Annotated in this window: 50 protein-coding genes, 6 tRNA genes, 1 rRNA gene and 1 pseudogene (1 of these 58 running past the window's edge); 35 read left to right on the forward strand and 23 right to left on the reverse strand. The window is 43.4% G+C overall.

What is annotated here, in order from left to right; translation table 11 throughout:
* Positions 1-110: 110 nt before the first annotated feature.
* The 8 genes from rrf (at position 111) to DC094_RS20245 (ending at position 9,739) form a co-directional block, all read left to right on the forward strand.
* Positions 111-226, forward strand: a 5S ribosomal RNA gene (gene rrf / locus DC094_RS20210).
* A gap of 826 nt (positions 227-1,052) precedes the next feature.
* Complete coding sequence (gene recD, locus DC094_RS20215) at positions 1,053-2,942, forward strand: exodeoxyribonuclease V subunit alpha (protein WP_116688945.1); 1,890 nt, start codon at positions 1,053-1,055, stop codon at positions 2,940-2,942.
* 151 nt (positions 2,943-3,093) lie between these two features.
* Complete coding sequence (locus DC094_RS20220; RefSeq protein ID WP_116688946.1) at positions 3,094-4,566, forward strand: HD-GYP domain-containing protein; 1,473 nt, start codon at positions 3,094-3,096, stop codon at positions 4,564-4,566.
* Between the two features lie 198 nt (positions 4,567-4,764).
* The gene (locus tag DC094_RS20225) at positions 4,765-5,748 is read left to right on the forward strand and encodes a hypothetical protein (protein ID WP_133245645.1); all 984 of its coding nucleotides are present in this window, start codon (positions 4,765-4,767) and stop codon (positions 5,746-5,748) included.
* Between the two features lie 15 nt (positions 5,749-5,763).
* Positions 5,764-6,663: a DUF350 domain-containing protein gene (locus DC094_RS20230; RefSeq protein ID WP_116688948.1), complete on the forward strand. Its 900-nt coding sequence runs from the start codon at positions 5,764-5,766 to the stop codon at positions 6,661-6,663.
* A gap of 163 nt (positions 6,664-6,826) precedes the next feature.
* A complete protein-coding gene (locus tag DC094_RS20235; protein ID WP_116688949.1) occupies positions 6,827-8,554 on the forward strand; it encodes a polyamine aminopropyltransferase in 1,728 nt (575 codons plus the stop codon).
* Between the two features lie 3 nt (positions 8,555-8,557).
* Positions 8,558-8,968 carry a YjfI family protein gene (locus tag DC094_RS20240; protein ID WP_116688950.1) on the forward strand — a complete coding sequence of 137 codons (411 nt, stop codon included), beginning with the start codon at positions 8,558-8,560 and terminating at the stop codon, positions 8,966-8,968.
* Positions 8,969-9,049: 81 nt separating this feature from the next.
* A complete protein-coding gene (locus DC094_RS20245; protein ID WP_116688951.1) occupies positions 9,050-9,739 on the forward strand; it encodes a PspA/IM30 family protein in 690 nt (229 codons plus the stop codon).
* Between the two features lie 80 nt (positions 9,740-9,819).
* On the opposite strand, the gene DC094_RS20250 is transcribed toward DC094_RS20245, so the two are convergent.
* A complete protein-coding gene (locus DC094_RS20250) occupies positions 9,820-12,009 on the reverse strand; it encodes a response regulator (protein ID WP_116688952.1) in 2,190 nt (729 codons plus the stop codon).
* A gap of 349 nt (positions 12,010-12,358) precedes the next feature.
* Here DC094_RS20250 and DC094_RS20255 point away from each other — a divergent pair, with 349 nt between their 5' ends.
* Positions 12,359-13,255, forward strand: a complete 897-nt coding sequence (locus DC094_RS20255) for a LysR family transcriptional regulator (RefSeq protein ID WP_116688953.1) — start codon at positions 12,359-12,361, stop codon at positions 13,253-13,255.
* Positions 13,256-13,343: 88 nt separating this feature from the next.
* Here DC094_RS20255 and DC094_RS20260 read toward each other — a convergent pair whose 3' ends face one another.
* From DC094_RS20260 to nfo, 12 genes and pseudogenes are all read right to left on the reverse strand, one after another.
* Complete coding sequence (locus DC094_RS20260; protein WP_116688954.1) at positions 13,344-16,421, reverse strand: efflux RND transporter permease subunit; 3,078 nt, start codon at positions 16,419-16,421, stop codon at positions 13,344-13,346.
* Entirely contained in the window at positions 16,421-17,533 is a 1,113-nt protein-coding gene (locus DC094_RS20265; RefSeq protein WP_116688955.1) for an efflux RND transporter periplasmic adaptor subunit, read from the reverse strand. The genes DC094_RS20260 and DC094_RS20265 overlap by 1 nt, the downstream gene beginning before the upstream one ends.
* A gap of 368 nt (positions 17,534-17,901) precedes the next feature.
* Complete coding sequence (locus DC094_RS20270) at positions 17,902-18,306, reverse strand: CBS domain-containing protein (protein WP_116688956.1); 405 nt, start codon at positions 18,304-18,306, stop codon at positions 17,902-17,904.
* Positions 18,307-18,539: 233 nt separating this feature from the next.
* A complete protein-coding gene (locus tag DC094_RS20275) occupies positions 18,540-20,003 on the reverse strand; it encodes a dihydrolipoyl dehydrogenase (protein ID WP_116689026.1) in 1,464 nt (487 codons plus the stop codon).
* Positions 20,004-20,112: 109 nt separating this feature from the next.
* Positions 20,113-20,847 carry a glutathione peroxidase gene (locus tag DC094_RS20280; RefSeq protein WP_116688957.1) on the reverse strand — a complete coding sequence of 245 codons (735 nt, stop codon included), beginning with the start codon at positions 20,845-20,847 and terminating at the stop codon, positions 20,113-20,115.
* A gap of 603 nt (positions 20,848-21,450) precedes the next feature.
* Positions 21,451-22,215: a hypothetical protein gene (locus DC094_RS20285; RefSeq protein WP_116688958.1), complete on the reverse strand. Its 765-nt coding sequence runs from the start codon at positions 22,213-22,215 to the stop codon at positions 21,451-21,453.
* Between the two features lie 48 nt (positions 22,216-22,263).
* Complete coding sequence (locus DC094_RS20290) at positions 22,264-22,665, reverse strand: CBS domain-containing protein (protein WP_116688959.1); 402 nt, start codon at positions 22,663-22,665, stop codon at positions 22,264-22,266.
* Positions 22,662-23,012, reverse strand: coding sequence for a P-II family nitrogen regulator (locus tag DC094_RS20295; protein ID WP_116688960.1), 351 nt, complete (start codon positions 23,010-23,012; stop codon positions 22,662-22,664). Before DC094_RS20295 ends, DC094_RS20290 begins: the two co-directional genes overlap by 4 nt.
* 4 nt (positions 23,013-23,016) lie before the next feature.
* Positions 23,017-23,805 (reverse strand): DUF1538 domain-containing protein, encoded by a 789-nt coding sequence (locus tag DC094_RS20300; RefSeq protein ID WP_116688961.1) that lies wholly within the window; start codon positions 23,803-23,805, stop codon positions 23,017-23,019.
* Between the two features lie 91 nt (positions 23,806-23,896).
* Positions 23,897-24,622 carry a DUF1538 domain-containing protein gene (locus DC094_RS20305; RefSeq protein WP_116688962.1) on the reverse strand — a complete coding sequence of 242 codons (726 nt, stop codon included), beginning with the start codon at positions 24,620-24,622 and terminating at the stop codon, positions 23,897-23,899.
* Between the two features lie 174 nt (positions 24,623-24,796).
* Positions 24,797-25,534: a hypothetical protein gene (locus DC094_RS20310; protein ID WP_116688963.1), complete on the reverse strand. Its 738-nt coding sequence runs from the start codon at positions 25,532-25,534 to the stop codon at positions 24,797-24,799.
* Positions 25,535-25,642: 108 nt separating this feature from the next.
* Positions 25,643-26,485 (reverse strand): annotated as a pseudogene (nfo, locus tag DC094_RS20315) (deoxyribonuclease IV).
* A 148-nt stretch (positions 26,486-26,633) separates the two neighbouring features.
* Here nfo and DC094_RS20320 point away from each other — a divergent pair.
* Positions 26,634-28,133, forward strand: coding sequence for a glycosyltransferase family 32 protein (locus tag DC094_RS20320; protein WP_116688964.1), 1,500 nt, complete (start codon positions 26,634-26,636; stop codon positions 28,131-28,133).
* A 65-nt stretch (positions 28,134-28,198) separates the two neighbouring features.
* Here DC094_RS20320 and DC094_RS20325 read toward each other — a convergent pair whose 3' ends face one another.
* Positions 28,199-29,209 carry a hypothetical protein gene (locus tag DC094_RS20325; RefSeq protein WP_116688965.1) on the reverse strand — a complete coding sequence of 337 codons (1,011 nt, stop codon included), beginning with the start codon at positions 29,207-29,209 and terminating at the stop codon, positions 28,199-28,201.
* A gap of 145 nt (positions 29,210-29,354) precedes the next feature.
* On the opposite strand from DC094_RS20325, the gene DC094_RS20330 reads away from it, so the two are divergent.
* The 9 genes from DC094_RS20330 (at position 29,355) to DC094_RS20370 (ending at position 36,090) form a co-directional block, all read left to right on the forward strand.
* Entirely contained in the window at positions 29,355-30,365 is a 1,011-nt protein-coding gene (locus DC094_RS20330; RefSeq protein ID WP_241504098.1) for a serine/threonine protein kinase, read from the forward strand.
* A 40-nt stretch (positions 30,366-30,405) separates the two neighbouring features.
* The gene (locus DC094_RS20335; protein WP_116688967.1) at positions 30,406-31,026 is read left to right on the forward strand and encodes a thiol:disulfide interchange protein DsbA/DsbL; all 621 of its coding nucleotides are present in this window, start codon (positions 30,406-30,408) and stop codon (positions 31,024-31,026) included.
* Positions 31,027-31,125: 99 nt separating this feature from the next.
* Positions 31,126-31,632, forward strand: coding sequence for a GNAT family N-acetyltransferase (locus tag DC094_RS20340; protein WP_116688968.1), 507 nt, complete (start codon positions 31,126-31,128; stop codon positions 31,630-31,632).
* 454 nt (positions 31,633-32,086) lie between these two features.
* Positions 32,087-32,584, forward strand: a complete 498-nt coding sequence (locus tag DC094_RS20345; protein WP_116688969.1) for a GNAT family N-acetyltransferase — start codon at positions 32,087-32,089, stop codon at positions 32,582-32,584.
* 277 nt (positions 32,585-32,861) lie between these two features.
* Positions 32,862-33,680: an enhanced serine sensitivity protein SseB C-terminal domain-containing protein gene (locus tag DC094_RS20350; protein WP_116688970.1), complete on the forward strand. Its 819-nt coding sequence runs from the start codon at positions 32,862-32,864 to the stop codon at positions 33,678-33,680.
* A gap of 394 nt (positions 33,681-34,074) precedes the next feature.
* Positions 34,075-34,452 carry an MmcQ/YjbR family DNA-binding protein gene (locus tag DC094_RS20355; RefSeq protein ID WP_116688971.1) on the forward strand — a complete coding sequence of 126 codons (378 nt, stop codon included), beginning with the start codon at positions 34,075-34,077 and terminating at the stop codon, positions 34,450-34,452.
* Between the two features lie 125 nt (positions 34,453-34,577).
* A complete protein-coding gene (locus tag DC094_RS20360) occupies positions 34,578-35,360 on the forward strand; it encodes a TSUP family transporter (protein ID WP_116688972.1) in 783 nt (260 codons plus the stop codon).
* Positions 35,361-35,387: 27 nt separating this feature from the next.
* Complete coding sequence (locus tag DC094_RS20365) at positions 35,388-35,726, forward strand: antibiotic biosynthesis monooxygenase family protein (protein ID WP_116688973.1); 339 nt, start codon at positions 35,388-35,390, stop codon at positions 35,724-35,726.
* A gap of 37 nt (positions 35,727-35,763) precedes the next feature.
* Complete coding sequence (locus DC094_RS20370) at positions 35,764-36,090, forward strand: DMT family transporter (protein ID WP_116688974.1); 327 nt, start codon at positions 35,764-35,766, stop codon at positions 36,088-36,090.
* Between the two features lie 341 nt (positions 36,091-36,431).
* Here the strand turns inward: DC094_RS20370 and DC094_RS20375 are convergent, their stop codons facing one another.
* From DC094_RS20375 to DC094_RS20395, 5 genes are all read right to left on the reverse strand, one after another.
* Complete coding sequence (locus DC094_RS20375) at positions 36,432-36,719, reverse strand: hypothetical protein (protein ID WP_116688975.1); 288 nt, start codon at positions 36,717-36,719, stop codon at positions 36,432-36,434.
* A gap of 188 nt (positions 36,720-36,907) precedes the next feature.
* The gene (locus tag DC094_RS20380) at positions 36,908-37,552 is read right to left on the reverse strand and encodes an RluA family pseudouridine synthase (RefSeq protein ID WP_158527414.1); all 645 of its coding nucleotides are present in this window, start codon (positions 37,550-37,552) and stop codon (positions 36,908-36,910) included.
* Positions 37,553-37,721: 169 nt separating this feature from the next.
* Positions 37,722-37,964 (reverse strand): hypothetical protein, encoded by a 243-nt coding sequence (locus DC094_RS20385; RefSeq protein WP_116688977.1) that lies wholly within the window; start codon positions 37,962-37,964, stop codon positions 37,722-37,724.
* A gap of 107 nt (positions 37,965-38,071) precedes the next feature.
* Positions 38,072-38,509 carry a BLUF domain-containing protein gene (locus DC094_RS20390; protein WP_133245647.1) on the reverse strand — a complete coding sequence of 146 codons (438 nt, stop codon included), beginning with the start codon at positions 38,507-38,509 and terminating at the stop codon, positions 38,072-38,074.
* Between the two features lie 204 nt (positions 38,510-38,713).
* Positions 38,714-39,679 (reverse strand): sensor domain-containing diguanylate cyclase, encoded by a 966-nt coding sequence (locus DC094_RS20395; protein ID WP_116688979.1) that lies wholly within the window; start codon positions 39,677-39,679, stop codon positions 38,714-38,716.
* 241 nt (positions 39,680-39,920) lie between these two features.
* Between DC094_RS20395 and uvrD the strand changes: the two genes are divergently transcribed.
* The 5 genes from uvrD to efpL all read left to right on the forward strand — a co-directional run bounded on the left by uvrD (position 39,921) and on the right by efpL (position 47,147).
* Positions 39,921-42,095, forward strand: a complete 2,175-nt coding sequence (gene uvrD, locus DC094_RS20400) for a DNA helicase II (protein WP_116688980.1) — start codon at positions 39,921-39,923, stop codon at positions 42,093-42,095.
* Positions 42,096-42,627: 532 nt separating this feature from the next.
* Positions 42,628-44,469, forward strand: a complete 1,842-nt coding sequence (locus DC094_RS20405) for an AMP-dependent synthetase/ligase (protein ID WP_116688981.1) — start codon at positions 42,628-42,630, stop codon at positions 44,467-44,469.
* A 152-nt stretch (positions 44,470-44,621) separates the two neighbouring features.
* A complete protein-coding gene (locus DC094_RS20410) occupies positions 44,622-45,476 on the forward strand; it encodes a hypothetical protein (protein WP_116688982.1) in 855 nt (284 codons plus the stop codon).
* 138 nt (positions 45,477-45,614) lie between these two features.
* Positions 45,615-46,415, forward strand: coding sequence for a M48 family metallopeptidase (locus DC094_RS20415; protein ID WP_116688983.1), 801 nt, complete (start codon positions 45,615-45,617; stop codon positions 46,413-46,415).
* Positions 46,416-46,580: 165 nt separating this feature from the next.
* Positions 46,581-47,147, forward strand: coding sequence for an elongation factor P-like protein EfpL (gene efpL / locus DC094_RS20420; RefSeq protein WP_116688984.1), 567 nt, complete (start codon positions 46,581-46,583; stop codon positions 47,145-47,147).
* A 174-nt stretch (positions 47,148-47,321) separates the two neighbouring features.
* Here efpL and DC094_RS20425 read toward each other — a convergent pair whose 3' ends face one another.
* Positions 47,322-48,068, reverse strand: coding sequence for a hypothetical protein (locus DC094_RS20425; RefSeq protein WP_116688985.1), 747 nt, complete (start codon positions 48,066-48,068; stop codon positions 47,322-47,324).
* Between the two features lie 175 nt (positions 48,069-48,243).
* Here DC094_RS20425 and dinB point away from each other — a divergent pair, with 175 nt between their 5' ends.
* From dinB to DC094_RS20485, 11 genes are all read left to right on the forward strand, one after another.
* Positions 48,244-49,320, forward strand: coding sequence for a DNA polymerase IV (gene dinB / locus DC094_RS20430; RefSeq protein WP_116688986.1), 1,077 nt, complete (start codon positions 48,244-48,246; stop codon positions 49,318-49,320).
* 245 nt (positions 49,321-49,565) lie between these two features.
* Positions 49,566-49,641: transfer RNA gene (locus DC094_RS20435), tRNA-Val, on the forward strand.
* An 8-nt stretch (positions 49,642-49,649) separates the two neighbouring features.
* Positions 49,650-49,726: transfer RNA gene (locus DC094_RS20440), tRNA-Asp, on the forward strand.
* 97 nt (positions 49,727-49,823) lie between these two features.
* Positions 49,824-49,899, forward strand: a tRNA-Val gene (locus DC094_RS20445).
* Positions 49,900-49,903: 4 nt separating this feature from the next.
* Positions 49,904-49,980 (forward strand) — tRNA-Asp (locus DC094_RS20450).
* 107 nt (positions 49,981-50,087) lie between these two features.
* Positions 50,088-50,163, forward strand: a tRNA-Val gene (locus DC094_RS20455).
* 4 nt (positions 50,164-50,167) lie between these two features.
* Positions 50,168-50,244: transfer RNA gene (locus DC094_RS20460), tRNA-Asp, on the forward strand.
* 604 nt (positions 50,245-50,848) lie between these two features.
* A complete protein-coding gene (locus DC094_RS20470) occupies positions 50,849-51,259 on the forward strand; it encodes a hypothetical protein (protein ID WP_116688988.1) in 411 nt (136 codons plus the stop codon).
* Positions 51,260-51,480: 221 nt separating this feature from the next.
* The gene (locus tag DC094_RS20475) at positions 51,481-52,524 is read left to right on the forward strand and encodes a bifunctional helix-turn-helix transcriptional regulator/GNAT family N-acetyltransferase (protein WP_116688989.1); all 1,044 of its coding nucleotides are present in this window, start codon (positions 51,481-51,483) and stop codon (positions 52,522-52,524) included.
* A 7-nt stretch (positions 52,525-52,531) separates the two neighbouring features.
* Positions 52,532-53,377, forward strand: a complete 846-nt coding sequence (locus tag DC094_RS20480; RefSeq protein WP_241504099.1) for an AzlC family ABC transporter permease — start codon at positions 52,532-52,534, stop codon at positions 53,375-53,377.
* Positions 53,370-53,687 (forward strand): AzlD domain-containing protein, encoded by a 318-nt coding sequence (locus tag DC094_RS20485; RefSeq protein ID WP_116688990.1) that lies wholly within the window; start codon positions 53,370-53,372, stop codon positions 53,685-53,687. Before DC094_RS20480 ends, DC094_RS20485 begins: the two co-directional genes overlap by 8 nt.
* Positions 53,688-53,731: 44 nt before the next feature.
* Here the strand turns inward: DC094_RS20485 and DC094_RS20490 are convergent, their stop codons facing one another.
* The 3 genes from DC094_RS20490 to parC all read right to left on the reverse strand — a co-directional run.
* Positions 53,732-54,367, reverse strand: a complete 636-nt coding sequence (locus DC094_RS20490; RefSeq protein WP_158527415.1) for a hypothetical protein — start codon at positions 54,365-54,367, stop codon at positions 53,732-53,734.
* A 267-nt stretch (positions 54,368-54,634) separates the two neighbouring features.
* Positions 54,635-55,597, reverse strand: a complete 963-nt coding sequence (locus tag DC094_RS20495; protein WP_116688992.1) for a porin — start codon at positions 55,595-55,597, stop codon at positions 54,635-54,637.
* A gap of 525 nt (positions 55,598-56,122) precedes the next feature.
* Positions 56,123-57,671: the 3' portion of a DNA topoisomerase IV subunit A gene (gene parC / locus DC094_RS20500; RefSeq protein ID WP_116688993.1), read on the reverse strand. 704 nt of this gene lie beyond the right edge of the window; 1,549 of the gene's 2,253 nt are visible here — the last part of the coding sequence; its start codon lies off the right edge, out of view; its stop codon occupies positions 56,123-56,125.

Genomic DNA, 57,671 nt, shown 5'->3' on the forward strand with positions numbered 1-57,671 from the left:
ATAGATTACAAAATGATTAAAGTAAGCTTACAAAACCGAATTAAGTCGTGATTGTTGAATCGATATAACGAAAGTTAATCAATCCATTCAGCAACTTCATGCGCAGTTTGCTTGGCGGCAATAGCGAGTGGGAACCACCTGAATCCATCCCGAACTCAGAAGTGAAACCACTTAGCGCCGATGGTAGTGTGGGGCTTCCCCATGTGAGAGTAGGTCACCGCCAAGCGCCAAATAGAAAATCCCAGATCAGCAATGATCTGGGATTTTTTTATTTCCAGGGACGGAATGTATGTCGTATAGAGGCAGGATGCCGGTACGACGTTTACTCAAGCATTCCAGCGCCGATTGGTATCTATCGAAAACCACCTGAATCCATCCGCTATTCCCGAATTTAGCAGAAATAAAACCACTTAGCGCCGATGGTAGTGTGGGGCTTCCCCATGTGAGAGTAGGTCACCGCCAAGCGCCAAACAAAACCCGATTGCTTAAAAGCAGTCGGGTTTTTTTATGTCTGCAAAAAAGTGATTTAAGAAAAAACAGCCACCTGAACCCGTTGCAATCCTCGGATGTCGTCGCTCGCGCCTACGGCTACTACGATGCCAAGCAATGAATTTTGGGTGAATCTTCGGTAGGTTGACACCGAGCGTTAGCGAGCTGCAACTTGACCATGGTGGATTTAAAGATGGATTTAAAATCCGTATATAGCTGGGCGGGCATTAAATATAATCTCCAAGCCGGCATGTTTTTGAATCTATAGAAGTAAAACTACTTAGCGCCGATGGCCGCACTAGATTTATTTCCAGAGATGGAATGTATGTCGTATAGAGGCAGGATGCCGGTACGATGTTTATTCAAGCATTCCAACGCAGATTGGTATCTATCGAAAACCACCTGAACTCATCTGCTATTTCACGTCTTACTATTTGTTTTGCTATTAAAGCTGATCAATCTATCTCTATTTCTTGGTAGTTAATGATGGGCCAGAACCAGCGCATGGGATCAGTAGCCATTATCCTGTAATCTAGCCTCAGCTAAACCGGGAGCCAGCGTCAGTGACCAGCCAGAATACAACCATTGTTTCACAAGACCGTTTGCCCAGCCATCCTGGTCAGGCGCTATCCAGCGTGTTATTGCGATTGGCCAGTGACAAGCCAAATTGGCTAACACCATTAATTGATCAACTGTGCAATGCGATTGTTCAAGGGCATAGCTGCCTTGAACTGACACGGTTGGAGTTAATCGAGAGATTAGCCGATGGTACTAGGCAGCCTTATGGTTTTCCTGCTTTGCCACAACTGACTAGCCAATTGCAAAGTCTCAATTTGGTTTCAGATGATCCGAAAGAAACGGCACCTTTAATGCTCGATTTAACTGGGCAGGCTCCACGGCTGTATTTATATCGTTATTGGCAGTTTGAATTAATGCTGATACAGCAAATCAAATTATCTGCTGATAAAGATTTAGCAGTTGATAGCAGCCAGCTATTGCCATGGCTACAACGATTGTTTCCTACTTTTCAAGCTGAAGATAACGATGTCGATTGGCAGTTAATCGCTGCATTATCGGCGTTATTACATCGATTCTGTGTGATTTCTGGTGGCCCGGGAACCGGAAAAACCACCACGGTTATTAAAATTCTTGCACTGTTGGTGGCTCTATCAGAGCAACCATTAAAAATTGCTTTGGCGGCACCGACTGGAAAAGCTGCCGGTCGGTTGGAGGAGTCTATTCGACAGGCAATTGTTCAGCTAGGCGATCAGAATGTTTTGCCCTCGGAATTGATCGAAAAATTGCCACAAAAAGCCACCACATTACACCGTTTGCTTGGTGTTCGAGAGTTTTCCAATGAGTTTCGCCACGGTAAAGACAATCCGCTGCAGCTAGATTTATTGGTGGTTGATGAAGGCTCAATGGTTGATTTGGCGCTAATGTATCGCTTGATATCGGCATTACCTGCTAATTGCCAGTTGATATTACTCGGTGATCGTAACCAATTGGCATCGGTTGAAGCTGGCTCGGTGTTAGCAGATATTTGTTCATTACGGCCACAGAATTGTTTTAACCGTGCTTGGGCTGAGCAATTAAAAACACTCGGAATTGAATTGCCCGATCGAGCAATTGCCGATCAACCTTTGCCCTTATCCGGCAATATAGTGCTACTAGAAAAAAGTTGGCGTTTTGATGAAAAAAGCGCCATTGGCCAGCTAGCTAATGCAGTGAATCATGCACAACCAGAACGAGCTTTGCAGTTATTACAAAGCGATCAATGGCCAGATATTCAATGGCTAAACCCTGAAACTAATTCACAGCTTTCACTGCAGTTAGATCAATTACTACTAAAGCATTATTTGCCTATTATTGAGGCTGAAAATGCGCAACAAGCACTAACAGCCTTTAATGATTTTCGGATGTTAGCGGCTTTAAGAAATGGTAACTTTGGTGTTACTGGCCTTAATAAACGCCTTGAGCGGTTATTGATAGCTAGAGGAAAAATTGATGCAGCCAATGTTTGGTATAAAGGTCGGCCGATTATTATTAGCCAAAATGATTACGCATTAGATCTGTATAACGGTGATATCGGTATCTGTTGGCCGGAAGCGTCATCTGAAAATATTGCAGAGCAGTTTCAACCTAAAATGCGGGTTTATTTTCCATTGGCTGATGGCAGTCTACGCCAGGTGAGTCCTGCCAGATTACCTGCACACCAGACTGCCTGGGCAATGACGGTACATAAATCCCAGGGTTCTGAATTTAAACAATGCCTACTGGTGCTACCCGAAAGTTTATCTCCAGTAGTTAGTCGCGACTTGGTATATACCGCAATCACTCGAGCTAAAAAGTCATTTCAGGTTCTGGTTAGTGCCAAACTATTTACCCAAGCGATTAAACAGCAGCAGCAGCGTTTTTCTGGTCTGGCAGACAAATTATCGAAGCGCGGTTAATATTGGTTATATAAAAACTTGTATAAATAAAAGTTTAAATGAAAAGCTGATATAACAACTGCAATAGCGATCATTTTTTAATTAAATATTCAATATTATGGGCTAGGCGTCGATATAACAGCTAGCCCTAAATATGACTTGTTGTTTTGTTATGACTGTAAAACGTACGCTGATTCATTATTTGCTAGCGCTGATATTGTTCTCTGTTTACGCCGTTCAAGTTTGCCCCTTTCTGGAATCCCTTTCTTATCTAGAATTAATTGCACCATTTCTTGGTGTTTTTGTGCTGCAATTTTTTGCGCGACAGCTATTGGAAAGAAAAATATCTGCATCTGATTTTAAGCATCAAGTCGCTAAGCAATTCAGGTACGATTTCCTGCTATTTCTAGCGAGTTCTTTATTTCTTGGTAACTACTTCGCTATGTTATATAACAGTTTTCCTTATGAAAGCTATTTTAAGATAGTCATTGGACTGAATGTTTTTGGTTTCTTTATTGCGGGTGACTTAGCGTTAAATAGAGAACGATTTGTGGCTAGGAAACTACGTGAATCTGGTCAGCATATTCAACCAGATAATAACCCATTCCCGTTGACTAAAAAATTCAGTTGGTTTGCTATTGCTAGTGCTTTGGCAGTTACTGGCGTGGTCTTTTTGGTGATTAATAAAGATTTGTCTTGGTTAGTGCAGGTTGGCGATCAGCTCTCGTTAAAGACTGCTCAGCATTTGATATTGGCTGAGATTGCCTTCGTTGTCGTGGTGATTCTGGGTTATATGTTGCTGATTATTTTTGGTTATGCCAAGAACCTGAGCAATTTCATTGATGCTGAAAATCAGGTGCTATCCAAAGTTACTCGTGGTGACATGAGTGGCGAAGTACCAGTAACCAGCAATGATGAATTTGGTTTAATGGCGATGCATACCAACAATATGATTGGCGCTTTAGATCAGCAATCTCGGGAACTGCGGCTGACTCGTGATGCCAGTATTTTAAGCTTGGCCAGCTTGGCAGAAACTAGAGATAACGAAACCGGCTCACATATTTTGCGCACACAGCATTATGTAAAAGCGCTTGCTGAATATTTGGGTCAAACAGCAGCTTATTCTGATCAGCTGGATTCAGCGACAATTGAAATGCTGTTCAAATCAGCACCGCTACACGATGTTGGAAAGGTTGGAATTCCCGATCATATTCTTTTAAAACCGGGCAAGCTGACTGTGGAAGAATATGAGTTAATGAAAAAACATCCGCAAATCGGTGCCGATGCATTATCTGTTGCAGAACATCAGCTTGGCAGTAACTCATTTTTACGTTTGGCGCGGGAAATTAGCTTAACTCACCATGAAAAATGGGACGGTTCTGGATACCCAAACGAGTTGGTAGGAGAAAATATCCCGCTTTCAGGACGGTTAATGGCACTGGCTGATGTTTATGATGCTTTGATTTCTAGTAGGGTATACAAACCGGGAATGTCTCATGAAAAGGCTAAAGCGATTATTTTAACGGGCCGGGGTAAACATTTTGATCCGACTATTGTTGATGCATTCATTGCGCTTGAATCTGCTTTTGTTGCGATTGCTGCAAAATTTACTGACTCACCGACGTTTCGCTCTAATGCTGCTTGAATGTGCTATACCCAAAGCACTTCAAGGTGTAGGAATGCATATCTTGAAGTGATTTGGGTATTAATGAATCTAATGGTTGCTGACTAGATATGACGCACCCAAATTCAAGGATTTAAATTGAATAATTGGGTTTGACGATTGTAACTGGCAGCAGCAACCGATAAATTACCGATAACCGAGTTTCTTGTGGAGGCAGACGTGCCTGTACCTTTAGTCCGCTGGATGTGGATAACTCTGATTTCATTACTGCTATTGGGTTGTGGCGACAGTATTGAAGATCAGATTGCCCGCCAGGCCGATACTACCCGTCAAGCGGTAGTGCAATTAAAACAGCAGTTGGATGGTAATAAGCTAACCAATGCGATGCTTTTGCGGCAATACACGCAAAAGGTTGCGGAAATCCGACCTGATTTGAAAATGCTCATGGAACAATTAGCCAAGGATGCAACATCCAAAGGGCCGATGTTTCTGCGATTGAGCAAGCGCGCTAATACTGCTTATAACCAGCCATTATCTTTTGTTGATAATAATGAACGATTGGTTGAGCTATTAGATGTTGCATCGGCAGCTGATCCGTTGGTGTTTAATGATGCATTGAGTGACCCGATTAATGTGGTTGCTGATTTTTCCAATGGCCAATTATCGAGAGTAAATTCGATAGAAAAAAAGGCCAGTGAAACTGCCAATGCTGCTAAGGACTTTGGCCCGGGCAGTCAGCTGATGGGTAACCCTACCTATGGTCAATGGCAAACCAATAGTAGTGGTACCAGTTTTTGGCAGTGGTATATTGCATATCGTGTTTTTGATAGCTTAATTGATTCCCGCCGTAGGCCTTCATATGGCCAATGGAGTCGTTACCGCGACTACAGTTATTATGGTGATTACGGTTGGGAGCGTTACAGCTCAAATCGTGACAAGAAAAATAGCTACAAAGTCGAACAGCAGACTCGTAAAAAATTCGAACGGCAAGGCAAAACATTTACCAGTGCTTATAGTAAAAACCGTACTGGCTCTAGTTCGCTGTCGAAAAATAGCAGCTGGAGTAAAAGCTCCGATCGTTTTAAGAGCAGCTATGCTGCTAAACAATATAGTGCTAACCGCTCAAGTAACCGTTTTTCAAGTTCAAGTAGTCAGCGCAATAGCTCCACCCGCACCAGCCGCAGCATAAGCGGCGGCAAGTAAGGGATGATTTAAAAAATGAATTTTTCGCAATTAACAGATATTGATTACCAATTATTACAAGTGCTGGCAATAGATTTAGGCTTGGCAATTTTGTTGTTAATTATTTTCCGTTGGCTGTCTGGCAGATTTGCTGGTGTTAGCTCTACTGAAGAATTAGCCCATCGAGATAATCATGCCTTTGGTGTTTCGATGGCGGGTGGTATTGCCGCTTTGGCGATTTTACTTTCTGGCGTAGTAAGCGGCGAAAGTCTTAATGATTTACAAACCGAAGTCATCGTAGTGGGCGGCTACGGTTTGTTGGGTATTTTCCTGATCAAGATTGGTCGGATGATTCAGGACTTTTTAGTTTTGCCAGCAGTAGAAATTCGCACTCAGATAAGCCACGGCAACATGGCATTAGCCATTGTCGATGTCGCCCATGTGATCGCAACGGCGCTCATGCTGCGAGCGGCAATTATTTGGGCCGGTGGTGATAGCTGGATTGGTTTAAGTGCAGTACTTGCGGCCTTTGCTATTTCACAGCTAATGCTGGGTGGTATCAGTCGAATGCGCAGGGCTATTTATGCCAACCGAAATACCGGTAAGCAACTAGATTCGGGTCTTGAGTCGGGTAACTTGGCCTTGGCACTACGCTATGCAGGGCATATTATTGGCGTGGCATTTGCGGTAAATAGCGCAGCCTGGTTTGTGGTATTTGACCCAGTTAATTGGTTTGCCAGCTTGGCTATCTGGACCGTTGCAACTGCGGTATTAATGCTGCTGTTGTCATTTTTGGCATTTATTGTTCGCTCGCTAGTATTGGCTGGAATCGATGTTCGTCAAGAAGTTGATGAGCAGGAAAATATCGGTGTTGGTGCTATTGAAGCGGTGCTTTATTTGAGCATTGCCTTGCTGTTAAATAGTGTGATTGTTTAGTTATACCCAAACGACTTAAAGGTTCAGGGTTCAGCTGAAGATGATTTGATTGAAGCCGAAGCACAACCTGCTTCGGCTTTTTTTGTTATTTACACGGACGTAATGTATTCCGCAATGAGCCAGGATGGCGGTGCGGTTATTTTTAAATAGAGTCCTTATTGGTATGAAATCACAGCGTCCGATCCGTTTGATCGCTATGGATGTATTTTTGATCGGCATGATGGCATTGCTGGCAGGTTGCGGTCTGATTTATGAATACCTGCTCTCTCATTATGCGGCACGTGTGTTGGGTGCTGTTGAATCGACCATTTACGCCATGATCGGTTTAATGATTGTTTCAATGGGAATGGGCGCATTTACTGCGCGCTTGATTAAACAATCTCACCGAGGTTTTGCATGGCTGGAAAGTTGGATTGCCCTAGTAGGCAGTGCGGCAATTTTATTGATTGCGGCAGTAATAGGCTTTGCCGAGCAACTACCACAGCTGGCAGCTGAAACTTATCAACTTCCACCCGATAGTCGTTTGTATGGTCTTTTCAGTTGGCCGGCTAATTTTGCTCAATATTTGCCGTTTGTTGCTGGTACTTTTTTAGGCTGGCTGATTGGTATGGAAATACCGCTAATTGCCCGAATTCGAGAAGATCTCTATGGTCAACACCTAGTTCATAACGCAGGCACTATTTACGGTGCAGATTACATTGGTGCCGGTTTAGGTGCTGCTATCTGGGTGCTGCTATTGTTAAAAATTGATATTAATACTGCAGCAGTATTAACTGCCAGCGTCAATTTGCTGGTTGGTATTGTCTTTTTGGTGATCTACCGAAAGAAAATTGGCCGAATGACCGGGTTGGTTATTTTACAGCTAGCCCTGATTGCATCGCTGGGATTGATGTGGAAAAACGGTAGTGACTGGATGTCTGCCATGTCAGATACCTTGTTTGTCGATAAAGTAATCTATCGGCAAAATACACCGTATCAACAGCTCGTCGTAACTCAGAGAAAACTGGGTCGCACAGCGCCAGTTTATGATTTGTATATTAATGGACGACTGCAATTTTCATCTCAGGACGAAAAAATCTACCACAGCTACCTGGTTTATCCGGCAATGGCGGCAGCAGCACGAACCGACAATGTACTGGTGATTGGCGGCGGTGATGGACTCGCATTGAGAAATATTCTGCGCTGGGATCCAAAACAAGTCACCTTGATTGACCTTGACTCAGAAATGGTTGAAATGTTTTCTGAGCCTAAAGATGTCTCACAATCATTGCCCAGTTGGAAGCAGTTTATGCTAGATCTAAATCAGCGAAGCTTTTCTGATCAACGCGTAGAAAAAATTTATGGTGATGCCTTTATTGAAATTGACCCATTGATTCAGACTGGCCGCAAATATGACGTGATTATTGTCGATCTGCCTGATCCGAGCCATCCGAATTTGAACAAACTTTATTCGCGGCATTTTTATGCTCGTTTAAAACAACTGTTAAATGGTGATGGTGCAATAACCGTGCAATCTACATCGCCTTATCATGCACAAAAAGCATTTATTTCGATTGGAAAAACCTTGCAAGCTTCTGGTTTTGCAGCGGTTGATCCTTACCATGCCAATGTTCCCAGTTTTGGTGAATGGGGCTGGCATTTGGCAGTGCCTTTAGGGCAAAGTGGAGCCAAACGTTTGCAGCGCTTGTCGTCAGCAGAGCCATTACCGGTTGCAGATGACTGGATTACCTCCGGCTTGGTTCAGGGCGCGTTTCAATTTGGCAAGAACTTCCTTGCCGGGCAGCAGGCCATTGCAATTAACCGGCTTGGCTCCCATGTTGTGTACCAATACCATTTTGAGGCATGGAAAAAAGACCAAGGCCTCTATACTCAATTCGGCAAACAGGAGTGAACCATGAAACCATCGGATATCGCCTATTATATTGCCCAGCAAGACGGTGCCTATGAAGGTTACCAGATCGAATGTCAGCCGATTCCGGGTGAAGTCGATGTTTTGCAGGTGACCGTTGATAGTCGCGAAGAAGTGCCCATTTTTGTATCTATCGCAGAAGACCAGATTCTATGTATTGCCTGGTTATTTGAAGAAGATGAAGTTGATCAAAGCCGCAAGGCTGAAATGAATGAAAGCATGCTGGCAATGAACATGCCGATGCCATTGTCTTCATTTGCCAAGATTGATCAACGCTATGTGGTTTTCGGAGCGCTCAGTGTTAAATCCAGCATGGAAGATATTTGCCATGAGCTGGTGATATTAAGCAATAACACCATCGATGCGCTGGAAGTAATGACTGAATTCCTCGCCTGATTAATGGCTACTTAGCAAGGTACGACTGAGTACCGATAGCCAATTTATCAGATAGCGATTTGACCTTTTGGGAGCCTAAGAATGAGTATTATTAGCAAGATTTTTACCGCACTGCGTGGCGGTGCACGTGAAGCTGGCGAAGCCGTCGTTGATGCCAATTCAACGCGAATTTTTGAACAAGAAATTGTTGATGCAGAAAACAATCTGAAAAAAGCACGCCAAGATTTAACCGATGTAATGGCGCAAAAAATGAAGGTTGAGCGTGAATCTAATCGCTTGCGTGATGACATTACAGAGCATGAAAATTATGTAGCCAAAGCGCTTGAGAAAGGCGACGAAGCACTAGCAATGGAAGTTGCAGAAAAAATCGCTTCATTGGAAACTGAGCTGGAAGAAAAACAGCAAATTCTGTCTCAGTTTGGTGGGCAGGTTGAGCGCTTAAAGCAGCTGATTAAAAACGGTGAGCGCCAGGTTGCTGATCATAGGCGTCAGTTGTCGATGGTTAAAACGACTGAGAGTGTGCAGAAAGCCACTGCAGCAATTTCAGATAGCTTCGTAAATTCCAGCTCTAAACTGAACAAAGCTAAAGACAGCCTAGAGCGTATTAAAGCTCGTCAGGCACGTTTTGATGATCGTTTGCAGGCAGCAGAAGAATTAGATTCTGAAATGTCAGGCAAAGGTCTGGAAGATCGTTTGAAGGCCGCTGGTATTAAAGGCAGCAACAGTTCGGCAAATGCTGTACTGGAACGTTTAAAAAATAAGCAGAAATAGTTTTCAATTTCTGCAATTAAAAATGGCCCGCAATGGGCCATTTTTTGTAATAAAAACTTCCAATTTCAATAAATATATTTTTAAGAAAATACACTTTCATCGGGTAGATAGCTAATTAAATCAATCAGACCCGCTTCTTCTAACGATGCTTTGAGTCTGGAAACGTTAACTGGTTTTAATAGTAATCCATTAATGCCATTGCTGTGCATCATGTGATAATCCGTTTGCTGAGGATTATTCGCCATCATCAGAATGGGCATATGTTCGCCACCTGTTTCCATTTCACGAATAGAAGCGGTTAACTCATAACCGTCAGACAAACTATCGACCAAGGTTAAATCAAAATTCCTGCTGGACAATACTTCCATCGCCTCACGGCAGCTTTCTGCTTCCGTCACTCGAAAACCAGTTCGTTCTAGCAAATGGCGCAATGTACGGCGAGAAATAGGGTGTTCATCAACCAATAGTAATTGAAACTTCCCCATTTTTGATCGAGTAGATTTCCCTTTGATTAATGGTTGGTTGGGGCGTAATTGTTGAATTGTTTTTTGGCAAATTGGCCAATCAGAAAAACTAATACCGTGAATATCTGGCCGATTCTTTTCGGTGATCAATAACCATGGACTGGCAATTGCTGCACGAAATGCTTTTAAACGACGATTTCCTAATGATTCACAGGTGATCAAAGCATCTCCCACTGGCCATTGCTCGGGTGTATCAGGATCGACTAACAATGGTTTCATTCCCTGGCGTATTAACCAATTTGAAATGCAAAATTGCTGCATAGGGTTTCTGCTGGCAACTAATACTGAATGGTTTTGCTCGACTGGTGGCGTTGCTGAAGCTTGCAATGGAAGTGACAGCCGGTAGTCATTACCGCTGCCAGAGAAAATATTGGTAGATAGTTGCCCCCCCATTCGCTTGGCAAGGCCACGCAATAAAGTCATTCCAAAGCCAGAGCCGCTAATAGGCTCCATGATTTGTTGTTTGACTAGCCGAGACTGGCTGGGGCCAGTATCGCCAATTGAAATAATCCATTGGTTTTGTTGTTGCTGAACGGTCAGTGCAATCTGCCCCATTCGGGTAATTGAAATAGAATGGTTAAGTAGTCGTTTTAGAATTTGTCTGATCCGTCGACGATCGCCACGCAGCATGGTTGGTAATTCAGGATCTATCCAATAGCTGAGTTGGGTGCATTGTACTTTGGCTTTATTGTGAAATTCACGAATTAATGAATCGATTAAAGTATCTGGGGAAAATATAATCGAATCTAATAATAATTGACCCGCCTCAAGGCGAGTGAAGTCCTTAAGGTCCTCTAATTGTTCAATTAAATAAGCGCTATTATTTTGCAGGTTTCGGCAATATTCTCTTTGCCTTGGTGCTAGTCCAGTTTCTTCTAATAGCAAGCTGGTGCTATTGATCGAATCGAGTGGGCCGCGAATTTGTTCGGTTGAGTAGGCTAGAAATTCACAGATGAATCTTTGCGCTCGAGTCAGTTCAATGTACTGCTTGGCTTGGTTTTGCCGTTCTTCAATTATTTGTCCATTGGCGGTTACATTCAGTTTTTTTGCCTGGCGTAGTTTGCTGAACAAACCATTTAATGATTGAAATAAATTGCTCACTTCACGGCTAATAAACAACGCTTTTGGTTGATGAAACTCAGGATTGGTAGTATCAATTTTATCAATGGTTTCTGATAAGCGAACCAGTGGTCGAATTAGCCGCATAACTAATAATTGCATTAGTAATAATGGCAAACCCAGGCTGGCCACGGCGCTAATAGTAATTATTGTCCACTTTTCTTGTTGACTTTGATAATTTGCAGGATTTAATTCAAGGTCAATAATCAACGGTTGCGCTGATAAAAAGGAATGGCTATCAGCAGTCTGTAGAGAAATTCGCTGCTTAGGTGTTATTTCTGCTTGGAATAGAAAGCGCTGGTCATGGGTCATTCCATGGCGTTTTATCCAAATAAGTTTGTTATCACTGGTGGTGACTCTTAGCATTAAAAGACTGGGTATCCCAGGCTGTCCATGCCTTCTATCCATGAGCTCTGAAAAGGTTGAGTCAACAGTTGTTGGGTTAACTTGCTTTAGATTAGATAGTCTATTTCTGGCTTCGATAAGCAGTTGGCTACCCGGTTCAATTTCTGATTGCAGAATTCCAGGCGCAATATGATTCTCCCAATACCAAAGGGCTACAGAAGCATAGAGGGTGGTAGTCAACAAGAATAGAATCAGCAACAGATGATTTATTCGCAACGGCATCTTACTGGAGCCTGTTATTATTTTGATGCAATACTAACATTTGATGAGGTTTCGGTGAATCAAAAACTATTAATAGAGTCACCCGATTAAATATTGTAATAAATCAGTGATTGCTAAACTAAATAGACCGCATGGTAAGTCACTATTGTTATTATTGTTTTTTACGATGTAAATCTTCAGATAGCTAGAAGTCCGGTGGGCTAATTTCTCTGCGAGCATTGAGCTGTTTGAAAACCTATCTGCAGTGCATATTTGTACCGGCTAATATCTTTTAGTAATCTGCACCAATCTGTTGCATGAATGTGATCGGCATATTCATGGGGCGGCCTCTGCGGGAAAATAGAGCATTATGAAACTAGACGACCTTAAACTGTTCGTAAACGTAGTTGAGCAGGGCAGTTTTGCGGCTGCAGCCAGAGCATTAGATATGCCAGCTGCGACTCTGACTCGACGTATCCAACAGCTCGAAAGAGATTTGGATGTGCAGCTGTTGGTTCGCAATGCTAGGGGTTTGAGTTTGACCAACGCGGGACAAAATATTTGGTCAAAAAGCCAGCAAAAAATCCGGGCATTGGAAGCGTTATCAAGCGAATTGCACGATGATTTGCATGAAATGGCTGGAAAAATCACTATCGCGGCGCCAGTAAGTTTTACCAATAATGTATTGGCTCCGATGTTTTTTGAATTTATGAAGCAGAATCCGCAAATTCAGTTGGAGCTATTGGCCGAAGAAGTGGGTAGTAGCAATTCATTAAGCTTCCATGAAGATTCGATTGATATTGCTTTTCGTTTTGGTGAACAGAAAGATTCACGGTTGGTTGCCCGTCGTTTGCAGGGTCTGAAAATTATTTTGCTAGCGCATGCTGATTATCTGAAAGCGCATGGTTATCCTAAAGAGCCCGCAGACCTTAAAGACCATTCAATGTTAGCGATTCGCAAATATGATCAGTTGCAACTAGTTAATCAACAAAGTGAATTGATTGATATTGCGTTAAAACCCCGAATGTTTTCTTCGGATGGTGCGATGCCACTTAATGCAGCAATGGCTGGCTTGGGTATTGTTGGAATGCCGGAAAGTGTTGCGCTGCAAGAAATTGCCCAAGGGAATTTGTGTCGAGTGCTTCCCGAATGGGAAAGCCCTGAATATGATATGTTTTTAGTTTATGCCAGTCGTGAATATCTGCCAAAACGGGTCAGAGCGATGATTGATTTTATTTTTGAATGTTGGGCGCAACGGGCAATTTAGTTAACTAGAAATTAAATAATTATTTCTGTTTAGATTGCTAACTAAAAAGGACGCAAAAGCGTCCTTTTTAGTACGCGGAGATAATGTGCTATTGAGGTGAAGCCATCGCAATGTTGGCGGTTGGTTTGTCACCCGATAAAGCAGAACGGTCTTTACGTGCTAAGTAGCTGTAGAACACAGGCACCACATACAAGGTAAATACCGTACCAACGCTCATGCCCGATGCAATCACCAAGCCAATGGCAAAGCGACTGGCAGCACCAGCACCATCTGCAAACAATAGTGGTACTACGCCCAATACCATTGCGGCGGTGGTCATTAAAATGGGTCGCAAGCGAATGGCAGCGGCTTCTTCAACGGCTTCACGGCGGCTTAATTGAGGATTTTCTTCACGCAATTTATTGGCGAATTCAACAATCAAAATACCATGTTTAGTTATCAAGCCGATTAGAGTCACCAAGCCTATTTGGGTGTAGATGTTCAAGCTGGTTAAGCCCATCGCAATCGGTACCAGTGCACCGAACATCGATAAAGGCACCGAGAACATCACCACTAATGGATCGCGGAAGCTTTCAAACTGCGCCGCTAATACTAAGAAGATTACAATCATGGCAAAAATCAAAGTGGTGGTCAGATTGTCTGACTCCAACTTGAATTGGCGTGATTCACCTTCGTAGTCATAGCTAAAACCAGTCGGAGCAATTTCTTTAAGCTTGGCTTCCATAAAGGTAACCGCTTCGCCCATGCTTTTACCCGGCATAATCATGCCTTGCACCTTGGCTGAATTCAGCTGTTGGAACTGGTTTAATGCGTTAGGCCGAACTTCTTTAGTTACTTTGACTAATGTTGATAATGCCACCATTTCACCGCTAGCGGTTCGAACCTGATAGCGGGTCAACCATTCTTCATTGAGGCGGAAATCACGTGGTGCTTGTGGAATCACCTTGTAGCTACGACCGTCTAATGAGAAGCGGTTTACCTCTCCATTACCGAGCATGGTTGCCAGAGTAGAACCAATGCTTTGCATCGAAATGCCCAGCTGGCCTGCACGGTCACGGTCAATTGAAAGTTGATATTCAGGACGGTCAAATTTCAGATCTGAATTGGCAAACATAAACAGACCTGACTTCATTGCTTCCTGTACCAACTGGTTGGCAACACGGTCTAATGCGTCATAACCAGCAGTCGAAGTAATTACAAATTGCATCGGCAAACCGCCGCCACCAGAAGGTAATGCGGGTGGAACAAATGAGAACACTTGTAAACCTGGGTTGGTTGCAAGATAGCGGTTTTGTAATTCTTTCTGAATTTCTACTACGCCACGCTCACGTTCACCCCAAGGCTTTAACTGCATGCCACCAAATACTTGGCCGGGATTATTAAAGATAAAGGACTGGGCAAATTCAGGGAATTGGCGGAACTGATCTTCAAATTGCTCGGTGTATTGACGGGTGTAGTCGACGTTGGCATAACGCGGCGGCGTTGCTACTACGAACATAAAGCCGCCATCTTCCGGTGGTGCCAATTCGCTTTGTGAAACCATGGTGAGTAATGGCAAAGTAGCAAACAGCACCAACGCCATCATTACAATGACAGGGCGGTAATTAAGCATGTCATGCAGACTACGCTGATAAATATGGCTGACGCTTTCAAAAAATTTATCCAGCATTTTAACTAACTTGCCGTCTTCACTGCTTGGGCGAAGAATTCTCGAAGCCATCATCGGCGATAATGTCAGCGCGATAATGCCGGAAATAATAACTGCACCAGCCAGCGTGAAAGCAAACTCACGGAATAGCGAGCCGGTTAAACCACCCACAAAACCAATCGGGGCATACACTGCCGCTAGGGTAATCGTCATTGAAATAACGGGTAGTGCTATTTCTCTGGCACCATGAATTGCAGCGTCATAGGGTGTTTTACCATCTTCAATATGTCGGTGGACGTTTTCCACCACCACAATCGCATCATCAACCACCAGTCCTATTGCTAAAACCAGCGCCAATAGTGTTAACAGATTAATTGAATAACCCATTACCAGCATAAAGAACAACACACCAACCATTGAAAGTGGAATGGTAATAATTGGAATGGTCACAACTCGGAAAGCACCGAGGAACATGAACACCACCAAAATAACAATAATGCTGGCCTCACCGAGGGTTTTAACTACTTCATCGATTGAAGAGCGAATAAAGTCGGTCGCGTCATAAGCAATAAATAAAGACATGCCGCTAGGCAATTCATTTTGTAATGTTTCCAGCCGTTGTCGTACACCGGCAATAACATCGAGCGGATTTGAGCCAGGTGCCGAGTCGATCCCTATCATCAGGGCTTCTTTTCCGCCCATGGTGACGTAGCTTTCTTGATCTTCAGAAGCCAGTTCAATTTTGGCAACATCACGCAGGTGAACCTGGCCCATTTCATTGGAGCGAATAATAATTTGGCCGAAGGCTTCAGGATTATTCAGATCGGTTTCTGCGTTAACGCTAGTGGTTAACAGCTCACCTTTGGTAGAACCCGCCGCCGAAATAAAGTTACTGGAAGTGAGCGACTGATTAACGTCAGCAGCCGTGACTTCAAACGCTGCCATTTTTACCGGATCTAGCCAGATCCGCATGGAGTAGGTTTTAGCACCATAAATTTCAACGGCACCTACACCACTCATAGTGGCTAACTGGGGGCGAATTACTCGGGTCAGGTAATCGGTGATTTGTTCTGCTGATTGTAAGTCGCTTTGAAAGCTCACATACATCAGCATATTGCCCTGGCCACCCTTGGTAATAATCGGGTCCATGGCATCGGCAGGTAGTTCGCCTTTAGCTTCGTTCACCTTGGCCATGACTTCTGAAAGTGCCGCAGTAGAGTCAAAACCACGTTTAACATTTACTTTGATTTCAGAAGCACTTTGGCGACTGGTCGAGGTAACAAAATCAACACCATCAGCAGAAGCAATTTTTTGCTGCAATGGAGTTGTAATAAATCCTTGTACCAATCGAGCGCTGGCACCTGGATAGGCTGTTGTAACAGTGATCACCGCATCATCAGTTTTTGGAAACTGACGAACAGGTAGCTGGTTCGCTGCCTGTAGGCCTAACAGCAAGATCATCATGCTGATAACCATGGCGAGCACCGGTCTTTTAATAAACAGATCGGTGAATTTCATTACTGTTTCTCCGCCTTGTTTTGCTCAGGCAAGATGACAGTTGCACCCGGGTAGAGTTTTAATTGACCCGATGATGCCACCAGATCTCCAGCATTAATTCCTTGAATGACTGAAATTCGACCATTACGACTTTCACCGGTTTGAACAAATGCAGGAAAGGCCTTTAATGATTTCTGCTGCTCTTCGCCTTCACCTACAACCTCTTCACGCAATACCCAAATAGTATCGCCGTATGAGCTATAGCTGATTGAGGTTTGTGCCACGGTCATTAATTGGCGGTTTTGATCTAGGGTAACTTTAATATTGGCGAACATGCCTGGCAGCAATTCACCTTCTTTATTGTTTAACTCAGCTCGTAAAGAAATATTACGGGTGGTTGCGCTGACTTTTGCATCGATGGCGGTAATTTGACCTTCAAAAGATTTTTCTGGCCATGCTTGAACTTGAATTGATACTTTTTGCTTAAGTTTTAACAAAGCCAAGAATTTTTCAGGCAAGGCAAAATCAACTAATAGTGAACTGCTGTCTTGCAAGGTGGCAATCGTCGAACCTGGAGAAAGGTAATCACCCAAGTCGACCTGACGAATACCGACTTCACCAGAAAACGGCGCGTGGATTTGTTTCTTAGCTAATACTGCTCGCAGTTGTTCAACCTGAGCGCTAGCTTGGTCTAAATTCGCCAGACTTTGATCAAACTGGTTTTTAGAAATGACTTTGCGTTTGAACAGATCTCGGTCTCGTTGATGTTGTAATTCCATTAACCGCAAACTGGCGTGGGAATTTTTTAATTGAGCTTGTTCGACCCGATCATCTAACTTGACGATTAACTGGCCTTTTTCAATTTTTTTACCAGAGCTAAAGCCAAATGTTTCGATTTGACCACTGACTTGCGTGGTCAATGCAACTTCATTGCGAGCACGCAAACTGCCGGTCGCACTAATTTGAGGCGACCAGCTTTCGGTGGTTACCTTTTCTGCTTCCACAGTCACGGGTGGTGGAGCAAAGTTAGCAAGTTGAGCCATTCCCTGCTGAATGTTGTTAAAGATATAGCCGCCGATTCCTCCAATAAGTATTGTGAGGAAGGCCAGCATGGCTAAAATACGCTTAAGCATAAAAATGACTCCCGAGCCAAAATGCGATTTCCATGCGTAATCAAACGGTTATCCGTATTGCAAACTAAGCAAAAGGTAAAAGAAGAATACTGCTGGAGGACGATCAAATAACGAAAATGAAGAGGTGCAATATATCAGCCTTTTAGCGAAGCAAAAGAGGCAGATATGTATTGTATGATTCCGTTTTGTAAAGGCTGATATGCCGCTAAGAATTAACTGGCTAAGATTTTGATACTTTATGCTTTTTGATGGTGTGCTGTGAGGTTTTCAAATGGGGAAACAAACTTAGAGCAATCCATCAGTGCAACCAAGATTAACACTGATAGATTGCTGAATAATTTTTATAGCGATTTTCAATCAATTAATAATTAAACCGCACTACATTGGTTGGCCATTACCATCAATGCATTGAGTATTTGTTGGCGGTCTACCAATCCTACCAGCTTACCTTCGTCAACCACTGGGAAAACCCGTAAGCGAGAATTAATAACTTGGCGACCCAGTTCAAAAACTTCATCAGTTGGTGCTGTGACCTTAACATCAGAGGTCATAACATCCTGTACCTGGGCTTTTTGAGAGCAGTAGTAAGCATCTTCAATTGCCTGACGAATCAGATCTTGCTCAGAAACAAATCCGACTAGTTTGTCTTCACCATCCAGAACGGGAAGGCCGGAAACATTGTGCTTGGCAAAGGCGCTAACTGCATCGCTTAGAGTGTCTTGAACATGCAGCACCGGTGATGGGTGTGTCATGATGCTTTTAACCTGAGACATGACATTTCTCCTTTTTTATTGGTTGGTGCGAACCTGCACAAACATTTTTTGTTGCAGTGATCGTCTGATAAAAGAGTGTAGGTCTCAAGTTGAATTCCGCATAAGGTTTTTTACGGATCCGTCCATTTAACCTGAAATTTTTATTCTCTAGCGACTTACTGTGAAAACACTAGCAAAAATTGCGCCTGAAACGATGACTATCAATAAGTCACCGTTTCAACCCGTGTTATTTGTTAAGCACCAGGTCCGCAATCTAAGCAATGCTTGACGGCTTCTGGTCCTAACTTCAATCGAGCATTCAAATCACGTAAAGCGGTTCTTAAACCTTCTTCAATCACTGGATGATAAAAAGGCATTTCCAGAATTTCGGTAATAGTCAGCCCTTGCTGAATAGTCCATGCCAACAAGTGAACCAAGTGTTCTGCTGCTGGGCCGATCATTTCTGCGCCGAGTAACTTACCGGTACCATTTTCGCCATAAACTCGAATTTTGCCTTTGTTTTTCAGCATCACTCGACTGCGACCCTGGCCGGTCATGTCGACTTCACCGACTTCAAAGCAACCGCAAGTTCCTAACCGTTGTTCTAATTGGCGATAGGTTTCACCGGCCATGCCGATTTGTGGATCGCTAAATACCACACTAAGTGGTGTACGACGTTTGCCGTTGCGAATGTCCGGATAGCGACCGGCATTGTCTCCAGCAATTCGACCTTCATCAGCGGCTTCATGTAGCAACGGAATATAATTGTTCACATCACCAGCGATAAAAATATGGCTGGCGGCTGGCTCGTTAGTTTCGGTTTGCAGTGTCCACTGGCTAAAGTTTGGTACGCCTTGTGGGTTGAGTACTAACGAAGTATTTTCCAAGCCTAATTTGTCGACGTTAGCTTTGCGGCCAGTTGCGGCTAATAAATAATCAAATACTTCTGATTTTGTTTCGCCGTGTTCTTCAAAAGAAATTTTAACGCCGTTATCTACCCGTTCGATACCGGTCACTTTTGCATCTGGATCGATGGCGAATTCATCTCGGAAAATCTTATCAGCTTGATCGAGAATGACCGGATCACTGACCGGGCCGATTTGCCCGCCAATACCAAATAGGCGAATCCTTACGCCTAACCGATGTAATGCTTGGCCTAATTCCAGGCCAATAACACCTGGGCCAAAAACAGCAACTGATTCAGGTAAATCATCCCAGTCAAAAACATCGTCATTAATAATTAAACGATCTTGCGCTTGATTAAAAAAGCCAGGCCAAACCGGGCTAGAGCCAGTGGCAATAACAAAGCGTTCGGCAGTAATTTGGGTGTGATCATCAACTTGCAAAGTATGCTCGTCGATGAATTTTGCATAACCGCTGATTTTATTTTCAGCAGGAATTTCATCAACGCCTTCTAAAACAAAGCCAACAAAACGATCGCGTTCACGTTTGACTCGGTCCATTACTTCACGGCCATTAACCCGAACCTGTCCATCAATATGAACACCAAATGGTGCAGTATTTTGGCTATGGTGTGCTGCTTCAGCGGCAGCAATTAAAAGTTTGCTTGGCATGCAACCGACTCGGGCACAGGTGGTGCCGTATGGTCCGCCTTCAATTAATAAAACATTGTTGGTGTGTGCCCGAGCAGCACGAAATGCACCCAGTCCAGCAGTTCCACCACCAATAATGGCGACATCCGTTTTAAGCAGTTGCATGACAAAAATTCCTTTAGAATTGCCCGGCAATTTCCTGGTCGGGTAAAAATACTGGGCAACCTTTAACATTTTTTTAATTTATTTATGAATAATTAAATTAAACTGAAATTTATTGATTCAAATGTGCTTCTAATTCTTCGGCACCACCAATGTGCTGTCCGCTGATGTAAACCTGTGGCCAAGTTAATTGGCCAGATACCGCGCCCAAGCTACGGCTACTAATGCCATTGCCTAATTCAATGGCTTCAAACTCAATGCCTTTTTCTGCTAATAGTGCTTTTGCTTTAGCGCAGAATGGGCAGCCTGGTTTGGAGAACACAGTCGCAAATGGACGCTCTACCGCTTCGGGATTGACTGCATTGAGCATGGTATCTGCATCAGAAACCTTGAAGGGGTCGCCTGGCTCGTCATTTTCAATAAACTGTTCAACGATGACGCCGTCTTTAACCAGCATCGAATAACGCCAGCTGCGCTTGCCAAAGCCTAAGTCATCTTTGTCTACCAGCATGCCCATACCATCGGTGAATTCACCGTTGCCATCTGGCAGTAAAGTAATGTTTTCAGCTTTTAAGTCATCTGCCCAAGCATTCATTACAAAGGTATCGTTAACCGATAAACAAACGATATCGTCGACGTTATTTTCTTTGAATACCGGTGCTAGCTCGTTGTAACGAGGTAAGTGAGCGGAGGAGCAAGTAGGCGTAAATGCACCGGGTAAGGCGAACAGAACGACCGTTTTGCCTTTGAACAAATCATCACTAGTAACACTTTTCCATTGATCGTTTTCACGGATTTGGAAGGTAACGGAAGGTACTTTCTGGCCAATTCGGTTGCTAAGACTCATTTTGAAAACCTCTATTGATAAACTTGTTTCGATTCATTGTGCCTATCATAGGAATTTAGCTTCGCGAGGTCTAATTGAATGTAACGAACTTTGACTTAGGTTTTCCCTATTGATGCTGACGGATCTCAATCTTTGTAAGGTGAAGGCTTTCGAATCAGAAGTTTATGTTTTTTGGGTGAGAACCGGGTTTTGAGATGCAAATATAAAAAATAAAGCTGGTGAGCTAGATAAAGCTTAAAAGTCTATTGAATGGGCAAGAGTATTCAACTGCAGGAGTTCTGGAGCTACCAACTATATACCCAAGCCACTTCAATGTGTGCGTTCAGGATCTCTGAGTAAATCATGATCGAGACGCATCTTTTTATTCATGGTTATTCCCTTAAAAAGAGAGGTAACGATGAGCGGGTTTTTCTCAGAGATCCCCAGAGGGCTGGTTTAGAAACGTTTTATGCTTCGTTATTAATTTTGAAAAGGGAATAGCCATTTGCTTCAATCAATGCCTCGCCTAAAGACGTTTCTAACTCCAGCTGAATCCTGCACCTTGAGGTAGTTTGGGTATAGGTATCAGTGTTGAGAGAATAAGCTTTGATCAGCCAAAGGGAATCAAGTACTGCTTGGAAAAAACTTAGTTTGGTATTCAGCAATAAATTCTTCCCAATGTTTTTTTGCAAATGTTGCTCGACTAATCGACATCGTAGAAATACAGCCAGGGTCAGTCCCAATCCCAATATAATAATTAGTGATAGTTGAAAGAATAAGATGCAAACTGGTAGCGTGATTACTTGTAAATTGATAGCAACCAAAACGCCAATCAAAAATTTTTATTGTGTGGGGTTGATCTTTTTTATGGGGGGAATGATAAACAGAAAAACAGTGTTTTTTATATAGAAGTTTTTTGCCAATACGTTTGTTTTGACAAGTTAGTCTTATTAAATATCTTCCAGGTTGTGATGTTAATAAGTAAACGGCCTCTAAAATTTCAATTGCGTCAGCTTTAGGGTGAAAAACCATTTTTAAAATAAATGGACTTAAAGATCCCCAAGGCTGATCAGCGAGTAAACTGGAGTAAATCGGTTTGTCACCAGAGCTACGTTCTAAGTACGCTATTTTTTTTTGGTAGATTTGTTCTGTAATTGAGCCTTTCTGGTGAGGTACCTGAATAAGCCGTTGAAAAAAAGCTTCATCAGGTTGGCAGGCCAGCCAAAAATGAGCAATCATGCAGTAGCCGGCCTTCACATTGTCCATCAGATAAGGTGCGTTGATTCCTTCTGGATCAAATACCTGCTCTGCCACGCCGGGATATAGTTGTTCGCCATTTGTCCAATTAAGCTGATTCGGGGTCTTTAGGTAATCCATTGCACGTCCCATTTTATTTAGCAGCCGAAAACCCTTTCCAGCTGCTAAATAAATATAGGCTTACTCAGCCAAAATACCCTGCATTACCAAGCCACGATAGCCGACAATGCCGGTAATTTTTTCATCAGCATCTACCACCGGTGCGTAAGACAGGCCGAGATTATCAAACAGGCGGGCGCAGTAACGAACGTCCATTTTGTCATGTACCGAGACTACCGGTTTGGTCATGATTTCAAAAACATTGACTCGCTCAGGTGCGCGGTCTTGAGCCAGTACTTTTTTGGCGATGTCGGCAAAAAGCACCATGCCGTACTCATCATCATCGTTTCTTTTTTCAATAATCAATGCAGAAGAATTACTTTCTTTCATAGCGATCAAGGCGTCTTTTACAGTTGTCATGCCACTAATCACCATGAACTGGCGCTTCATAACGTCCTGCACTCGAATAATTTTTGTGCTCACAGTACTTTCTCCACCTGCGTGGTTAATTCTTCAATCTGATGGCGGACGCCGACTGCATCTTCCACGTCGATCATAAAGGCAATACCGGTTCCAGGTTGTTCATCGAACTCACCTACACGGCCGATTTCTTCCAGAATGGTTCGAGCCAAATGCTCTTCAACCAGAAACAGCAGCATGTCGCGCTGGGTTTCTAGTGTCAGACCAAAAAAGGTTTTGCTACGAGTGAGACCTTCACCGCGAGCATTATTAATTACCGTTGCGCCGGTAGCGCCTGCGGCTCGAGCTGCTTCCATTATTGAGTCAGTTTTGCGGTCATCGACCAGCGCAATAATTGCTTTAAAGTGCATTAGGTTATTTCCTCTGGCGTTTGCCGAGCCAGCTTCGCAGCTGAGCGAGTTGTGCATAAGCCATCACCGACATAATCGGGAACAGGCTGGCAAAAGCGATTAATCCAAAACCGTCTAACAAAGGGTTTCTTCCCGGCACGCTGGCAGAAAGGCCAAGTCCAAGAGCAGCAACCAATGGTACGGTAACAGTAGAAGTGGTCACGCCGCCTGAGTCATAGGCCAGCGGAATAATCATTTTTGGTGCGAAGCTGGTTTGAATCACCACTCCAATATAGCCGACGATGATGTACCAATGAATCGGGTCGCCGACCACGATCCGGTAACAGCCCAGTGATATACCAAAAGCGACGCCAAAAGCGACGGCAATTCGTAAACCCCAAATACCGATTGCACCAGATGAAACCTGATTGGCTTTTATCGCAACAGCAATCAAAGAAGGTTCTGCAATGGTGGTGGCAAAGCCAACTAAAAATGCAAAAACATAAACCCAGCTGTAATCACTCCAAACCAAATTGGCCGGATCAAAATCTTCTGAAGCGGTGCCAGCAATAAACGCAGGATCCGTCAGCTGTTCTGCCATGGTTTTTCCTAGCGGAAATAGTGCTTTTTCTAACCCGAGCAGAAATAGCGATAGACCGATAGTGACGTAAATGAAACCAATAATGACTTGTTTGGTGTGGGGGATAGGTTTACGAATCACCAGCAATTGAAAGCCAAAAATGATGCCAACAATCGGTGCGATATCAGTGATGGTTCCCAGCAGGATGCTAAATATATCGTTTAGCCAATTCATATGGTTAGCATCCTGTACCCCATGACAAAAATAATCGATGTCAATTCAGCGATGGTTCCTAGCAGGATGTTGAGTATATCGTTTAGCCAACTCATGTGATTAGCATCCCGTATCCCATGACAAAAATAATCGGTGTCAGTGAGGCAAAAGCGATTAATCCAAAGCCATCTAGCATTGGATTACGCCCCTTGATTGCAGATGCTAATCCGACGCCAAGTGCAGTAACCAACGGAACAGTAATCGTCGACGTGGTGACACCACCAGAATCGTAAGCGATGCCGATGATTTCTCTAGGTGCAAAGGCCGTCATAATGACGACTAATATATAACCGCCAATAATCAACCATTGCACTGGCCAGCCTTTAATAATCCGAACTACGCCGATCAAAATGGCCAGTCCGACTGAAATAGCGACGGTTAACCGTAAGCCGTTGGCATAGTCAGACATGGCTTGTTGATTGTTTTCTATTAATCCCCCAGTTGCTGCTACCGTAGCTGCTTCTGCCGCAACTGCAATGAGTGCGGGTTCTGCGACGGTGGTTCCAAAACCAAGGCAAAAAGCGAATACCAACAACCAGGCAACAGAGCCCTTTTGAGCAAAAGCTCTTGCTAGTGTTTCACCGATAGGGAACAGGCCGATTTCCAACCCGTAAATGAAAAATGTCAGCCCCAGAACAACACACACCATACCGCCCAGCAAGCTGGCAGCATTCGGAATAGGTTGTTGGAGAACGACTAATTGGAAAAACAACACCACTACAACGATAGGTGTTAGATCCCGTAAACTCGACAGCAATGAGCGTAACAGGTGTTTCATTTTTGGAGGGGTACCTCTACCTGCTTTTTTGGTATACCCAACATGCTACCGACTTGCTCAGAAATGAAAAGCCCTAGTAGTCCTAACTAGCTAACCATTAGTAATAGTTGAGAGAAATAGTCGAGTATTTTGCGTGAAGTGCATCGAACGTGGGTAAGTAGTTACTGCAGACAATCAAGGTGCGGTTGGTTCAGTAATCTGCCAGTCTGGAGCTTCAGCAATTTGCAGTGCTTTGTTGTATCTCAGAGATAAGTGCCACAAAGGTTGGATAAGTGTCGGCATTGTTTTTTTTATTAAATGATCCAGGCAAGTTGCAATATTAGAAATTTTTGCTGGGTTGTTGTTTGATTTTGCTGTAAATACACCAGAATTAGAATCAAATAATGAAAGAAATACAACATCTTTCTGTAATATTTTTGAAACTTCAGAATTTATTACTATCGCATGTTTTGCTGTGCTTTTCGATGCAAGAATAATTAGCCAGATCCCAGGCATTTTTACGCAATCCTGCACGATTTTGTACCATGCCCAGCCAAATTTTTTTTCTGGGTAAATTACATGGTCAATAAAATTATGATCGATAATAAATCCAGGGGAAAAAATTTGACTTCCCGGTTTAATGATATCTGAGATATCTAGATCATTTTTTTTAATCTTATGAAAAGCATTTGTATGCTCAGCTTGAAGGGCACTGACTAAGACGACTTTAGGAAATTGTGATAATTGTCGATCAAAATTTTTTGGATTTGCACCTTCTTGAATAAAAACTGAACACATACCAAAACAATAACCAATATGAAGTGGAATATTAGGAAAACGGCGACTTAATATATCTTTGTATTCAATCTGATTCCTGATGGGTTCAAAGCTACATCCGGCTTGTCGAGCTAACTGGTCATAATCAAAGGGCATAGCAGTCCATTGCAGTCCACGGTGCTATCAGTCTAGACGGATATTTTACAGTGAGGCAAAGAATAAGGGGCCAAGAGCCAAAGCAGAACACTCTAGCTCGGTGAATGCTTACTTAACAAAACCTTTCAGCATGACAATTTCTTTATCCCAGATATCCGGGTTAACAGCTTCCAACACCATCGGTACACCGTTAAAGCGTGAGTCGGCTACGATATATTTAAAACAGTCCGATCCGATAAAACTTTCCCCTAAACTGTGGTGGCGATCTTTTTTGCTGCCTAACTCTGCTTTTGAGTCATTTAAATGCATGCTTTTTAGCCACTGGAAGCCAACAACCTTTTCAAATTTAACAAAGGTTTTCTCGCAAGCTTAGGTACTACTCAGGTTATAACCGGCAACAAAGATGTGGCAGGTATCAAGACAAACACCGATACGAGACTCATCTTCTACCTGATCGATAATCGCCGCTAAATGCTCAAATCTATAGCCGAGGTTAGAACCTTGTCCGGCGGTATTTTCAATAGCTGCAATTACACCCTGGGTTTGATCCAATGCCAAGTTGATCGACTCTGCAACGGTTTTTAAACAAGTGATTTCATCGACTTCACGCAGGTGGCTTCCCGGGTGAAAATTTAACCGGTCTAAGCCAAGTTGGGCGCAACGCTCCAGCTCATCAACAAATGCATTGCGTGATTTCTCAAGCGCAGTGGCATCTGGATGACCGAGGTTAGTCAGGTAGGAATCGTGCGACAAAATGTGTTCAGGCAAATAACCTGCTGCTTCGCAGTTGGCTTTAAATGCATCAATGGTTTTGCCATCGAGTGGTTTAGCAGCCCATTGGCGCTGATTTTTAGTAAATAGAGCAAAAGCTGTGGCATTCAGCTGTTTAGCGCGTAGCGGAGCGTTATCGACGCCACCTGCGGCAGATACATGGGCACCGATATATTTCATGGAAGTATTTTTGATGAAAGATGGCTGCTATTTTACCAAGATAGCTTGGTTATCCAAGTAAGCATATTAGTTTGCTCAGGGAAAATGACTAGCTTGGATTGTCTATACTTAGACTCATTGATTCTTCATACAAAATGGCAGAGAAACTATGCCTTTTTCTTTTGGGCTTCGGAAGTATATGACGCCATACTTGCGACCTCATCTTGATGCAAGCCTTAGTCTGCAAATTCATCTGTTACTGATAAATATGCCTAATGATGCTGGCATAGTGACCCCTAGTGATTCAAAGTCAGTAAAAGAATGGTTTTGTTCGCCGATATTAAAAGAAGAGCAATATTTACAGTGGATGGCAACTTTTAAATCATATGTTATCAAGTTGTGCAGTCTGAATAATTTTTTGGAGGCATATAACTTAATAACAGCGCTAGAATATAAATTTAATTTAAATGAAATAAAAGATGATGGAAATCCAGTGATCAATTTCCCAGGTTTCGGGAGTCTATATAAACCAGAAATTAGTGTTGTAACAACTAACGTTAAGTTTAGAGTGAAGTTATTATTAGATGGTTTTTATTTGGGGCTCAGTAAGTCACTTAAAGATAAAGTAAATGCTCCAGTAAGTGACAGAAGTGGTGTTAAAATAATTCACCGGATGTGGCTAGGAAAAATGCCGTCTTCAGAAGTCATCAAAAAATCTGCAATTACAGATAACTATTTATCTAAAGAGTTATTTGAAGATAATTGTTACCGACATATTCTTTGGACGAACAACTTTCAATTGATGCATAGTCAAGGGAGTCCACATTATCCTGAATTAGCTTTTTATCAAGTTCGTCATATAGATGAATTAATAAATGGTAGCAATCCTTTTCCGGGGATGAGAGATTTTGTACGAGCGTTTATAGCTTGGGGCGATCTCGCTTTTGCTGTAGATATATTAAGGCTACTGGCAGTGTATCAGTATGGCGGGTTGTATCTTGATATAAGTTGGCATATTCAAAAACTGGCAAACGATCTTTGGATTGATAGAGAAGCCCCACCAAGTGAAGATGAATTTTTTACTGCAAAAAAAAACGACTTTACTTGGAATAGTTTATTTCCTTGGGCGCAAGACCCGAAGAGTTCATTGCTGTGGAACCAAGCCATATTGTGTTTTTTTAAAGATTTAAAAGTAGCACCCAAACCGGGCGGTCAACTAGAATTTATGCTTGAAAGAAATCGGCAAGAAACTCAAACAGCTGCATCTGGCACTATGTTTTATTCGGGTACAGTAGCAGCACAGGAAATTCGTTTTGCACTTGAGTGGCTACAGGCTGTTTTGGATAGTCCTGACGCAGATTTTATCAGAAGGCGGCATCACTATGCTTTACATAGTAAATTCAGTTCTGAAGTAATAAGGCCATCATCTTCCTTGCCACTTATGTCTGACTTGGGTGTGTTTACTTCGACGCTCTCTAGGTTCTATGGATATATGACAGAAGATAAAAAACTTGAGTTCGCAGAAAAAGCGCTAATTGAATACAGCTACTCTTCAGTTGGAAACAAAACAATGCTGCATTGTGACTTTTTGAAAATACATCGCCAATTGAATGGAAGCTGGATGAAAAGAAATCCAAAATATGCTATTTGTGCCGAAGCGCCATTTTAAGATTAATAGAATTAAAATTTTAAGTGAACAACCCTTACAAAAGGGGGGGGTAACCCCCAAGCTTATTATGCGGCTTGAGGGCTAATTACTTGCTGCTGTAATTGCAGCAGATTTTTATAACTCTGATTGTCTTTGATTCCATCAAAAACTGCATCCACCAGTAATAGCAGTTCGTCGGTAAATATCTGGCAATCTTGTTGCTTGAAATTACCGTTTTGCATTGCTGACTGTAGTTCTCGAATACCGACTTCTACTTGAGCAAGTAGCTGCTCAAAATCAGCCGTTAGACTTGGCAACATGCTGGCTTGGGTTCGATTGAGCATGGCGTTGACTGCTAGCTGACACAATGACTGGCTAATTAAACTGCCCGATTCTGAAAGTTCTGCCAATTGGTCTTGGCCGCGCTGCATGGCAGAAAAGAAATCAGCCTGATCACTTTTGCTGAATTCTTCCAATGCCAAATAAATAGTGGCAACCGGCAAGCAAAATAATGCTGGTAATTTTTCATTGGAATCTTGATCGGGTAATTGATCAGGAGTAATCGGCAACTGGCGGAAATGGGTTAATGCATTATCCATTTGCCCAGTGGCAACGGGTTTGGAAATTGGCTGTTGGTTCTGGTCGAGGCTTTGCACATATAAAGTGGAAAATTCATCTTGCCCAGTGGCGGCTTCAATCATTAATACCGGCTGTAACTCGGCAGATTCTTTATGCGCTAGCTCGGTTAACCAGCAAATGGCATAACAATCAGCCTGTGATTCAGGCAATAAAGAAAAAGCCTGGTTGAGCGACAGCGCATTGCTTAACGCGGGTAGCCATTGTTGCTGCAAAGCGTGTTGCTGTTCTGAGCCAGATAAAGCTTCGCCCGCTTTTTGCTCAGGCTGTTTTTGATAACACAATAGGGGAGGAGGACTTTGCCTGGGGTTTTGTAACCGATGGCAAAATAGCTCGATGGTTTGCGCCACAATTTCAGGTGCGTGTTTGTTTTGGTCAGAATGAGTGTTGCCAGTTGAGTTGGAGGCAGGGCTTTCAGAGGTTTGCTGTTTGCTGAACAGCTTTATCAGCGATGCGAACATGGATTGTCTTCTTATTGATTGTTTTGATCAGTCTATAAATATTTCGTTGATTTGCCTAGAGAGAGTAACAACTAATGCTGAAGCTGGCTGATCTGTTGATATACTCTCGGCCAGCCTAATGCCACAGCGATTGCTGGAGCCTATTTTGAAAGTTACCGATTACAGTTTGTTGTCCCCTGATCTGGTGCTAGACGCCGTAGAATCTTGTGGTTATCTGTCGGATGCTCGAACCTTAGCGCTCAACAGCTATGAAAACCGGGTTTATCAGGTTGGCATCGAAGATCAGCTGCCGATTATTGCCAAGTTTTATCGGCCTTGCCGCTGGAGCGATCAGCAAATTCAGGAAGAGCATGATTACAGCTGGCAATTAAAAGACATTGAAATTCCGGTGGTTGCGCCACTGAAAGATAAAGATGGTAAAACGCTATTTGAATATAAGGGTTATAAATTTGCCCTGTTTCCAAGGCAAGGCGGCAGAACACCTGAATTAGATTACGGCGACACCCTGGTGCAGATTGGTCGTTTTTTAGGTCGAATTCATGCCATGGGTGAAAGTAAAACCTTTAAGCACCGGCCTGAAATAAATGTGGAAACTTATGGCAAACAGAGTGTTCAATGGTTGCTTCAAAGTGGGTTTATCGAGGAATATTTACGTCCTTCCTATGAAGCAATAACTCAACGTGTTCTAGAGCAGGTTGAACAGAAGTTTGCCGAGGTCGGAGATTACCCGCGAATTCGACTGCATGCCGATGTGCATCCGAGTAATATCTTATGGCGAGACAATGGGCCAAATGATAGCGGTCCGCATTTTGTTGACCTAGATGATTGTCGAAATGGCCCGGCGGTTCAGGATTTATGGATGCTGTTATCGGGTTCACGCAATGAAATGCAAGTTCAGTTAGAAGATTTACTGGAAGGGTATGAAGAATTTTGTCACTTTGATCATCGGCAATTAGTATTGATCGAAGCTTTGCGAAGTCTGCGTATGATGCATTATGCAGCATGGTTAGGCCGACGTTGGGATGACCCGGCATTCCCGGTGAACTTTCCGTGGTTTAACACGACAAAGTATTGGGAAGAACACATTCTGACGCTGAAAGAGCAATCAAGTTTGCTCGATGAACTGCCACTGTCACTGAATTCGTTTAATAGTTAAAACTAACAGTTAAAATCAATCGTTAAACCGGAGAATCTGAATGTATAAATTGCTGACCGCCGCTGTGGCTGCCGCTTGCTTAATGATGACTGCACCTGTGATGGCTCAGGATTATTCCTCCGGAAAAAACTATCGTGACGATGGTAGCTTTCAATATGTTGGTGAGCAAAAGGTTGAGCAACATAAGGTGGTGGAATTTTTCAGTTACACCTGCCCACATTGCTATCGTCTTGAGCCAGCCGCTGAAAAGTGGGAAAAAAGCAAAGCAGATAACGTAAAGTTCGAACGAATTCAGGTGATATTTAACAAAGGAATGAAGCCATTGGCTCATTTTTATTACACAGCCGAATCTCTGGGTTTATTGGATCAGCTACATGAAAAAATGTTTAAAGCGGTGCAGAACGAGCGTAAGCGTTTTAAAAACAAAGAAGCTATTTTGAGCTGGGTCGCGGCACAAGGCATAGACAATACAGAATTCGCTAAAACTTATGATTCTTTCTCGGTAAAGCAGAAAGTTCGTAATGGTGAGAAGCTGGCTAAAAAGCATAAGCTACAAGGTGTGCCAGCAATGCTGGTAGATGGCCGCTATTTTATCTCTGGTGAACTAGCGGGCTCAAATAACGCAATGTTCGACGTAGCAAACTATCTGACCAAAAAATAGTTTTGACCCAAAAATAATTCGTTGTTGAATTAAAAATGAAACCGTAAGCTTCAACAGCTTGCGGTTTTTTTATACATGAAATGATTAAGCAGGCCATTTATGAGCTCCAGCAATAAAACACACTCAACACTGACTATTCGCCCAGCAGTTGCTGCAGATGCCGCCATCATTCACCAGCTGATTGTAGAGCTTGCGGTATATGAAAAAGCCGAACACGAAGTGAAAGCATCGGTTGCCGATATCGAGCGTAGCCTTTTTGATAAAGACTCAACGGTAGAGGCACGTATTTGCGAGCGCGACGGCCAATCAATTGGTTATGCGGTATATTTCTTTAACTACTCAACTTGGTTAGCTAAAAGTGGCCTTTACCTGGAAGATTTGTATATCACACCTGAAGCACGTGGTTGCGGTGCGGGTAAAGCAATGCTGGTGCACTTGGCTAAAATAGCTGTGGATAAAAACTGTGGTCGTTTTGAATGGAGCGTATTGGATTGGAATGAGCCTTCGATTAAATTCTATGAGTCATTAGGCGCAAAAGCACAAAACGAATGGGTGGGTTACCGATTGACCGGTGATGCACTGCAAGCCTTAGCACAGCAGGCTTAAATTTAGCTTTAGGGATAGTTTAGAATTTTTAAATAATCCAAAACAATCTCCATATTTACTTTTTATGCTTTGAAGTACTTTCCTGACTTCAAGTTACCATCCTTGGTACATGGATTCCGGCTTCTCGGCTTTGGCATCCTGCGTCGCTCTAATCTGTGCATCCATGTACTTTCTATCTGGAATGACGGCTCGGAGTGGGTGGCCGCTACAGCAGCTAATCAGCCACTCCGTCATACTCGCCAGGGAAGGCGGGTATCCATAGTAGGGAGAGCAAGATTCTAAAGCTTACTCTGGAGTATTGTTTAATGCCGATTCTTATGAAAAATTATGCAGGTTTTCTGTAGTTTGATAGAGTAGTGACCGCTGATTCTTCAAAGCTATATGCAGTCAATTGTTACATGGCTTGATTTTGATCTTTCTAATCGAGCAGTCATAGTATGAGCATAAAAAAAGTATGAACATAAAAAAAATAACCATTAAACAAGCTGAACATTCTGACATTGAGCATCTGACCGCTTTGTTGCTTGCGCTAGACCAATTTCATTTTGATATGCGACCCAATAAATTTCGTTCTCCGAAAGAAATGGCTCAAAAGCGAATAGAGAAAGATATTTTTTCTCTTTACCAATCAGGAAAAATCAATGTTTTTTTAGCAGCCTGCGATGGCAAAACAATCGGTATGGTTTCAGGTCAGTTAAGAGACCATGAATCGATTATCTCCAAGCCGAAAAAAATAGGTTTTGTTAACGAACTCGTTGTTCTTGAACCCTATCGTGGTACGTTAGCGGCGACCCAGCTAGTAGATGCGATTGAACAGTATTTTACTGAGCAAGGCGCAGTTGAATTTAGCTTGAGTGTTGCCAGCTTTAATCAGAGAGCACTCAACTTCTATAGCAAACTTGGCTACGCTTCTGAATCACAGCAGCTGATCAAAACAGTCAGTTCTTATTAGCCGAACTCAATCATTCAGGCATCAAAACTACCTGTTTTCTCTATGTTTTATTCAAGCTATTTTATTGCGTTTACTGTTTTATTTCAATCAATATTGTTAACAATTTCACTGGAAAAATATTCTGCAGCTAACGGCGGATAAAAAATCCATTCAAACACTATCGACATCAATTTCTGGCTGTGCTATTTCTGTAAATAATTAAAAAGAGCCTATGCAGATTTATGCGTTATCGATCCCGCTGTATCGATGCTTCTGTAAAAAGTGCCGGAGAGCTAAAATGAGCAATATAAAAGAAAATCCACTGGAGCGTATTTTGAGGTTGTCCCACTTCGAGCCTGCACATAGAACGGAGTTCTACTCTGTATTGTTAGACTCGACTATTTATGTTTTAGGGAGAATGCTCGATGCTAAAAATAATACCGAAGGCTGCGCCAATGTAGCGCTAGGTGACAAGGTATCTATTCGCAGTTGGGAAAGGCGCGACGGTAGCTCGATGATTCCTTTCTTTAGCTCACTTGAGGTTTTACAGAAGTCCGCCGGTAGTGATGAGCCCTACTTGGCCGTGCCTGCAAAGTCGCTGTTTGAAATGACTAAGGGGCAAACCCTCGCGCTAAACCCCAAGTCAGATTATAAAAAAGAGTTTGATGCTGATGAGGTGCAACAACTGCTATCGATTAATTTAAGCCGTGAAGTGAATCAGCGAGTGATACAAAAACAGGCCAAAGTGGTATTAGGACAGCCAGCTAAATATCCAACGGCGATGGTAGATCAACTTACCCAGCTTCTGGCTAGACATTCTGCGGTTAATAAAGGTTATTTTCTGCTAATGCATGATAAATCAGCAGGCGCCAAACCCAGGTTGGTGGTTGGTTTTCTGGTGGATGAAGTAGATCCGCAGCAGCCATTTGAACTGCTATCAAAGCAGGCCAGTGAAGTGATTGCGCAATCTGCACCACAGGGTCAACCGGTTGATCTTTATCGAGTGATCGAAAATAAGCCCGGTTTAAGCCAATTCTTTATTCAGAAAACCCAAGCTTTTTATGATCGCAGCTGGGGCAGCAAATTATGTGTTTCGCTGGGACATGGAAAAGCCTAGCAGTAACTGAATAATTGATTCTTCACAGGCTGTAATGCTCATTGCAGCCTGACACTCTTCTAGAATTTTATTAGGACTTGGTAATCTGTCTGGCTCAATATTTTTTAAAGCGATTAAAACTGCACAATCTGAATAAACATGTATTTAAAAACCAACAATAGGCCGCAGAAACTTTTATCCATAGGTGCCATTTTCAGTAAGAAATATTACTAGAAATCTATGTAATATTTGGTATGACTAATATTGCTGTTGATTGGAATTAGCCTTAGCTCGTCAGTTGAATTTAATGGTGGAAGTTGCCGTAACTTGTCGACTTCAGGCATTCTCTAGTTTCATGATTAATCAATAGTCATGACTTGACCGACTCTTTTGAAATAACCAGGAGCAGAGCGCAATGCTTGAGCAATACATACAGCAGCTACCGGGAGTGAAAGCCAGCTACCCGTTTGGTAAGCAGGTTTGTGTCTATAAGGTTGTTGGCAAAATGTTTGCGCTGTTGACTGAAGGCCAGTTACCGCAACAAATCAGTCTTAAGGCTTTGCCTGCAGATGTTACCTTTCTGATAGATCAGTTTGAGGCGGTTAGCCCCGGGTATCATCTAAATAAAAAACATTGGATCACGGTCTCTTTACATTCATCTACAGATGCAACGTCTAACGCTGGCAGTGAGTTATCTGAAAATATGCTGCAAGATTTGGTTAGCGCGTCATATGCACTGGTGGTTGCCAAATTAACCCGGGCTGATAAAGCATTGCTCGAGTCAGTATCCTAAGGCAAAGTTTCTACTGGGCCTAGCGAAGAGTCAACCGACCTTAGTTGTGACTGTGTTAATCTGGCTGCCTATTTAAAGCCAGTCCGTTTTCAACGGATTGCTGCTCTGTTGGAGATGAAGTTTCAGTGGATGTTTTGGGTTTTTCTGTCGAGTTATTGGTGTTTTTATTTTCTGTTTCAGTGGTCGCGGGTTGTATCGATACCTTGGCAGGAGGTGGTGGTTTGATCTCTTTGCCAGCGCTAATTGTCAGCGGCGTTCCACCGTTAGCGGCGCTGGGCACTAACAAGTTGCAGGGCAGCATGGGCACCGCAACCGCGACTTTTATGATGCTGAAGAAAAAACAGGTGCGTTGGCAAGATGTTCGCTTATTAATGCTAGCGGCGTTTATTGGTTCAACTGCAGGCACTATTGCCGTTCAGTTTATTAATACCGATGCTTTGAATTTTATTATTCCGTTAGTTTTATTATTGATTGCTATTTATTTTATTTGTTCACCTTCTTTAGGCAAAAAAAATAATGTAGCAAAGTTACAGAAGGTCGCCAGTAAAAGCTACCGCCGATTTGTTGTGCCAATAATTGGCGGTTACGACGGTATGTTTGGCCCGGGCACCGGCTCCTTTTTTGCTTTGGCTGGAGTATCGTTACGAGGCCAAGGTTTGATTGAATCAACCGCGATTGCTAAAACACTCAATTTCGCTACCAATATTGCTTCCTTAATAGTGTTTTTAATCGCAGGGAAAGTCGTTTGGGCAGCAGGCCTATTAATGATGGTTGGCCAGTTTATAGGGGCCTGGGTTGGTAGCCATTTTCTGGTGAAGATTAACCCTCAATACTTGCGAGTAATTGTGGTTGTGATGTGCCTTGGCATGTTAGCTAAATATGGGCACAGCTTAGGCTGGTTGGCTTAATCATTATAAAAATTAGGCAAGTTATTTATGTCTCTTGTTAATGAACCGTTAATTGCACAAACGTCGAAGCCACCTTATTACGCGGTGATTTTTAGCTCATTGCTGCAGCCAGATTCAGCTGAAAATGGTTATTCCGATATGGCCAATACCATGGTTGAACTCGCACAGCAGCAATCTGGCTATTTGGGTGTGGAATCTGCTAGAGAAGCACTAGGCATTACCGTGTCTTACTGGAAAGATTTGGAGTCAATCAAGGTATGGAAAGCCAATGTCGATCATCTGCAAGCGCAAAAACTGGGCCGAGAAAAATGGTATGCCAGTTATAAAGTGCGGATTGCTCGGGTCGATAAAGAATATGGTATTTAAAATATGAATTTTAATTTTAATAAATGAGCAGTATTTAATGGCATATGTTTATTTGGTGATTGCGATTGTAGCTGAAGTGATCGGAACCAATGCAATGGTTGCATCTGATGGGTTTTCCAAAATATGGCCTAGCAGCCTGACGGTTGTTGGTTATGCTATTTCATTTTATTGTTTATCTCTGGTGTTAAAAACCATACCGGTAGGCATTGCCTATGCGATTTGGTCGGGAATGGGCATTGTACTGGTTACCGCGATTGCCGTTGTTATTTATAAACAAGTGCCAGACTGGCCAGCGATTGTCGGCATGACATTGATTGTTTCAGGTGTGGCGGTGATTCAATTGTTTTCAAAAATGTCGGGGTGATTAGTTGGTTGTTTTTATTGTTGAAAGGTTTGGTTTCTAAATAACGAAAAACTCGCATCTTAGAAAACACATATGCATACGATTAATCGTTGCACTTGTTTTTACATTATTGAACAAACATGTCGCATATAAACCCGGGTAAGCTTACGGCGTACCCGACAATGTAAGTGTCTTATGCGAATGCTTACGTAACAATTAATACCAAGCAACAATTAATACCAAGCAAAAAATAATACCAACCAAAAAACTTAAATTTTCAGAATCTTCTTACACCAGTTAATATTAGAAAATCACCGAAATTAGCTGCTTATACGGCGATAGGAATGGATTGAAAAGTCTTACTACACAGCTTTGAGTTTCACATCTTCGCTCAACGTAACTGACAGTGCACCCGAACGTTCAATCATTTTTACTATGACAGATTGGATGGTTTCATCTTCACGAATATCGTTTTCGGTAGTGAAGGTTTCAACTTGAGGCTCTTTGCCTTCTTCTGCGACAAATTCAAGGTGTACTTCAGTAGCCAGTTTTTCATTCGGTCCGTAATAGGTGATGGCGATTGCTGGATAGCCCTTGAATCCTGCCTTGGCTTTTTTAGAGATTCTTTTTTTAGATTTTTCTAAATTCATAGTGATGTATCCTTTTCAAACGGATTAACGAGCCGGTGGATTAACTTATTTCCAATTTAACTCAGCTGGCTAAGTTACTTATTGAAAATGAATTTCAGCTGCTGGAAATTATAGGTATGCTTGGGTCTGTCTTAAGTGTGGTTGCTTTCTGCTCAAGTATATTGCCGGATTATCGGGCTATGTTCTAGTTACAATTGAAGCTCATCTGCGAGTCGTTTCAGATCGGTTGCCAAAGGTGCGATAAATGTTTGTTCCATTTGGGGAAGGTGAACCATATGACAGTGAAGTGCCTGGCGAGGGTGCCTGTTGCAAGGCGGGTTGCAGTACCATTCTTCTCCCACTATTGGGTGGCCGAGGTGACTTAAATGAATTCTAATTTGATGGGTCCTACCGGTGAATATGTTGACCGTTACCAGCGAATGCTCTGGGCCTTTTTTGGTGACGGTAAATTGACTGTGGGCACTTTTTCCATCGGGTGTAATGCCAAGGCTTCGCTGATCAATCTTGCCGATTGCGCCAAACTCTTCGCACTGATTCCAGGTTGGATTTCCATGAACAATGGCCAAGTATTCTTTCACTGAATTATGGTCTTCGAGTGCTTTTTTGTAGATAGAAACCAACCGTTTTTCTGTAACAAAAAGGTTAACGCCGCTGGTGTCTGCATCAAGCTGGTGAACTGCCCATACCATTGTTCCATGTCGCTGCATCAGCCAATATTGCAGGCAGTCATCGTCATCTAGTGAACGTCCAGAAGTGGGGATATTAAAAGGCTTATCTACAACTAAAAGGCCGTTTTTTTGGTAGATAATGCGTGCTTCAAGATCATCGATCACAGCGACTTCCTTGTGGGTGGTGTTTGATAAAAGTTTGATAAAAAATAGTGATGAAAATTAATTGCTACTCGAAATTATTTATTGATTATAAGTTATTTCCTTAGCCATCAATCTTGAATATAGGTGGCTAAAAATAACCTGGAATTTCAAAATAGGTAACGAGTTATGATCAAGAGATAAGTCTTAAAAATCGAGTAGCTAAGATTCGTAGCCAAAACCACAAACTCCACAATAGCCCGGCAAATAACATCACTAATGCGTAGATGTCCTCTGGCTCAGGTTGACCATTTTGATAGCCGTTATACATCAGCATGCCTGCGGCAAATAAAATCACCCCATAGCAAAATTTCTCGAACAGATCTCGGTATTGACCGGCCAGTCTTAGAATCAGTTTTTGTAGCAGATTTTTCATTGGTCCAGTGTAACTGCGGCGAATCAGTTTACCGATAGTGATTTACCGGTGAATTGAATCACCGGCACAGATTTAGTGTTGGAAGCGGTGGTTTTAAAGCGAGGAGATCAAGCTCTAACGCTATGGCGGCGAAAGCTCATTAGCAGCTTCATTGCCAAGGATGGTTGTTTGATTAATTCATCGCGCAGCAGGCCCACGGTCAGAAAATCGGTAATGCCAGCTTCGTCTGCTAGGTCATCAGCATAGGGGCCATAGTAGCCCATTTCCCATTCATTAAAGCGGCGTCTTTCGATGGGCCGCTTTAGTAGAGTGGTGACCATATGATGGCGAGGATCTTCACAAATGCGACGATATAGCGCTTCAACTTGTTGCTGCTCACCTTCAATTGCCTGAATAAATAATCCTTCGCAATAAAGCAGCATGCCGGTAATTCCGATCCGCTGATTATTAGGACGTGCGCTGTGTAATAGCTGGCGGATTTGTTCGGCAGATATTTCTTCGGTGGCGGTGCTGGTGTAGACCAGCGAATATGCTCGGTTGTCCATAACCTGAGTTTTCTTTTCCTTGAATAACACAGCAAAAGTCTGGTCTTTGCTGGGCTGAATCGTTGTGAGTAAACTCACAAAGCCAGTAGCTAATTAATCAATAGCGGCTTTTTTAGGTAGTTGACGAACTTAAGCGGAAAGATGATTTACTGAATTGGTATAAATCATCAAAGCAGGCAGAAATTTATTGATCATTGTAATGTTTTATAAATCGTAAATAATACTATCTCTGCCTGCTAGCTTGGCTTGATACATTAATTGATCGGCTCGGCGAACAATCGTCTCGGGCGAGTCAGTTGAGCATGAGATAGTCGCACCGATAGACAAGGTGCAAATAATATCCAGATTGTCTGCTGCTGATGGTTTTTCAGAATGATGCGAGCTAATACCAATTAATGTGCCACGAGTGATATCAGACAAGCGCTGGGCAATGATTTTCAATTTTTGTGGGCTGACTCTGGGCATGATCGCGACAAACTCTTCTCCACCCCAACGGCCTAGCATGTCGCTATTTCGTAATGCTTGACTTAAATAATCTGATAGCTGCTTTAGCACTAGGTCACCGGCATCGTGGCCGTATTTATCATTAATGTTTTTAAAATGATCAATATCAATAAATAGCAAGCCAAAATTAATTTTATGACGATGCATTTCAGCACAGCGAAGGCTGAGCTCTCGAAGTAGATGGCGGCGATTAGGCAAGCCAGTTAATTCGTCGAGTAATGCTTGGTCTGCCAGTTTTTTAAGGCGAGTTTCATTGCTTAGCTGACGTGAGATATCGCTAAAAATCTCTGTTGCACCAATGATTTCCCCATCACGATCGGTCAGGGGGGCGGTGCGCACTTCAACCGCAACTTTGCGACCACTCTTGTGCTTGAGAAATAAACGACAACGATGCTTTTTACCGCGTTCAATCACTGCGAGTAACGGACAGCCATTAATACAGACCGCTCGATCCTTTTGGTCGGTATGTCGCAAAATATTTTCATGGCAATGCCGTCCGACGACCTCTTCTGCAGAAAAACCCGTGATTAATTCGGCTGCTTGATTCCAAAATAAGATACGCCTGTCCTTATCGACCACATACAAACCATCAGCTAACTGGTTGGCTAACTGTTCAAAATCAGGAAGTAACGGGCTGGAATAAGCTTGATTAGAAGCTTTGGGCATTCAGATCTCCGGAAATACGATAGCCGAAATATACTCTTAGAAAGCGGCGGGTCAAAATGTAACAAATTGATTTGTTATGTAACTTACCGATATTTAGCTGAAAGTGAGTGCTAACTGGTACTGTGATTTTATCCAGAGGTTATCTGCTGGTAGAATCGGTCAGGCTCTAGGGCCTGCTAGCAAAATAGTGATCAGGACTTGGCGAATTGAGTATTAAACTGGCTCCATAAAGGCGGACCCGATGGACGATATATCCCCGATTCTCGACAATCTTAACAAGGCGCAGAGAGACGCAGTCGCCGCGCCAGAACAGCATTGCCTAGTATTGGCCGGTGCGGGTTCGGGTAAAACCCGGGTGCTGGTGCATCGAATCGCTTTTTTGACCGCCTCTGGTGGTGTGGGTGTTTCACCTTGGTCATTACTTGCTGTGACTTTTACCAATAAAGCGGCAGCAGAAATGCGCGGTCGAGTGGAGTCGGTGGCAGGTGTATCGCCAGCCGGCATGTGGTTAGGCACTTTCCATAGTCTGGCGCATCGATTTTTACGCCAACATTGGCAGCAAGCCAATTTGCCACAGCAGTTTCAAATTATTGATTCCGATGACCAGTACCGAATGATCAGGCGAATCATGCGGGAAGCCGGACTGGATGAAAGTAAATGGCCACCGCGTCAGGTGCAGTGGTTTATTAATAACAGCAAGGAAGAAGGTCTTCGACCACAACATATCGAGACTTACAACGATTTTCATCGTCAGACGCATTTGCAGATTTATCAGGCTTATCAAGAGGCTTGTGATCGCGGTGGCATGGTCGATTTCTCTGAGTTATTGCTGCGCTCGTTAGAAACCCTGCGCAACAATACTGAGCTGCGAAATCATTACCAGGGTCGCTTCCGGCATATTCTGGTCGATGAGTTTCAAGATACCAACACCATTCAATATGCCTGGTTGCGTTTAATGTGCGGCCCAAACAGTAAGCTGTTTGTGGTAGGTGATGATGACCAGTCTATTTACGGTTGGCGGGGTGCAAAAATTGAGAATATCCAACAATTCTCTCGTGACTACCCAGATGCTTTAAGCATTAAATTGGAGCAAAATTATCGCTCCACTAGCAATATTTTGAATGCTTCTAACGCTGTTATTGAAAATAACACCGAGCGAATGGGCAAAAAGCTGTGGACCGATGACGGCGATGGCGAAGCAATTTCACTATATGCAGCATTTAATGATTTAGATGAAGCGCGTTATATCGTTGATCGAATTCAACAGGAAGTGCGCGACGGCAGCCCCAGAAAAGATATCGCAATTTTATATCGCTCTAATGCCCAGTCACGGGTATTAGAAGAATCATTAATTCAAGCTGCAATGCCTTATCGAATTTATGGTGGTCAGCGATTCTTTGACCGCCAGGAAATTAAAGATGCGATGGGTTATTTACGGCTAATTGCCCATGGCGGTGATGACTCAGCGTTTGAGCGGGTAGTTAATACGCCAACTCGTGGCATCGGTGATCGCACGGTGCAGGCGGTTCGTGAATTGGCGCGTGAGCAAGAGCTCACCATGTGGTTAGCGGCTGAAAAATTAATTGAAGCCAAAGCATTAACAGCACGAGCCATTAAAGCCCTAAAAGGTTTCCTTGATTTGATCGAAGAACTTCGTGTTAATTGCGAAGGGGCCGAGCTGTATTTGCAAGCGGCAGAAGTGGTTGAAAACTCTGGTCTGCAAGCGCATTACCAAAAAGAAAAAGGCGAAAAAGGTCAGGCAAGAATTGAAAACCTACAGGAGCTGGTTAATGCCTGTCGTGGTTTTGATCCGGATTTAGCCAATGAAGAAGGCATGGAACTGGGTCCGCTTGATGCATTTTTAGCCCATGCGGCGTTAGAAGCGGGTGAAAGCCAAGCGGCCGATCATGATGATGCAGTTCAGTTAATGACCTTGCACTCGGCTAAAGGTTTGGAATTTCCAATTGTCTTTTTATGTGGACTGGAAGATGGCTTATTCCCACATAAAATGTCGTTGGACGATGGCAACCTCGATGAAGAACGGCGCTTGTGTTACGTCGGAATGACCCGGGCAATGCAAAAACTTAATTTAAGCTATGCCGAAATTCGTCGAATGTATGGACAGGAGAATTACACCTCGCCATCGCGCTTTATTCGTGAAATTCCTGCCGAGTTATTAAACGAAGTTCGACTGGGTGGCAGCGTGTCTAGGCCGGTGGTTAAGTCTTCGATGTTTGCACCGCAAGATACCGGCAGCGTCGCCTTAGGCAGCCGAGTAGCACATAAGAAATTTGGCGAAGGTACCGTGATTAATATTGAAGGCGATGGCCCTTCGGCGCGTATTCAAGTTAATTTCGATGATGCCGGTGATAAATGGTTAGTACTGTCTTACGCCAAGCTAGAAACTTTAAGTTAATGAAGTGCATGGCAGCTGTTATTGGTGTGAAAACTGATCAAACATAATAGCTGCCTGTATGGGCTATTTGAAAACCAGTCGCCGCAGTTAAACGGTGTGCTGGTTTTTTTGTAAAGATTGAATCGCTTGCTGTAGATATTTCGGTAGCATTCAAAACATGAAAAAAGTACTGGTTTTTATATTTTACATTCATCTATCAGAGCTAAAATTCCTCGAGTAAAACACAGATAAAATCAATCTTAGTTTTGATGATGGCTTTGTTATTAAATCACTAGCCAAATTGTTAATTCAAAAAAGCAAACCAGTACCATTTTTTATTGGCTAGTTTGGTTAAAACAGATCTTGCATCGAGATATTTCATTCGGTGATGTATCCCTTATACCCAAACCAGCCCTTTGAGGATTTTGGAGTGGATTGGGTATATCTCCCTTTATCGCCAAGCCGACAGTTGCTTTGATTACAACTGACGCTGATCAACCATTCGGTTAGTCTGCGCGTTATGCTGCAAACTGGCTTTTAAGTAGATAGCGCCATGCATTCAATAAAAATTCACCCGATTCATTTGCTGCAGCAACGGGCTGCTGAAACACCAGATAAGCCGGTGTTGCACTGGAAGTCCGATGGACAATGGCACCAGTGGAACTGGCGGGAGTTTTGGCAACGGGCTAATCAATTAGCCGGAGAGATGATCCGTTGTGGCCTAGAACCAGGCCAAATGATCGGTATTTATGCTTGGAACTCACCGCAATGGTTGTTGGTGGATGTTGCAGGCATGCTCGCCAGATTAGTTGTGGTGCCGATTTATCCAACCAGTACCACCGAACAAGCAGCACAGATTGCCGACGATTCTGGTATCCGCTGGTTGTTTACTGGCGTGCAACAAGAGTTTGATCGCGCCTTGCCATTGTTAGATGGTTGTGTCGAACAACTGGTGCCGATGTCTAAGGGCATCGATATTCGTTCGTGTCCGGCAGCACGTCCTCTAGGCAATTTAATCAGTCCCTTGAGCGAAGTATTACAAGAGCAAGTTGACCTGCGAATTGAGCAGGTGCAACTAAGTGATTTGGCTACTTTGATTTACACCTCAGGCACCACCGGTGTGCCAAAAGGCGTCATGCTGGATTTCGAAAACATGTCAGACAGTTTCGAAATGCACGACAAACGCTTAAAGGTTGGCAAAGAAGATTTAACTTTGAGTTTCTTGCCATTAAGCCATGTTTATGAACGTGCCTGGGCGCATTACATACTGACTTGTGGTGGCGAAGTAGCAACCTGTGCCGATCCGAAAAAAGTCGGTGAATTGCTGCCTGAAATTAAACCGACCACCATGTGCGCCGTGCCGCGCTTCCTTGAAAAAGTGTGTGATGGTATTCAGGCCAAAGCGTATAAAGCAGGTGGCTTGAAGATGCGTTTGTTCAAAAAAGCCATGGCTGATGGTTTGCTGCAGCTGGAGCATAAGCGCAAGGGTACTGTGGATAAAAAGCTTAATTTCAGATGTAAAATTTGGGACAAGCTAGTTTTTCAAAAAGTCCGACAAGCGCTTGGTGGCCGATTGAGAATGGTGCCATGTGGTGGTGCTCGATTGGACCCTGAAGTGCAATCATTCTTTATGGTGCTCGGTATTCCGGTAAAAATTGGTTATGGCTTGACGGAAACCCTAGCGACCGTTTGCTGTACCGATGACGGTAACTGGGAATCTGGTCATGTTGGTTTCCCATTGCCGGGAATAGACGTTCGTATCGGCGAAAATGACGAAATTATTGTTCGTGGCGGCAATGTAATGCGCGGCTATTTCAAGCGTAAAAATGCCACCGATGAAGTGATGAAGAATGACTGGTTCCATACCGGCGATTGCGGTTATTTCGACAAGCAGGGTCGATTGGTGTTAACCGATCGCATCAAGGAATTGATGAAAACTTCCGGCGGCAAATACATTGCACCGCAGCGTATTGAAGGTCAGGTTGCCCGTGGTGATCTGATCGAACAGGTGGCGATTATTGCCGAAGCGAGAAATTTTGTTTCTGCATTAATAGTACCGGCATGGGATTCGTTGGAAGATTACGCCAAGAGCGTTAATATCAAATATCATGATCGGCTAGAATTGCTAAAACATACTCATATTATGGATGTGATGGAGCAGCGATTAGAAGAGCTGCAAAAAGGTTTGGCGCGTTTTGAGAAAATTCGTAAATTCACCTTGGTTCCGCATGAGTTTTCAATTGAATTGGGTGAAATTACCCCAACGCTAAAACTTCGCCGTAAAGTGATCATGAAAAAATTCCGTAAGGAAATTGAGGCAATGTACGAAGGCGTTCGCTTTGATAGCAAGAGTAAAGATAAGACTAAAAACAAAACCGACCCAGATTTAGAGTAACGCTTAGCCAAAACTGAACGATAAATATTTGTACATATTATCGATCAATAATGAAAGCGCGGTTTACACTAAAAGGTGGAAGTGAAAACTAAAACTTTTACAATGTGTTATCTGGCGTTTAGATAATTAGCCCTATTTTTTTGGAGAAAGCCATGGATGGCGATCCAAGACAGGCATCAATCAGCCTGCCTGTTTTTCGTGCACTCACCGATAGTGCACCCTCTGTATGGCGTGAAGCATTGGAGCAAGCAATGTTGGCGCAACTCGATTCAATCATCATGGTACAAGATGCTTGGTCGGTTCTGACAGAAAACACGCCTTCAATTAATCAAAAACGTTGTTTTATAAGTAGCTTGTGGCGTGGCCAAGTATTTTCCTTGCACCTACCTGTTTTGTGCAAAAGAATTGAACAACAAATTCCGCTGGTAGATCAAAGCCAACAAAATCTACTGGAACAAGGGTTGCAGCTTTTAAGCCAGCTGGCAGTTCCGGTAAAACAAAAAACACCGCATCATAACTTTAATGAATTTGCATCAGCTTACTGTGGCGACCAAGTGTGGCAGTTGCCGCGCTATAGCACCGATGCTTCTGGGTTATTTGAATCATGGGGTGCGGGTAAGTTAGATATTTCACCATTAATAGAAGCGATGATGCTGACAGCCATGAATGAGTTGTGGAGCTTTGGTGAAAAAAGTTTTGCTGAACCCTTAATCTTCAAAGAAGCGGTTTTTAATGAAAAACTTACTGACGACTCGTCGAATGCTGAAAATCAGCAACTTCGATTGCCGCATCAATGGTTTGAACATTCCGCCGCCACTAATTTTCAATTAGCGATTGAAGCACTGCAATTAATTGCCAAGGCTTTGGATTGGCAGCCGGATGAAGAAGCGCTGAAGAAGCTTTGCCAAGGTTATATTCGCCGCAAGGCTGCGATTATGGCTTCGTTAATGGAAATGCTGCTACAACCACCAGAGTGGCTGGAACTGCAATTGGCCAAGCGTGCTTAATCCCAATTGAGCAGCTGACGAATTCTTCGGTGTAATTAAGGTATCGCTACGACTTAATCAGACATATTGAGGTGGCTTAGGTATAGATTTACAGTGATAGCGCTATAATGTGCGTCTTCTGAAGATGTAGATTGGCTTATGTTGAAGTTTCCTAAGATTGCCTTGGCTGTCGCTGTTGTAACAGCCACCGTCATGCTCACCAGTTGTGCTACCTCGCCTACCGGCAGAAAACAGTTCAAACTCTATTCCTCCCAGCAGCTGGCCGAGATCGCCACGGCGCAGTTCAGGCAGATGAAACAGCAACAGCCAATCAACAACGCTGCTAAAGATAACCAATATGTACAATGCATCGCCGATAAGTTGATTGCTCAATTACCACTGCCTTGGAGTCGCCAATCGTGGGAGGTGGTGGTTTTTGAATCAGACGATGTGAATGCTTTTGCCATGCCCGGTAATAAAATTGGCGTTTATGATGGCATGATCAACCTAGCAGAAAACCAACATCAACTGGCTGCGGTAATTGGCCATGAATTGGCGCATGTGCTGGCAGATCATTCCAATGAGCGCTTATCTTCACAAAGTTTGATTGGCTTTGGGGTAAAAATTGCCGAAAAGCAGGGCGGCAAGAGTCTCGCGCAAGGCGTTGGCACGGCGGCTAACTTATTAATTGCACTGCCGTATAGCCGGGTTAATGAAACCGAAGCAGATATTATTGGCTTGGATATTATGGCTAAAGCGGGTTTCCAGCCGCAACAAAGTGTTCGTTTATGGCAATTGATGTCGCAAAAATCCGGTGGAAAATCGGTGCCTGAATTGTTATCAACGCACCCGACCGATAAAAGTCGTATTGCTGATTTGCAAAAGCAAATGAATCAAGCAACAGCGCTTTATCGCCAAGCGAAAACCCAAGGTTATGCACCACATTGCAAAAAACCGTAGAAAACCGAATCAAAAAACCAAATTAAATAAATTTTTGTCAGTTATTAATTGGTTAAGTCAGCATTGAATGATAACTGGCTTATCTTATTGCAATGACAAAACAGAATTAGCTATTTAGACTGGCCGAATAAGTCGTTTCAAGGCTGCCAGTCCAGAGGAAAGATAATGCCTAAAGCATGCGATATAAAGCGCGGTGAAGTGGTTGATATTAATGGTCAGCCTTGTCAGTTAAAAGATATTACAGTGCACAGCCCATCAGCACGTGGCGCAGCAACTCTTTATAAGTGTCGTTTTACTGATCTGTTAAAAAAGCAAAAAGTCGATCAAACCTTCACCGGTGATGATTTTCTAAAGCCGATCGACACATCAAAAAAGCCGGTGCAGTTTTTATATAAAGAAGACGCCAGCTATGTATTGATGGACTTAGAAAGCTACGAGCAGTTTTATCTCGACGCTGAAGTACTGGGCGACCAGGCGCAGTGGTTGTCTGACACATTAGAAGGTATGTTCGGCTTATTAATTGAAGATCAACTAGTATCCATTGAGCTACCTAACTCGCTGGTGTTGGAAATTGTCGAAACTCCGCCAGCCATGAAAGGCTCCAGTCAGAATAAGCGCACCAAACCTGCTACGTTGGAAAATGGTGCTGTGGTTCAGGTGCCGGAATATATTTCAACCGGCGAGAAGATTAACGTCAATCCAGAGCTGCAGACGTTCTTGTCGAGAGCTTAGTGGGTTGATAAATTTCACATTGTAGATTTGATGAGTGTTAACGAAATCAGATATCTGGCAATAAATACCAAGGTGTCTGATTGCGCCTTTGGCTTATCAAACCTACATGTGTTGAGCTTTTGGGCAGGTTAATCATTCAAACCAAGTGCTGCGACTAAAGCTAATTTCGGTACTTTATCTTCTGCGTTTAGCCTGTCTTTTTTGATATTGCTGGCACAAATTAAAAATCATCTGGGGGGTCCATACCAAATGATGCCGATTGCCAAAACTAGTATGTTGATCAATGCCACCGGCACGTAGCACCCTAGCAACAATTGTTGAGCAGTTTTTACGTAACGTTCGGTAGTGTGCATCAGGTTTGGTTCGAATGCTGGCCCATTCTTCAATCATGGCTCGACAGTTCAAGCCAGACAGATTGTATGACCAAGGCTTTAAGAATTGTTTCGAAGCGCCTGCACCATGTTTAAAATGAAACATGTTTTTTAGAAATTTAAGGACTTGTTGATCCACTTGATCATCGTAATCCCATTCGGAGCACTCTAAACCTAAAAATCGATGGGCATAATTACCGTGTACAAGGCTTTCTATAACTTGTGGGTTATTTTGATCCAGCGATAGTAGCCTCCATTGTTCCTGGTGACTTATTTGCCCTAAAGAAACACGCTCACTTCTGTTATCTTCCATTAGTGAGATGTTCTTTTGGGCACCAAATTTCTTACCAGGTAAAATACTACTTTTTCCTGCATGGCCATCAGGCCACCAGCTGACATAGTTATGTAGTCGAGCGCTTTCATCATTTTCTAAAATTTGCATTGCTGCATGGCCGTAACTACCAATGTTTCCAAATAAATCACGCGTTTTATTAAATTGATCATAAGGCAACCAGACATAAACGGTTGCGGAAATTTGTTCTCTCGACATCGCCAACCTACAAAATTTTTATAATGATAAGGGGTATCATCAATGAAATTTTGTCGATTAGTTTTCGATTTAAAGATCTATGGCTAGATTGGCTAGATTAGCGAGCCTGTGTTTGTTTACAGTGATCGTTGGTTGGCGGTCACGCTGCTTCTATATAACAGCGAAGAGCTTTTAAATGTCTGATCACCCTCGAAAGATTATCCACTGCGATTGCGACTGCTTTTTTGCAGCGGTTGAGATTCGCGATAATCCTGAGCTACGTGCTTTGCCGGTGGCAATTGGCGGCAGTTCGGATCGGCGTGGGGTGATTTCGACCTGTAACTATGTAGCGAGAAAGTTTGGTATTCGTTCGGCAATGAATAGTGCCAAAGCGTTACAGCTGTGCCCGGATCTGATTATATTGCCGGGCAATATGGATAAGTACCGTGAAGCTTCGGTAAAGATTAACCGTATTTTTGAAGACTACACCGACTTAGTTGAACCCCTCTCTTTAGATGAAGCATTTCTCGATGTCAGCGAAAGCAATGCTTGCCACGGCAGCGCGACTTTAATCGCAGAAGAAATTCGCGCCCGAGTGCGTAAAGAAGTTGGCATTACAATTTCTGCCGGAGTAGCGCCGAATAAGTTTGTGGCCAAGGTGGCTTCTGACTGGAATAAGCCCGATGGCTTGTGTGTAGTGACCCCGGAAAAAGTCGATGCCTTTGTTAAGCAGCTTCCAATCGAGCGGATTTTCGGCGTCGGTAAAGTAACTGCTGGCAAATTGCATGCGATGGGCATTCTCAATTGCGGCGACCTGCGTGATTTTGAGCTGCCGGTGTTAACGGAGCGGTTCGGCCGATTTGGCTCACGACTACACCAATTGTGCCGCGGGATTGATGATCGACCGGTGCAAATTAGCCGGATTCATAAGTCGGTTAGCATTGAGCACACTTACCCCATTGATCTTTTAGGCGTTGAAAACTGTCTAGACCAATTGCCCGAACTATTAGAGCAATTGCACCGACGGTTGCGGCGATATCTAGAAAAAGACAGTGGCTATAAAATCAAAGGTCGCTTTGCCAAAGTACGTTTTAACGACTTCACCACCACCACGATTGAAAACCAGCTGCAAGAAGGCGAGCTTAAGCAATACCAGGTGTTAATTCGCCAAGGGCATGCTCGGGGTGAAAAACCGGTACGTTTGTTAGGCATTGGTGTGAGATTGGATGTTGATGATCAGCAAGCGCCCGAGCAGCTGACGTTGTTCACCTAGGTTGGATAAGCGTAGCGCCATCCGACGTCGTTATTCTCAGAAGGTTCTGATGCTTTTCTACGGATACAGGTGCTATTCGATGTTTTTCCTGCCAGAACCCTCTCTATAGAGAAAGATTCAAATTATCGGTAAGTTTATTGATCTTGAAAATCATCCGCTTAGCCTAAGAGGGGCTAAAACCCTCGGATTTTTTCATCTGAAGGGGTGACACGGCTTAGTGGATCTGTATAATGCGCCAGCGTTCCGGGTGATTAGCTCAGCTGGTAGAGCGTCGCCCTTACAAGGCGAATGTCGGGAGTTCGATCCTCTCATCACCCACCAAAGATTCTGGAGCGGTAGTTCAGTTGGTTAGAATACCGGCCTGTCACGCCGGGGGTCGCGGGTTCGAGTCCCGTCCGCTCCGCCATTATTACGGTGCATCTCTGTGACAAGAGATAGACAATGCATCGCTTACTGCTAAGGCAGTATAAAAGTGCTTCGGCAACATGTGAAAACATGTTTCCGGGTGATTAGCTCAGCTGGTAGAGCGTCGCCCTTACAAGGCGAATGTCGGGAGTTCGATCCTCTCATCACCCACCAATTTGGAGCGGTAGTTCAGTTGGTTAGAATACCGGCCTGTCACGCCGGGGGTCGCGGGTTCGAGTCCCGTCCGCTCCGCCATTATTACGGTGCATCTCTGTGACAAGAGATAGACAATGCATCGCTTGCGACTGATTATTCAGTGCGCATAAACGTAGTGCTTCGGCAATATGTTAATACATATTTCCGGGTGATTAGCTCAGCTGGTAGAGCGTCGCCCTTACAAGGCGAATGTCGGGAGTTCGATCCTCTCATCACCCACCAAATTGGAGCGGTAGTTCAGTTGGTTAGAATACCGGCCTGTCACGCCGGGGGTCGCGGGTTCGAGTCCCGTCCGCTCCGCCATCATTAAACCCATTAGGCTTGCCTAGTGGGTTTTTTGTTATGTGCGCTAGAAAAACTTCTTCGAAAACGTTCAAAAAATCCAAAGTATCAGCCTCGATATTAATTTCGGGTGTCTTGTCGTTATCCTTTGCGTTGATTGATTGCCCGCGCAGGTTGTACGGAACAGCCGTAGGCGTGACCTACAACTTGACCATATTGCAATTGATTCCAATGGTTTAATCAAATCACAATGACCTAATCGACACATTGCTTGCTGGGCATTTGTCGCGATCCCCGAAAGTTGTAGGTCGCCGTAAGCTCCGTACAACCTACATAGGCAAGCAATAAATGGCGGAATTAATGAAACCATAATGACCGAATCGAGATATTGGTTGCTGGGCATTCACCGCGATCCTTGAAAGTTTTAGGTCGCCGTAAGCTCCGTACAACCTTGCGCGGACAAGCAATTAATACCGGCATTCGTTTTTCAGGTGTGCGGAACGGCTTTGGGCTGATAAGATTTTGTTGATGGTAATTCTTATCGATTTTGTCGGTTGAAGCTGGCACCGCTGCGCTATTTTGTGAATAATGGCGACGAATAATAACCAAGTAGGAAACTCAAGTAATGACCATTGGCTCTTGGGAACCAGAAACACAGACTGAAAGCGGCTCAATGTCGATCGATGCTGCAGATTTACAGCTTTTTATCTCACTGGTAGAAAAAGGCCAGTTAGATCAATTGCCAGGTGTTGTTCCTGAAGCGGTTCAGCAAAAAGCAGCCATGATGAAGCTGCCAAAAGATCAATGGCTAACTGCGCTGGCGCCTTTTTCGGACCTGCAGCTGCAGCAGTTGATGGAGTTTTTTACCCTTGCTGAAGAAAAAATTAGTGGCTGGGATGCAGGTGAGAAAAACCCATGCATCTGGGCTGGCAAATTATTGAAAAAGCGCGGCGCATTTCCGGATAAAGAAGAAGTAGCTCGCTTGAAATCTCTGACACGCAACTGGTTTATTCCTTACGGAAACCCGCTTGGTTAGTCGCTGATTGTATGTAGCCCCTGCGCCCAGTTTTGCTGTGCTTGAGGCTCTGACAACTTGTGATGTCAAAGAATACAAACGGCCTTGCCAATTCTGGCAAGGCCGTTTATTTTAGGTGAATCCATAACAGGTTATATAACTGATGATTGATGTATTTAGATAGCTAAGAGTTATCAGTGAAGCCTTGTTTAACACGCTTTTTAAGTAGGTGAGATCAACCAGTGGATTGGATTAGAACGCTAGAAAGTTTGTCGTTAGGTAGTCGGCTAAAGCGGTTGAGTGATCAGCTGATGCAAGATGTTGCTGATATCTACAAGCAACAAGGGCTGGATTTGAATCCAACCTGTTTTCCATTGCTGCAGCTGTTGGTCAAACAGAGTGATAATAACTGCATGATAGGCGTCTCTGAGGCGGCTAAACAACTGGGGGTTACTCAGCCAGCGATTAGTCGAATGGTTGGCAAGCTGGAAAAAGACGGCTGGTTGCAGCGGCAAAAAGATCCGCAAGATGATCGGCGACAGCTACTAGTCGCTACCGAGAAAACCTGCCAACAGCTGCCTCAGTTTGAGCCGGTGTGGGCGGCGATTCGTCAGCAACTTGACCAGTTGATGCAACAACAGCAATTGCCGCTGTTGGAATCAATTAATGAATTTGAAGACCAGTTGGCATCCGTCGGCAGCTTAAAGTCGCTGGTGTTGCAGCAGCTGCAATCTGAGTTATCGCAGTCAGTTTCCATTGCTAGTGAAAAACTCCCCGCATCTGAGATAGAAGTTATTAACTGGGATCCACAATTTCGTGATGATTTTTGTCGCTTAAATCGTCAGTGGCTAAAAAAGTACTTTCCTAAGCGAAATAATTGTTATGAAAACTCATTAGACCAAAAACAATTAGAACATCCAGAAAGTTATTATTTGGCCAAGGGTGGTTATATTTGGTTTGCCCGATACCAGCAGAAAATTATTGGCTGTTTGGCAATGTATCCGCATAGTTTAGGAAAAAATGAAGCAGAGAAAGTAAGGGGTATGGAGCTGTCAAAAATGGCGGTGGATGAATCATTGCAAGGGCTAGGGGTTGGTAGAAAACTAGTGATAAATGCGTTAGATAAGGCGCGTGAATTAGCGGTTTCTGATGTATTTCTTGAAACGGCTAGTCAGCTGAAAGCTGCGATTATCTTGTACCAAAACACAGGATTTACCATTGCTAACCATCCTGATGGTGAATCACGATTTAATGGCGCTGATGTCTACATGGCGCTGAAGTTATGAGTGAATTATGAGCGCTATTTCGAAGGTTTTTTTAATGTTGTTGCGTCAAAATAAATCAAATTTAGATTCAAACGAAATTATGTTGGGGGCAAAAGCAACATTTCCATTAATTGTTGGTGCCATTCCTTTCGGTATTTTGTTTGGCACCTTGGCAGCACCCAGTGGATTATCGGTTGCTGCGACAATTGCCATGTCTGTGTTTGTTTTTGCGGGTTCGGCTCAGTTTATTTCTTTGGGATTATTGGCGGCAGGCGCTCCGCTGGAAGTAATTGTTGCTACTACCTTTGTAGTGAACTTAAGGCATGCCTTATATGCGGCAAATCTAGTGCCACACGTGCGAAAATTATCGCAAAAATGGCGAATAGCGATTGGATTTGGTCTGACAGATGAAACCTTTGCAGCAGTTACTAGCAGAATGGTTGAAGGTGATATTAAAGACTTCAGAAGCCTGTATTTAGGCTCTTGGTTGGCAATGTATGGTAATTGGATTTTATGCACAATCATCGGTATTTTGCTGGGCGAATTAATCCCAGATATGACGCAATGGGGATTGGATTTTGCAATGGTAGTGACCTTTATTGGCATGGTTGCACCGCACTTGATCCCGAGAAAAAACGCCCATGCTCAAATGATTAGCGCATCTGCCTGTTGGATTGCAGTGCTGGTCGCCGCGGTGGTTTCAGTTTTAGCGGCAGATATGCCAAACAAATTGGGATTGATGGCAGCAGCGCTGGCCGGTTTAACCAGCGGTATGTTGTTTGTCAGGTTTTATAAACCCGCAGCTTCATCTAAAAGCATCGCTGCAGATAATCCTGATCTGAAGGCAAACAACCAAGGAGCCAATAATGGATGAGATCTGGTTGATTTCAGGTATGTTTCTAGCCACTTACCCAACTCGCTACCTGTTTTTAGCAATGGCTGGCCGGGTGCGTTTTCCAATATGGCTGCAACAGGCGCTGGCATTCGTACCGCCGGTAGTATTGATGGCGATTGTGGTGCCGGCAGTGGTTATGCCTAAGGGTGAGATTTGGTTGTCGTGGCACAATGCTTGGCTAATAGCAGGCATAGCTTCGCTGTTGATCGCCTTGTGGCGCAAAGACCTACTAACCACCATTGTTAGCGGAATGATTATCTTTCTGCTGTTACGCTGGTGGCTAGGATAATTATCATAAAAATAAGCTCAGTACTTTTTAAATCATTCTGATTATCAGTCAGCGCTGATAATCAGAATTTCGCCAGTAAATGGTTGCGCACTGTCCGGTAATTTAACGGTGCGAGTTTCTATTTCAACACCGAGGTTTTCTGGCAATTTATGCTCACATAAATCGCAGAGTAAATCGAAAGCTGCCTCGCCTGGGTCAGAAACCAGAATTTGTTTTACACCACTGGCCATTGCTTTTTGAAACAAAGCAAACAAGGTGTCCACTTTGCTAATTTTATCGCAAGTACCTGCTGCAACAATATAATCGGTTGTTTTTAGAAGGTCTTCACTGATGTTTTCTGGTGTGCTGTCTTTATAATCAATAGCAATTTTGTTGATGCTAGAATGCAGTTGTAAGAAAGGTTCTGCGCCAGAGATCGATTGGATAAGTGATACTTTAGCTTGACGTGCTTTTCCAAGATAAAGCCCGCAAGATCCCCAGCCCTCACTAATATCGACCGCTTTGCTGGCTGAATCTAAAGGCCATTCCTTTAAGTAATCCATTAACAAGAGGCCAGAATTCCAGTTCCTTTTATTAAAAGAATCTGGCAGAGAATGCGTTTTTCTAGTGCGACGCATTGCGGAATGACCGGGTTTAAGTAAATGTAACCCGTTGACCTGATAGCAAAAACGGTTAGCCATATTAGTAAAGCCCTTTAACTCACAATGGAGTCATAGAAAATACTGCTTGAGAATTCATTCTAGGAATTGTCAAGCAATGATTCCTTTACCTGGCTCATTAATTATAACGATAGCTAATGGTATGACAAATTTAGATTTTTAAGGTTATGATAATATTAATAAAAAAATTATTAAAAAATGTAATTATTTTATAATATGATTTTTGCTTTCATTATTAAAAAAGAGCCTTTCGGCCCTTTTTCATGGTTCTAATTATATGATACTCAATTAGAACTTGTGGATTATACCAACGCCGTAAAAGTCTTTTCCTGAATCCGCAGCATCTGCGTCATATGCAGTATAAAAGCCATGGGCAGTGGTTTTCTTACCTAATTTATACTCAGCACCAACCGAGAATTGGTCAGCGCCAGCTGCTTTTATATCAGAAGCTGTGTATTGCGCTTTCAGCTTGGCTTTGCCCAACTTGTAAGCGGCACTCACATGGTAGCCATCTTCACTATCAGCGCTGCCATCTGTTGGCTCGGCATCTTGCCACATTGCACCTAACTGAAGGTCGCCTAAGTTTACTTGGCCGGTTAAACGTAAGATTTCTTGCTCATCAATACCACTGTCATAAGCGATTGCAGCATAAATACCGTCTTTGTTGTAGGCAGCAGATACACTGTAGACATCGAATAAACCGTCTTCATTGCCAGTTTCACCATCGATATCTTCACCTTCACCGAACTGGGTCATCAATTTGATTTTGACCGCATCAGCGATTTTTGGTGAAGTGTACTGAATAATGTTGCTCTCGCGGTTATCACCTTTAAGAACATTTTTGATATCGCCAGATAGGTCGTTGAACAGATCAACCTTCTTCTGTGACTTTTTCAGAGGTGTATCTTCACGACCAACGATAACGGTACCGAAGTCACCCTTTAAACCAACCCAAGTGGCGCGAGCTTTGAAGATATCTTCGGAGCTAGACTTGGTTTTATCAATATTGTCGATCTCATACTCGATCTTGTAGATACCGGTTAAGCCAGCGTCTAGCTCTGCGTCACCTTTAAAGCCAATACGTGATGCATTGCTTTTGATTTCCCATTTGTCGCCATCAGCATTGCTTTCAATATCACTATTTTGAACAGTCACGCTCAGCTTGCCATAAACCTTAGGTGCTGCAGTGGCCATAGTAGGCAGGGAGATTGCGGCAACAACGGCCAATGCAGTCAGTTTAATCTTATTCATTGTCTCTATCCCACGATGTGTGCCAAACACGCCTTTGGTGTGTGCTCAGCTGTTCTGAAATCTGCGGTCGTTATACGACTTATTTATTTCAGATTTATTGCGCTGGAGAATTTATTTACTGACATATGCTCAGATTAAAGCTTTTACGGTGAATATTTCATTTTTGTTAAAGAAAGGTGTCGTTTAAAAGTCGTTATTTTGAGCGGACAAGTAAGACGGTAGTGCCGATGATTAGCCACTTTTAGAGTTGTGAGAGCGTTGAGCGTGTATCTTCGTATTGTAATGTTTTCGAAAATTGTTAGAGATAAATATTAAGTTAAGCTGCTGAAATTAATTGAGTGGTGTTTGTTAAAAATAAAGTCCTTAGTAAAAAAACAGTGTTTTATTAAAAAATGTAATATTACGAAAATTATCGCACCAGCATCCTGCTTCCATGCAAAACCATTAAGTCCCTGTAAATAAAAAAAGGGAAAGCGCTAATGCTTTCCCTTCGTGTTTTTCTTCGGGCGAGAATGTTGAGGCGAATTATTCTATTGCTTCAATAAAATCAACCTTTTGGAAGCCTCTGGCTAGCTTATGGCCACGGCGACCGCGTTCGGCTGCGTAATGCTCTAGGTCGTCACCGGATAATACTTTGTGACGCTTGCCCGCTTCAACTTTGAGTGATTGATTTGGGCCTAACACGGCAATTGAAGCGATAAATTCTTCTCGATTGGCAGCGCGCTCAGTGGAGATGCTGATTAGCTTGTTGCCTTTACCTTTCGACAGTAACGGTAAATCGGCCAATGGGAACATCAGCATGCGACCTTCATTGCTGACCACTACCACTCGGTCATTTTCAACATCTTGAATTGGTAGCGGCAATAACAAGCGCGAATTACGCGGCAGAGTGATCACTGCTTTACCGTTCTTGTTCTTGGTGAACAGGTCTTCAGCCTTGACCACAAATCCGTAACCAGCATCAGAAGCCATTAAATATAGCGCCTCTGGCTCTGGCATCAGCACCGCATCAAAATCAAAGCCCGCCGGAGGATTAAAGCGGCCGCTTAAAGGCTCTCCCTGACTTCGGGCAGAAGGCAGCGAATGCGCCGCTGCACTGTAGCTTCTGCCTGAGCCGTCGATAAACACGGCCATTTGATTACTTCGGCCACGGGCGTAATCAAGGAAGTCATCGCCGGTTCGGTAGTTCATCTGGCTTGGGTCAATCTCATGACCTTTGGCGCTGCGCACCCAGCCTTTTTCTGACATCACCACTGTGACAGGTTCAGCAGGCACCAAATCTGACTCGGTCATTGCCTTAGCTTCGGAACGCTCGATTAATGGCGAGTTACGGTCGTTGCCATATTCCTTAGCTGCGGTTTGAATTTCTTTCTTGATTAGAGTTTTCATGCGTCGCTCAGAAGCTAGGATTTTCTCTAGCTGCTCGCGTTCTTTCTCTAAATCCGATTGCTCACCGCGCAGTTTTTGTTCTTCCAACTTAGCTAACTGACGCAGCTTTAAATCGAGAATGGCGTCGGCCTGTCGAGCGGTGAGCTCGAAGCGTTCCATTAACACGGTTTTTGGATCATCTTCCTGGCGAATAATCTCGATCACTTCATCGAGATTCAAATAAGCAATTAATAAACCGTTAAGTACTTCTAACCGGTCATTAACTTTACTCAGTCGATGGTTCAGTCGACGGCGGACAGTATGCTCACGGAACTCAAGCCATTCACCGAGCATTTCTACCAGACCCATCACCCGAGGGCGGCCATTGAGCCCGACCAAGTTCATGTTGACCCGGAAGTTCTTTTCCAAATCGGTGGTGGCGTAGAGGTGGTTCATTAACGCGTCGAAATCAACCCGGTTTGATTTAGGAATGACCACAATTCGAATCGGCGACTCGTGGTCACCCTCATCGCGCAAATCGGCAACCAAAGGCAGTTTTTTAGCCTGCATTTGAGCAGCAATCTGTTCGATGATTTTCGCTGGCGATACCTGGTAAGGCAGGGCGCTGATGACAATTTCGCCATCTTCAATCTGAAATACGGCGCGCATTTTGTAGCTGCCGTGGCCAGTGCGATAAATCTTTTCT

Origin of the sequence: Pelagibaculum spongiae (assembly GCF_003097315.1) — a bacterium.
In the GTDB taxonomy this organism is placed as follows: Bacteria; Pseudomonadota; Gammaproteobacteria; order Enterobacterales; family Pelagibaculaceae; genus Pelagibaculum; species Pelagibaculum spongiae.

Excerpts from the sequence above, each read along its gene's own strand:
- DC094_RS20245 (WP_116688951.1), top strand. The coding sequence starts at position 9,050 with ATGAGTATTATTAGCAAGATTTTTACCGCACTGCGTGGCGGTGCACGT.
- DC094_RS20240 (WP_116688950.1), top strand. The coding sequence starts at position 8,558 with ATGAAACCATCGGATATCGCCTATTATATTGCCCAGCAAGACGGTGCC.
- DC094_RS20480 (WP_241504099.1), top strand. The coding sequence starts at position 52,532 with ATGAGCGCTATTTCGAAGGTTTTTTTAATGTTGTTGCGTCAAAATAAA.
- uvrD (WP_116688980.1), top strand. The coding sequence starts at position 39,921 with ATGGACGATATATCCCCGATTCTCGACAATCTTAACAAGGCGCAGAGA.
- dinB (WP_116688986.1), top strand. The coding sequence starts at position 48,244 with ATGTCTGATCACCCTCGAAAGATTATCCACTGCGATTGCGACTGCTTT.
- DC094_RS20305 (WP_116688962.1), bottom strand. The coding sequence starts at position 24,622 with ATGAAACACCTGTTACGCTCATTGCTGTCGAGTTTACGGGATCTAACA.
- DC094_RS20270 (WP_116688956.1), bottom strand. The coding sequence starts at position 18,306 with ATGTCTCAGGTTAAAAGCATCATGACACACCCATCACCGGTGCTGCAT.
- DC094_RS20390 (WP_133245647.1), bottom strand. The coding sequence starts at position 38,509 with ATGGACAACCGAGCATATTCGCTGGTCTACACCAGCACCGCCACCGAA.
- DC094_RS20285 (WP_116688958.1), bottom strand. The coding sequence starts at position 22,215 with ATGGGACGTGCAATGGATTACCTAAAGACCCCGAATCAGCTTAATTGG.
- DC094_RS20425 (WP_116688985.1), bottom strand. The coding sequence starts at position 48,068 with ATGTCGAGAGAACAAATTTCCGCAACCGTTTATGTCTGGTTGCCTTAT.
- DC094_RS20345 (WP_116688969.1), top strand. The coding sequence starts at position 32,087 with ATGAACATAAAAAAAATAACCATTAAACAAGCTGAACATTCTGACATT.
- DC094_RS20470 (WP_116688988.1), top strand. The coding sequence starts at position 50,849 with ATGACCATTGGCTCTTGGGAACCAGAAACACAGACTGAAAGCGGCTCA.
- DC094_RS20325 (WP_116688965.1), bottom strand. The coding sequence starts at position 29,209 with ATGTTCGCATCGCTGATAAAGCTGTTCAGCAAACAGCAAACCTCTGAA.
- DC094_RS20255 (WP_116688953.1), top strand. The coding sequence starts at position 12,359 with ATGAAACTAGACGACCTTAAACTGTTCGTAAACGTAGTTGAGCAGGGC.
- DC094_RS20340 (WP_116688968.1), top strand. The coding sequence starts at position 31,126 with ATGAGCTCCAGCAATAAAACACACTCAACACTGACTATTCGCCCAGCA.
- DC094_RS20365 (WP_116688973.1), top strand. The coding sequence starts at position 35,388 with ATGTCTCTTGTTAATGAACCGTTAATTGCACAAACGTCGAAGCCACCT.
- DC094_RS20410 (WP_116688982.1), top strand. The coding sequence starts at position 44,622 with ATGGATGGCGATCCAAGACAGGCATCAATCAGCCTGCCTGTTTTTCGT.
- DC094_RS20415 (WP_116688983.1), top strand. The coding sequence starts at position 45,615 with ATGTTGAAGTTTCCTAAGATTGCCTTGGCTGTCGCTGTTGTAACAGCC.
- DC094_RS20230 (WP_116688948.1), top strand. The coding sequence starts at position 5,764 with ATGAATTTTTCGCAATTAACAGATATTGATTACCAATTATTACAAGTG.
- DC094_RS20320 (WP_116688964.1), top strand. The coding sequence starts at position 26,634 with ATGCCTTTTTCTTTTGGGCTTCGGAAGTATATGACGCCATACTTGCGA.
- DC094_RS20250 (WP_116688952.1), bottom strand. The coding sequence starts at position 12,009 with ATGCCGTTGCGAATAAATCATCTGTTGCTGATTCTATTCTTGTTGACT.
- DC094_RS20495 (WP_116688992.1), bottom strand. The coding sequence starts at position 55,597 with ATGAATAAGATTAAACTGACTGCATTGGCCGTTGTTGCCGCAATCTCC.
- DC094_RS20350 (WP_116688970.1), top strand. The coding sequence starts at position 32,862 with ATGAGCAATATAAAAGAAAATCCACTGGAGCGTATTTTGAGGTTGTCC.
- DC094_RS20275 (WP_116689026.1), bottom strand. The coding sequence starts at position 20,003 with ATGCAACTGCTTAAAACGGATGTCGCCATTATTGGTGGTGGAACTGCT.
- DC094_RS20300 (WP_116688961.1), bottom strand. The coding sequence starts at position 23,805 with ATGAATTGGCTAAACGATATATTTAGCATCCTGCTGGGAACCATCACT.
- DC094_RS20485 (WP_116688990.1), top strand. The coding sequence starts at position 53,370 with ATGGATGAGATCTGGTTGATTTCAGGTATGTTTCTAGCCACTTACCCA.
- DC094_RS20370 (WP_116688974.1), top strand. The coding sequence starts at position 35,764 with ATGGCATATGTTTATTTGGTGATTGCGATTGTAGCTGAAGTGATCGGA.
- DC094_RS20355 (WP_116688971.1), top strand. The coding sequence starts at position 34,075 with ATGCTTGAGCAATACATACAGCAGCTACCGGGAGTGAAAGCCAGCTAC.
- DC094_RS20310 (WP_116688963.1), bottom strand. The coding sequence starts at position 25,534 with ATGCCCTTTGATTATGACCAGTTAGCTCGACAAGCCGGATGTAGCTTT.
- DC094_RS20265 (WP_116688955.1), bottom strand. The coding sequence starts at position 17,533 with ATGCTTAAGCGTATTTTAGCCATGCTGGCCTTCCTCACAATACTTATT.
- DC094_RS20490 (WP_158527415.1), bottom strand. The coding sequence starts at position 54,367 with ATGGCTAACCGTTTTTGCTATCAGGTCAACGGGTTACATTTACTTAAA.
- DC094_RS20335 (WP_116688967.1), top strand. The coding sequence starts at position 30,406 with ATGTATAAATTGCTGACCGCCGCTGTGGCTGCCGCTTGCTTAATGATG.
- DC094_RS20260 (WP_116688954.1), bottom strand. The coding sequence starts at position 16,421 with ATGAAATTCACCGATCTGTTTATTAAAAGACCGGTGCTCGCCATGGTT.
- DC094_RS20395 (WP_116688979.1), bottom strand. The coding sequence starts at position 39,679 with ATGCCCAAAGCTTCTAATCAAGCTTATTCCAGCCCGTTACTTCCTGAT.
- DC094_RS20235 (WP_116688949.1), top strand. The coding sequence starts at position 6,827 with ATGAAATCACAGCGTCCGATCCGTTTGATCGCTATGGATGTATTTTTG.
- DC094_RS20220 (WP_116688946.1), top strand. The coding sequence starts at position 3,094 with ATGACTGTAAAACGTACGCTGATTCATTATTTGCTAGCGCTGATATTG.
- DC094_RS20375 (WP_116688975.1), bottom strand. The coding sequence starts at position 36,719 with ATGAATTTAGAAAAATCTAAAAAAAGAATCTCTAAAAAAGCCAAGGCA.
- DC094_RS20385 (WP_116688977.1), bottom strand. The coding sequence starts at position 37,964 with ATGAAAAATCTGCTACAAAAACTGATTCTAAGACTGGCCGGTCAATAC.
- DC094_RS20295 (WP_116688960.1), bottom strand. The coding sequence starts at position 23,012 with ATGCACTTTAAAGCAATTATTGCGCTGGTCGATGACCGCAAAACTGAC.
- DC094_RS20405 (WP_116688981.1), top strand. The coding sequence starts at position 42,628 with ATGCATTCAATAAAAATTCACCCGATTCATTTGCTGCAGCAACGGGCT.
- efpL (WP_116688984.1), top strand. The coding sequence starts at position 46,581 with ATGCCTAAAGCATGCGATATAAAGCGCGGTGAAGTGGTTGATATTAAT.
- DC094_RS20280 (WP_116688957.1), bottom strand. The coding sequence starts at position 20,847 with ATGAGTCTTAGCAACCGAATTGGCCAGAAAGTACCTTCCGTTACCTTC.